Origin of the sequence: Dactylosporangium sp. NPDC050588 (assembly GCF_040654975.1) — a bacterium.
GTDB classification, from domain to species: Bacteria; Actinomycetota; Actinomycetes; order Mycobacteriales; family Micromonosporaceae; genus Dactylosporangium; species Dactylosporangium maewongense.
Genome location: NZ_JBFAJA010000047.1, coordinates 1 through 57,671, shown reverse-complemented (window position 1 = coordinate 57,671; position 57,671 = coordinate 1). Strand labels below are relative to the sequence as shown.

The 57,671-nt window shown below is 71.9% G+C and carries 50 protein-coding genes and 1 pseudogene (1 of these 51 running past the window's edge); 24 read left to right on the top strand and 27 right to left on the bottom strand.

Annotated features, from left to right (window positions below):
* Positions 1–2,998: the 5' portion of an Hsp70 family protein gene (locus AB0I21_RS30065; RefSeq protein ID WP_360566160.1), read on the bottom strand. It extends 134 nt beyond the left edge of the window; only the first 2,998 of its 3,132 coding nucleotides appear in the window; its start codon is at positions 2,996–2,998; its stop codon lies beyond the left edge, outside the window.
* Between the two features lie 101 nt (positions 2,999–3,099).
* On the opposite strand from AB0I21_RS30065, the gene AB0I21_RS30060 reads away from it, so the two are divergent.
* Positions 3,100–4,053, top strand: coding sequence for a quinone oxidoreductase (locus tag AB0I21_RS30060; RefSeq protein ID WP_360566158.1), 954 nt, complete (start codon positions 3,100–3,102; stop codon positions 4,051–4,053).
* A 275-nt stretch (positions 4,054–4,328) separates the two neighbouring features.
* Here the strand turns inward: AB0I21_RS30060 and AB0I21_RS30055 are convergent, their stop codons facing one another.
* A complete protein-coding gene (locus tag AB0I21_RS30055) occupies positions 4,329–5,225 on the bottom strand; it encodes an RIO1 family regulatory kinase/ATPase (RefSeq protein ID WP_360566157.1) in 897 nt (298 codons plus the stop codon).
* Positions 5,226–5,386: 161 nt separating this feature from the next.
* Positions 5,387–6,034 (bottom strand): HAD family hydrolase, encoded by a 648-nt coding sequence (locus AB0I21_RS30050; protein ID WP_344502968.1) that lies wholly within the window; start codon positions 6,032–6,034, stop codon positions 5,387–5,389.
* 140 nt (positions 6,035–6,174) lie between these two features.
* Between AB0I21_RS30050 and AB0I21_RS30045 the strand changes: the two genes are divergently transcribed.
* The 8 genes from AB0I21_RS30045 to AB0I21_RS30010 all read left to right on the top strand — a co-directional run bounded on the left by AB0I21_RS30045 (position 6,175) and on the right by AB0I21_RS30010 (position 15,936).
* Positions 6,175–6,750, top strand: a complete 576-nt coding sequence (locus tag AB0I21_RS30045; protein WP_360566156.1) for a helix-turn-helix domain-containing protein — start codon at positions 6,175–6,177, stop codon at positions 6,748–6,750.
* A gap of 74 nt (positions 6,751–6,824) precedes the next feature.
* On the top strand, positions 6,825–7,766 hold the full coding sequence (locus tag AB0I21_RS30040) for a TIGR04222 domain-containing membrane protein (RefSeq protein ID WP_360566155.1): 942 nt from the start codon (positions 6,825–6,827) through the stop codon (positions 7,764–7,766).
* Complete coding sequence (locus tag AB0I21_RS30035; protein ID WP_360566153.1) at positions 7,763–8,572, top strand: DUF692 domain-containing protein; 810 nt, start codon at positions 7,763–7,765, stop codon at positions 8,570–8,572. The genes AB0I21_RS30040 and AB0I21_RS30035 overlap by 4 nt, the downstream gene beginning before the upstream one ends.
* Positions 8,569–8,979, top strand: coding sequence for a hypothetical protein (locus AB0I21_RS30030; protein ID WP_344502972.1), 411 nt, complete (start codon positions 8,569–8,571; stop codon positions 8,977–8,979). The genes AB0I21_RS30035 and AB0I21_RS30030 overlap by 4 nt, the downstream gene beginning before the upstream one ends.
* 129 nt (positions 8,980–9,108) lie before the next feature.
* Positions 9,109–10,773, top strand: a complete 1,665-nt coding sequence (locus tag AB0I21_RS30025; RefSeq protein WP_360566151.1) for a S8 family serine peptidase — start codon at positions 9,109–9,111, stop codon at positions 10,771–10,773.
* Between the two features lie 3 nt (positions 10,774–10,776).
* The gene (locus AB0I21_RS30020) at positions 10,777–11,244 is read left to right on the top strand and encodes a hypothetical protein (RefSeq protein ID WP_360566149.1); all 468 of its coding nucleotides are present in this window, start codon (positions 10,777–10,779) and stop codon (positions 11,242–11,244) included.
* Between the two features lie 683 nt (positions 11,245–11,927).
* Positions 11,928–15,083, top strand: a complete 3,156-nt coding sequence (locus AB0I21_RS30015) for a CHAT domain-containing protein (protein WP_360566147.1) — start codon at positions 11,928–11,930, stop codon at positions 15,081–15,083.
* 76 nt (positions 15,084–15,159) lie between these two features.
* Complete coding sequence (locus AB0I21_RS30010) at positions 15,160–15,936, top strand: caspase family protein (protein WP_360566146.1); 777 nt, start codon at positions 15,160–15,162, stop codon at positions 15,934–15,936.
* A gap of 2,418 nt (positions 15,937–18,354) precedes the next feature.
* Here the strand turns inward: AB0I21_RS30010 and AB0I21_RS30005 are convergent.
* From AB0I21_RS30005 to AB0I21_RS29995, 3 genes and pseudogenes are all read right to left on the bottom strand, one after another.
* Positions 18,355–20,238, bottom strand: a pseudogene (locus tag AB0I21_RS30005) (ABC transporter ATP-binding protein); the annotation flags it as partial.
* Positions 20,239–20,295: 57 nt separating this feature from the next.
* Positions 20,296–21,036 carry an enoyl-CoA hydratase/isomerase family protein gene (locus AB0I21_RS30000; RefSeq protein ID WP_344502977.1) on the bottom strand — a complete coding sequence of 247 codons (741 nt, stop codon included), beginning with the start codon at positions 21,034–21,036 and terminating at the stop codon, positions 20,296–20,298.
* The gene (locus AB0I21_RS29995) at positions 21,033–21,257 is read right to left on the bottom strand and encodes a helix-turn-helix domain-containing protein (RefSeq protein ID WP_033359767.1); all 225 of its coding nucleotides are present in this window, start codon (positions 21,255–21,257) and stop codon (positions 21,033–21,035) included. The genes AB0I21_RS30000 and AB0I21_RS29995 overlap by 4 nt, the downstream gene beginning before the upstream one ends.
* 141 nt (positions 21,258–21,398) lie before the next feature.
* Here AB0I21_RS29995 and AB0I21_RS29990 point away from each other — a divergent pair, with 141 nt between their 5' ends.
* A complete protein-coding gene (locus AB0I21_RS29990) occupies positions 21,399–22,721 on the top strand; it encodes a hypothetical protein (RefSeq protein WP_360566222.1) in 1,323 nt (440 codons plus the stop codon).
* Positions 22,722–22,725: 4 nt separating this feature from the next.
* Here the strand turns inward: AB0I21_RS29990 and AB0I21_RS29985 are convergent, their stop codons facing one another.
* Positions 22,726–24,324 (bottom strand): ABC-F family ATP-binding cassette domain-containing protein, encoded by a 1,599-nt coding sequence (locus AB0I21_RS29985; RefSeq protein WP_354888122.1) that lies wholly within the window; start codon positions 24,322–24,324, stop codon positions 22,726–22,728.
* A gap of 203 nt (positions 24,325–24,527) precedes the next feature.
* Between AB0I21_RS29985 and AB0I21_RS29980 the strand changes: the two genes are divergently transcribed.
* The 5 genes from AB0I21_RS29980 to AB0I21_RS29960 all read left to right on the top strand — a co-directional run bounded on the left by AB0I21_RS29980 (position 24,528) and on the right by AB0I21_RS29960 (position 27,961).
* Positions 24,528–25,478, top strand: coding sequence for a neutral zinc metallopeptidase (locus AB0I21_RS29980; protein ID WP_360566143.1), 951 nt, complete (start codon positions 24,528–24,530; stop codon positions 25,476–25,478).
* Positions 25,475–26,134 carry a DNA alkylation repair protein gene (locus AB0I21_RS29975; RefSeq protein WP_360566141.1) on the top strand — a complete coding sequence of 220 codons (660 nt, stop codon included), beginning with the start codon at positions 25,475–25,477 and terminating at the stop codon, positions 26,132–26,134. Before AB0I21_RS29980 ends, AB0I21_RS29975 begins: the two co-directional genes overlap by 4 nt.
* Before the next feature lie 142 nt (positions 26,135–26,276).
* A complete protein-coding gene (locus AB0I21_RS29970; protein WP_360566221.1) occupies positions 26,277–26,876 on the top strand; it encodes a LysE family transporter in 600 nt (199 codons plus the stop codon).
* 30 nt (positions 26,877–26,906) lie between these two features.
* Entirely contained in the window at positions 26,907–27,404 is a 498-nt protein-coding gene (locus tag AB0I21_RS29965; RefSeq protein ID WP_360566139.1) for a sigma-70 family RNA polymerase sigma factor, read from the top strand.
* Positions 27,401–27,961, top strand: coding sequence for a permease-like cell division protein FtsX (locus AB0I21_RS29960; protein ID WP_360566137.1), 561 nt, complete (start codon positions 27,401–27,403; stop codon positions 27,959–27,961). Before AB0I21_RS29965 ends, AB0I21_RS29960 begins: the two co-directional genes overlap by 4 nt.
* A gap of 51 nt (positions 27,962–28,012) precedes the next feature.
* Here the strand turns inward: AB0I21_RS29960 and AB0I21_RS29955 are convergent, their stop codons facing one another.
* The 8 genes from AB0I21_RS29955 to AB0I21_RS29920 all read right to left on the bottom strand — a co-directional run bounded on the left by AB0I21_RS29955 (position 28,013) and on the right by AB0I21_RS29920 (position 34,495).
* Positions 28,013–28,339, bottom strand: coding sequence for a metal-sulfur cluster assembly factor (locus AB0I21_RS29955; RefSeq protein ID WP_360566135.1), 327 nt, complete (start codon positions 28,337–28,339; stop codon positions 28,013–28,015).
* Positions 28,336–28,785: a Fe-S cluster assembly sulfur transfer protein SufU gene (gene sufU / locus AB0I21_RS29950; RefSeq protein ID WP_344502984.1), complete on the bottom strand. Its 450-nt coding sequence runs from the start codon at positions 28,783–28,785 to the stop codon at positions 28,336–28,338. The genes AB0I21_RS29955 and sufU overlap by 4 nt, the downstream gene beginning before the upstream one ends.
* Positions 28,782–30,029, bottom strand: coding sequence for a cysteine desulfurase (locus tag AB0I21_RS29945; protein ID WP_360566133.1), 1,248 nt, complete (start codon positions 30,027–30,029; stop codon positions 28,782–28,784). Before AB0I21_RS29945 ends, sufU begins: the two co-directional genes overlap by 4 nt.
* A gap of 7 nt (positions 30,030–30,036) precedes the next feature.
* Positions 30,037–30,816, bottom strand: coding sequence for a Fe-S cluster assembly ATPase SufC (gene sufC / locus AB0I21_RS29940; RefSeq protein ID WP_354888140.1), 780 nt, complete (start codon positions 30,814–30,816; stop codon positions 30,037–30,039).
* Positions 30,813–31,139 (bottom strand): non-heme iron oxygenase ferredoxin subunit, encoded by a 327-nt coding sequence (locus AB0I21_RS29935; protein WP_344502987.1) that lies wholly within the window; start codon positions 31,137–31,139, stop codon positions 30,813–30,815. The genes sufC and AB0I21_RS29935 overlap by 4 nt, the downstream gene beginning before the upstream one ends.
* A complete protein-coding gene (gene sufD, locus AB0I21_RS29930; RefSeq protein ID WP_360566131.1) occupies positions 31,136–32,272 on the bottom strand; it encodes a Fe-S cluster assembly protein SufD in 1,137 nt (378 codons plus the stop codon). Before sufD ends, AB0I21_RS29935 begins: the two co-directional genes overlap by 4 nt.
* Positions 32,273–32,354: 82 nt before the next feature.
* Positions 32,355–33,761, bottom strand: a complete 1,407-nt coding sequence (gene sufB, locus AB0I21_RS29925) for a Fe-S cluster assembly protein SufB (RefSeq protein ID WP_360566129.1) — start codon at positions 33,759–33,761, stop codon at positions 32,355–32,357.
* Positions 33,758–34,495 carry an ArsR family transcriptional regulator gene (locus AB0I21_RS29920; protein ID WP_360566219.1) on the bottom strand — a complete coding sequence of 246 codons (738 nt, stop codon included), beginning with the start codon at positions 34,493–34,495 and terminating at the stop codon, positions 33,758–33,760. The genes sufB and AB0I21_RS29920 overlap by 4 nt, the downstream gene beginning before the upstream one ends.
* An 889-nt stretch (positions 34,496–35,384) precedes the next feature.
* Between AB0I21_RS29920 and AB0I21_RS29915 the strand changes: the two genes are divergently transcribed.
* On the top strand, positions 35,385–36,332 hold the full coding sequence (locus tag AB0I21_RS29915; RefSeq protein WP_360566217.1) for a COX15/CtaA family protein: 948 nt from the start codon (positions 35,385–35,387) through the stop codon (positions 36,330–36,332).
* A gap of 163 nt (positions 36,333–36,495) precedes the next feature.
* Here AB0I21_RS29915 and AB0I21_RS29910 read toward each other — a convergent pair whose 3' ends face one another.
* The 3 genes from AB0I21_RS29910 to AB0I21_RS29900 all read right to left on the bottom strand — a co-directional run bounded on the left by AB0I21_RS29910 (position 36,496) and on the right by AB0I21_RS29900 (position 38,126).
* A complete protein-coding gene (locus AB0I21_RS29910) occupies positions 36,496–37,029 on the bottom strand; it encodes a GNAT family protein (protein ID WP_344502992.1) in 534 nt (177 codons plus the stop codon).
* Positions 36,980–37,696 (bottom strand): DUF4184 family protein, encoded by a 717-nt coding sequence (locus AB0I21_RS29905; protein ID WP_360566127.1) that lies wholly within the window; start codon positions 37,694–37,696, stop codon positions 36,980–36,982. Before AB0I21_RS29905 ends, AB0I21_RS29910 begins: the two co-directional genes overlap by 50 nt.
* A gap of 64 nt (positions 37,697–37,760) precedes the next feature.
* Entirely contained in the window at positions 37,761–38,126 is a 366-nt protein-coding gene (locus AB0I21_RS29900) for a VOC family protein (protein ID WP_360566125.1), read from the bottom strand.
* Between the two features lie 88 nt (positions 38,127–38,214).
* Here AB0I21_RS29900 and AB0I21_RS29895 point away from each other — a divergent pair, with 88 nt between their 5' ends.
* The gene (locus AB0I21_RS29895; RefSeq protein ID WP_344502995.1) at positions 38,215–38,529 is read left to right on the top strand and encodes a hypothetical protein; all 315 of its coding nucleotides are present in this window, start codon (positions 38,215–38,217) and stop codon (positions 38,527–38,529) included.
* A gap of 202 nt (positions 38,530–38,731) precedes the next feature.
* The gene (locus tag AB0I21_RS29890) at positions 38,732–39,889 is read left to right on the top strand and encodes a lyase family protein (RefSeq protein ID WP_360566216.1); all 1,158 of its coding nucleotides are present in this window, start codon (positions 38,732–38,734) and stop codon (positions 39,887–39,889) included.
* Between the two features lie 602 nt (positions 39,890–40,491).
* On the opposite strand, the gene AB0I21_RS29885 is transcribed toward AB0I21_RS29890, so the two are convergent.
* From AB0I21_RS29885 to AB0I21_RS29860, 6 genes are all read right to left on the bottom strand, one after another.
* Positions 40,492–41,247, bottom strand: a complete 756-nt coding sequence (locus AB0I21_RS29885; RefSeq protein ID WP_360566123.1) for a TIGR03089 family protein — start codon at positions 41,245–41,247, stop codon at positions 40,492–40,494.
* 318 nt (positions 41,248–41,565) lie between these two features.
* Positions 41,566–42,192, bottom strand: a complete 627-nt coding sequence (locus AB0I21_RS29880; protein WP_360566121.1) for a fibronectin type III domain-containing protein — start codon at positions 42,190–42,192, stop codon at positions 41,566–41,568.
* A 31-nt stretch (positions 42,193–42,223) separates the two neighbouring features.
* Positions 42,224–43,060, bottom strand: a complete 837-nt coding sequence (locus tag AB0I21_RS29875) for an undecaprenyl-diphosphate phosphatase (RefSeq protein WP_360566119.1) — start codon at positions 43,058–43,060, stop codon at positions 42,224–42,226.
* Positions 43,057–43,971 carry a hypothetical protein gene (locus tag AB0I21_RS29870; protein ID WP_360566214.1) on the bottom strand — a complete coding sequence of 305 codons (915 nt, stop codon included), beginning with the start codon at positions 43,969–43,971 and terminating at the stop codon, positions 43,057–43,059. Before AB0I21_RS29870 ends, AB0I21_RS29875 begins: the two co-directional genes overlap by 4 nt.
* A 24-nt stretch (positions 43,972–43,995) precedes the next feature.
* Complete coding sequence (locus AB0I21_RS29865; RefSeq protein ID WP_344502999.1) at positions 43,996–44,319, bottom strand: hypothetical protein; 324 nt, start codon at positions 44,317–44,319, stop codon at positions 43,996–43,998.
* 300 nt (positions 44,320–44,619) lie between these two features.
* The gene (locus AB0I21_RS29860; RefSeq protein WP_360566117.1) at positions 44,620–45,609 is read right to left on the bottom strand and encodes a heme o synthase; all 990 of its coding nucleotides are present in this window, start codon (positions 45,607–45,609) and stop codon (positions 44,620–44,622) included.
* Positions 45,610–46,058: 449 nt separating this feature from the next.
* Between AB0I21_RS29860 and tkt the strand changes: the two genes are divergently transcribed.
* Genes tkt through AB0I21_RS29830 form a run of 6 tightly spaced genes read left to right on the top strand, consistent with a single transcriptional unit; the run spans position 46,059 to position 54,581 of the window.
* Positions 46,059–48,200 carry a transketolase gene (tkt, locus tag AB0I21_RS29855; RefSeq protein WP_360566115.1) on the top strand — a complete coding sequence of 714 codons (2,142 nt, stop codon included), beginning with the start codon at positions 46,059–46,061 and terminating at the stop codon, positions 48,198–48,200.
* A gap of 32 nt (positions 48,201–48,232) precedes the next feature.
* Complete coding sequence (gene tal, locus AB0I21_RS29850) at positions 48,233–49,342, top strand: transaldolase (RefSeq protein WP_360566113.1); 1,110 nt, start codon at positions 48,233–48,235, stop codon at positions 49,340–49,342.
* 56 nt (positions 49,343–49,398) lie between these two features.
* Positions 49,399–51,126: a glucose-6-phosphate isomerase gene (locus tag AB0I21_RS29845; protein WP_360566111.1), complete on the top strand. Its 1,728-nt coding sequence runs from the start codon at positions 49,399–49,401 to the stop codon at positions 51,124–51,126.
* Positions 51,127–51,131: 5 nt separating this feature from the next.
* A complete protein-coding gene (gene zwf / locus AB0I21_RS29840; protein ID WP_344503004.1) occupies positions 51,132–52,649 on the top strand; it encodes a glucose-6-phosphate dehydrogenase in 1,518 nt (505 codons plus the stop codon).
* 22 nt (positions 52,650–52,671) lie between these two features.
* Positions 52,672–53,688: a glucose-6-phosphate dehydrogenase assembly protein OpcA gene (locus tag AB0I21_RS29835; protein ID WP_360566109.1), complete on the top strand. Its 1,017-nt coding sequence runs from the start codon at positions 52,672–52,674 to the stop codon at positions 53,686–53,688.
* On the top strand, positions 53,685–54,581 hold the full coding sequence (locus AB0I21_RS29830; RefSeq protein ID WP_360566107.1) for a 6-phosphogluconolactonase: 897 nt from the start codon (positions 53,685–53,687) through the stop codon (positions 54,579–54,581). Before AB0I21_RS29835 ends, AB0I21_RS29830 begins: the two co-directional genes overlap by 4 nt.
* Positions 54,582–54,966: 385 nt before the next feature.
* Here AB0I21_RS29830 and AB0I21_RS29825 read toward each other — a convergent pair whose 3' ends face one another.
* The 3 genes from AB0I21_RS29825 to AB0I21_RS29815 all read right to left on the bottom strand — a co-directional run bounded on the left by AB0I21_RS29825 (position 54,967) and on the right by AB0I21_RS29815 (position 57,446).
* Positions 54,967–55,305, bottom strand: coding sequence for an RNA polymerase-binding protein RbpA (locus AB0I21_RS29825; protein ID WP_360566105.1), 339 nt, complete (start codon positions 55,303–55,305; stop codon positions 54,967–54,969).
* Between the two features lie 122 nt (positions 55,306–55,427).
* Complete coding sequence (gene secG / locus AB0I21_RS29820; protein WP_344503009.1) at positions 55,428–55,685, bottom strand: preprotein translocase subunit SecG; 258 nt, start codon at positions 55,683–55,685, stop codon at positions 55,428–55,430.
* A gap of 60 nt (positions 55,686–55,745) precedes the next feature.
* On the bottom strand, positions 55,746–57,446 hold the full coding sequence (locus AB0I21_RS29815; RefSeq protein WP_360566103.1) for an ABC transporter substrate-binding protein: 1,701 nt from the start codon (positions 57,444–57,446) through the stop codon (positions 55,746–55,748).
* Positions 57,447–57,671 lie beyond the last annotated feature (225 nt).

Below are 57,671 nucleotides of genomic sequence, written 5' to 3'. Positions count from 1 at the left end.
CCGTGCCGAGGTCGGCGACCGACACCTGCCACACCGAGGCGCCACCCGAGATGCGCAGGGTCCGCACCGCGATCCGGCCGCCGCTGGCGGCCATGGCCGTGGGTGACGTCGCCGACTCCGCGACGCCGTACTTGACGTTGCCGTTGGCCGGGTCGCAGATCGACGGCCCGCTCACGTCACCGCCGGAGTCCTCACCCAGCAGCAGCTTGCCGTCCACGACATACCAGCTGGGCTCGTCGCCCTCGCCGAGCTGCTTCGTCCAGGCCTGCTTGCCGTCGCCGACGTTGACCGCGGTGATCGTGTAATCCAGCGACTTCTCCAGCGCGAGGCAGATCAGCTTCTCCCCACACGGCCGGACGTCCTCGATCTCCACACCGGGCGGCGCCTTGAACTCCCACATCTTGCTGAGGTCACGCAGGCTGTAGCCGACGATCGTGTTCTTCGCGTCGGGCGGAACTGAGACGAACGCGCCACCATACGCCATGAAGAAGTCGTTCTCCCCGCCCTTGATGGGCGCCGACGCCTTGGTCTTGCCGTCCGCGATGTTGACGAGCGTGACGGTGTTGTCGTCGATGACGTGGACGACCGTCGCCGGGTCGGCGCCCAGTGACTCGGCGAACGATTGCACCCCTGCGAACGACTTCTCGTAGGTCGGCACAACAAGGTCACCGGCGTCTGCCGACCTCGTCCACGTGCCGGCGGCCTTAGCCCTGCGCTGGCCGTTGATGAAGAACGACTTCTCACCGGGATGGGTCCAGCGGGACTTGCCGGTCAGCAGGTCGAATCGCTGCACCGATGACGGGTTGGACCGGACCTCGGTGACGGCGTCGATGCCGGTGCCGTTGCGCAGGTACTGCAGGTCGATCCGGTTGTCCCAGCCTGCGGTCCACTTCACGCCGCCGGTGGCGACGTCGATGACGGACCGCGAGTCGTTGTCGCTTCGCTTGGTGTCGCCATCGCCATCGACGAGCAACAGGCCGCCGACCAGGCTGAGGCGCAGCTCCTTCGGGGCCATCGGCACGCTCACGGTCCACGTCGCCTGGTCGCCGAGCGTCGGGTAGGCGGTGACCTTGGTGCTCTCAGCGGTCGACTCCGCTGTGTAGATCACGCCGGCGCCGGCAAGAGCGGTGAATCCGCCGGCCGCGCCGTCGACCGTGATCGGCTTGCCCTCCTGGAGCCCGTCCACCTTCGGATTGGTGAGCTTGCCGTCGTCGCCGGTCGGGCTGTCGCCGGGAAGGCTGTCCTTCACCGACTCGAACTGGTCGCCGATCCAGGTGAAGACCTTGGAGCCGCCCCAGAGGCAGCCGCCGATGAGGGACAGGACGATGACGAGGGCGATCCAGGGGGCGGCGCTGCGGCGGGGGCGGACGATGACCGGTGGGGGTGGGGTGAACGCGGGCTGGCCGCCCGGCGGGAACGTCGTGGCCCCGAAGCCGCCCTGGCCGGGCGGGCCGCCCGGAGTGCCGAAGCCGGGACCGCTTGGGCCGCCCGGAGTGCTGAAACCGGGACCGCCCTGGCCGGGTTGGCCGCCGGGAGTGCTGAAGCCGCCGGGGGCGCCGATGCCGGCGGGGACGTCGGGGCGGGCCAGGCCGGGACCGCCGGGAGCGGGCCGGACGCCGGGCGGAGCGGTCGCGCCGAACGCCGCCGGGCCGCCGAACCCGGGCCCGCCGGGACGGCCGCTCTGGTTGGGGACGAAGGCGGCCGGGGACGACGGGGAGGCGGCGTTGAAGGTCTGCGACACGCCTGCCGGGGAACCGTAGGCGCCTGGAGAGGTCGGGGACGACGAGCCGCCGATCCCCGCGATCGGGACCGAGACCGGGTAGGAGGTGCCGCCGCTCGGGGAGACCGGGGTGCCGGAGACCGGGCGGGGGGCCGGGGACTGGCCGCCGTCGAAGAGCTGCTGGGGTGAGGTGGCCACGGCGAGCATGCCGCCATAGGCGACGGGCAGCTCGGGCTGCTCGGGCACGACGGGGGCGACGCCGAAGCGGGCGTGCAGGCGGCTCGCGACGAGCGGGATGCGGGAGGAGCCGCCGACGAGGAAGATGCCCGCGAGCTGGCGGACGTCGACGCCGGCGCGCTCCAGGACGCGGCGGGTCTCGTCGACGGCGCGGTCGATGAGGGGGCCGGCGACGCGCTCCAGCTCCTCGCGGGTGATGTGCAGGGCCTCTTCGGTGCCGGGGACGTGGATCGGGGCGGAGGCGGCGCGGGACAGCATCTCCTTCGCGGCGCGGACCTCGGTCCACAGGGCGCGGCGGTCGCGGTGCGCGGCGATGCTGTCGGGATTGGCGAGGCGCTGCCAGATCTCGGGGTTGCGCAGGCTGATGAGCTGGCCGAGGTGGCCGACGAGGGCCGCGTCGATGTCGACGCCGCCGAGGTCGTCGAGGCCGCCGACGCCGAGGACGCGCAGGCCGCCCGCGCCACCCGCGGCGGCGGGCTCGCGGCGCACCACGGAGACGTCGAGCGTGCCGCCGCCGAAGTCGAACACGGCGAGGGACTGCAGCGGTGCGACCTGCTGGCCGAGGACGCGCAGGCAGTAGGTGGCGGCGGCGATGGGCTCGTCGACGAGGACGACCGGGCCGAGGTTGGCGGCGCGGGCCGCCTCCAGCAACACGTTGCGCCGCTGGCCGCCCCAGTCGGCGGGGCAGGTGAGGACGGTGGAGCCGACGGGGTTGACCCCGGCCTGCAGGGACTCGTCGGCGACCCGCTTGAGCAGCGCGGAGAGCATCTCGACGACGGTGACCTCGGTGTCGCCGAGCAGGACCGCGCCCTCGTCGACGCTGCGCTTCGGGTAGGGCTCGAAGCGGGACGGGGCCAGCTGGGAGAGCCGCTCCGCGTCGCGGCCGACGGAGAGCTTGCCGCTCTCGTCGGCGTAGATGCCGGACGCCATGACCGGCGAGCCGTCGAAGAGCAGCGCGCGGGGGGCGTCGTCACCACGGCGGACGACCGCCACGGTGTGGCAGGTGCCCAGATCGATCGCGAGACGATGGGTCGGCCCCACGCCCTCACCTCCAAAGACCCCGGGATCGTACGGCAGCGGTACGACATTTCCGATCGGCGGTTTGGGGTAGACAGGAAGCCGACACAGAAACGGGAGGGTCGATGCGCGCAGTCGTGTTCGAGCAGTACGGCGACCGGGAGGTCCTGCGGGCGAAGGAAGTCCCGGACCCGCAGCCGGGGCCGGGCGAGGTCCTGGTGCTCGTGGAAGCCAGCGGGGTGAATTTCATCGACGTGTACCAGCGCAGCGGCACCTACCAGGTGCCGCTGCCGTTCGTGCTGGGCAGCGAGGGCGGCGGCACGGTGCTCAGCTTCGGTGACGGGGTGGAGGGCCTCGCCCCCGGCGACCGGGTGGCGTGGACGGGCGTCCCCGGCAGCCACGCGGAGCAGGCCGTCGTCCCGGCGGACCGGCTGGTGCCCGTGCCGGACGGGATCAGCACCGAGCAGGCGGCCGCGGCGATGCTGCAGGGCCTCACCGCGCACTACCTGACCCTCGACTCCTACCCGGTGCGCGCCGGGGACACCGTCCTGGTGCACGCCGCCGCGGGTGGGGTCGGGCGCCTGCTGACGAGGATCATCACGCACCTCGGCGGACGGGTGGTGGCGACCGCCGGCACGCCCGCGAAGCGGGAGATCGCCCTCGCCGACGGTGCGGTGCGGGCCGTGCCGTACGACGCGGCCCTGCAAGCCGTCCGCGAGGTCAGCGACGGCGCGGCGGCCGTGTACGACGGCGTGGGCAAGGACACGTTCGACACCAGTCTCGAGGCGCTCCGCCCGCGCGGCACCCTCGTGCTGTTCGGCGCGGCGAGCGGGAAGGTGCCGCCGGTCGACCCGCTGCGCCTCATGGCGGGGTCCTACATGCTGACCCGCCCCACCCTGGGGCACTTCATCGCGAAGCGGCACGAACTGCTCGAACGCGCCGAAACGCTGTTCGGCTGGATCGCGGACGGCGTCGTCGAGGTGGCCGTCACGGGGAAGTACCCGCTGGACGCCGTACAGGACGCGTATGCCGCACTGGAGGGCCGGCAGTCGACCGGGAAGCTGCTCATTATTCCGTGATCGTGATCTCAGGCGACGGACCTGCGCGAAGCCGGGAAGTCCCCCGACTAGACCATGCACTGGTCGAAGGAGGGTGACGCGCGATGAGCCACGTGGCGACGCCGCAGCGCGAGCCGCACACGCAACCCCGCAAGGGCGCCGTGCCCGCGGTGGCCATCCGCATGAGCTGAGCGAGGTTCGACACCTCGCACAGACGGAAGCGGCGGAACAAACCCTCCCCGCCGCTTTCAAACCGCGGCCCGCCCGGCCACAACACCGGGCGGGCCACGCGCTTGTCAGACCCGCATGCCGGCGTCGTGCAGCAGCTCCACGATCAGCGGCTCCGGATCCACGGGGAAGCCCTTGCCCGTGAACCACTTCGCCATGTTGGCGACGTCGCGGGCCAGGAAGTCCGCCCCCTTCGGGTTGATCACCACGTCGACGATCTGCGGCAGGTCGATGATGACCAGCCGCCCGTCGTGGACGAGGGTGTTGTACGGCGACAGGTCGCCGTGGGCGACGCCGGCGCGGGCGAGGACCCGCAGCGCGTCGACCAGCTGCCACCACAGGTCCGCCAGCAGGTCCAGGTCCGGGCGGGTCTGCGCGAGCCGCGGCGCGGCCGTGCCGTCGTCGTCCCCGATGAACTGCAGCATGAGCTCCGTGCCGAGCAGCTGCACCGGGTACGGGACGCAGACCCCTAGCTCCCACAGCTGCGCGAGCGCGCCGAACTCGGCGTTCGCCCACTGGCCGGCGATCGCCTCCCGGCCGAACGCCGTCCGACCCGCCATCGCCCGGGTGACCCGGGACTCGCGGACCCGGCGGCCCTCCAGGTAACCGGAGTCGCGGTGGAAGAGGCGGTGCTCGGCGGCCCGGTACCGCTTCGCGGCGAGCAGGACCCGCCGGTCGGTGCCGGGGACGCCGCGCTCCACCAGGTGGACGTCGGCTTCCTTACCGGTCTTGAGCACGCCCCGGTCGGTGTCCTTGGCGGCGTGCTCGGTGATCACCCAGTCGGGGAACGGGGCCGGGCCGTGCTGCACGCCGGGCGCGCTCCACGAGGACCAGCCGGTCTCCTCCTCCACGAGGTCCCAGACGGGCTCGCTGGACGGGGTGGAGCGTTTTACGAAGGTCGGATCGTCGTCGTCGAACTTGCGGCGGCGGCGAGCGGACGTGCCAGAAGAGTCGTTGTCGCGCAACGCGAGGTCTCCAGAGTCAAGAGGAAAGCGGAAGTCGGCATGCGGAAACGCGCCGTGACGGCAGCCATGCGAACCAGCCCCCTCTCAACTCGAGACACGAAGACACGAAGACCCTGAGGTCAGGTGCACCATCCCGTACACCCGCGGAAAACGCAACCGAATTACCGCGACGCCATGACCTCGGCGATCGCGGCGATCACCCCGTCGGCCGTGCGGGTCGGCGCGTAGCGGGGCTCCACCCAGCGGCGGCCCCGGTGCAGCCAGACGCTGCGCATCCCGACGTCCGCGGCGCCGCCGATGTCGGCCTCGGGGCTGTCGCCGATGATCCAGGCGCCGCCGAGCCGCATCCGCGCCCGCTCCGCCGCGATCGCGAAGATCCGCGGGTTGGGCTTGCGGACGCCGACGTCCTCGGAGATGACCCAGTCCGCCAGGTACCGGTCGAGCCCGGTCTTGCGCAGCTTCTCCTCCTGCTGCCGGGTCTCGCCGTTGGTGACGACGACCGGCACCCAGCCGGCGTCCTCGGCGATCGCGAGGGCGCAGGCGGTCAGCGGGTTGAGCCGGACCCGGGCCATCAGCTCGCCGCGGATCTCCTCGACGATGTCGATCGCGGCCTCGCGGAGCCCGTACCGCTCCCGGATCCCCTCGGCGACGTCCCACGTCGAACCCATCCCGTCGGCGTCCACGGACAGCAGCCAGTCCAGGTCGTATTCGGGCGCGCCGATGCCACGCAGGAAGTCGCCGGCCCATGCGCGGAACGCCCCGGCCCTGTCCAGCAGGGTGTCGTCCAGGGAGAGCAACAACAGGGGCACGCGGGCAGGGTACGTGACCGGAATGACATAAAACAGTGCTCACATTTTCGATGGCCGAGGATCCCCACAGAACGGGGTGAAACGCACCGTTTTCCCTGGGCAATGTGCCAAACCGTATGTACGGCTTGCATAATCGTCCCGTGCCCAGGGTGAGCCAGGACCAGCTCGACGCACGCCGGAAGGAGATCCTCACCGGCGCGCGGACCTGTTTCGCCCGGCACGGCTACGAAGGGGCGACGGTCCGGCGGCTGGAAGAGGAGATCGGCCTGTCCCGCGGCGCGATCTTCCACCACTTCCGGGACAAGGACTCGCTCTTCCTCGCCGTCGCCGAGGACGACGCCGCGACCATGGTAGCCACGGTCGCCGAGCACGGCCTCGTCCAGGTCATGCGGGACCTCCTCGCCCGGGCGGCCACCGAGGACGTCGCCGGGTGGCTCGGCAGCCAGCTGGAGGTGTCGCGGCGGCTGCGCACCGACCCGGAGTTCGCGAAGCGGTGGGCGGCCCGCTCGGAGGCGGTCGCCGAGGCGACCCGCGAGCGGTTGCAGCGCCAGCGGGAGGCCGGCGTGCTGCGCGCCGACGTCCCGATCGCGATCCTCGCCCAGTTCCTCGAGCTGGCCTACGACGGCCTGGTCCTCCACCTCGCGACCGGCCGCCCCGTGCAGGACCTGGAGGCCGTCCTCAACCTGGTCGAGGCCGCCGTCCGAAGATCGGGATGACATCGGTCACAAGGTTTCCTCAAGTGTCCATCCGGTGACAGGCGCATCTCGACGTCCGCACCCACACTGACCCCATGAGGACATCGATCGTCGCTGGCCCGGGTGACACCTGGGGCATCGCGGGCCCGGACTTCCTGTGGCTGTACGCCGGGCTCGCCGCACTCGCGATCATCACCGCGTTCATCTGGCGCCGTGCCGCCATGCGCGGTCCTTCGCTGCGCCGCGCCCGGGACCTGACCCCGACCCAGGCCGCGCTCCTCAACGGCGACCGGAAGCTGGCCGTCTACAGCTCCCTCGCCGCCCTGCGCGCCGCCGGCGCCATCGACACCAGCACCCGGGGCACCCTCCGGCAGACCGGCCCGCTGCCGGCCGGCGCCGGCGAGCTCGACCAGGCCGTGCACGAGACCGCCCGCCGTGGCCTCGCCGCCCGCAACGTGCAGACCGACTCCGCCGTCGTCGCCGTGCTCAAGCGCACCGAGGAGCAGCTGACCCTGGCCGGGTGGCTGCTCGACCCCGACCGCCGCCGCAACGTGCGGCGGGCGTGGCTGATCGTCCTCGCCGTCGTCGGGCTCGGCGTCGCCCGGATCGGCGCCGGCATCTTCAACGACCGCCCCATCGGCTTCCTGGTGATGCTGGTGTTCCCGGTCTTCGTCATCGCGCTGCTCTTCCGGGCCGTCCCCCGGGTCACCAGCAACGGCCGGGCGCTGCTGACCCGGATGCGGATGCGGGCCCAGCACCTGTCGCCGCGCCAGTCGCCGTCGTGGTCCACCTACGGCCCGGAGGCCGCGGCGCTCAGCATCGGGCTCTTCGGCGCCGGCGCGTTCTTCCTCGCCGACCCGGCGTTCGCCGAGTCCGCCGAGCTGCAGCGGCACGTCGCCGCCAGCGGTGGCGGCGGCTCCTTCGACAGCGGCTGGAGCGGCAGCTCCGACTCCGGCTCGTCCAGCTCCTGCGGCGGGTCGAGCTCGAGCTGCGGCGGCGGGTCGAGCTGCGGCGGCGGCGGAGGGTGCGGGGGATGACCACGGTCGGCATCGGCTGGCGGCCCGAGATCGCCGGTTACGTCGCCGGTCTCCCGGGGCTGCGGTTCACGGAGGTCGTCGCGGAGTCCGTACACCTGACGCACCCGCCGGCGATGCTCATGGACCTGGTCGACCGGGGCGTGCGGGTCGTGCCGCACGGGGTGCGGCTGTCGCTCGGCGGCGCCGAACCCGTCGACGACACCCGCGCGGCGCACCTGGCCCGCTGCGCCGAGCTGCTGCGGTCGCCGCTGGTCAGCGAGCACATCGCGTTCGTGCGGGCCGGCGGCGTCGAGGCGGGGCACCTGCTGCCGGTGCCCCGGACCCGGGAGGCGGTCGACGCGGTCGTCGCCAACGTCCGGCGCACCCAGGCGGCACTCGGCGGCGTCACCCTCGCCCTGGAGCCGATCGCCGCGCTGTTCGACTGGCCCGACCCGGAGCTGACTGAGGCGCAGTTCCTCACCGAGATCCTCGACCGGACCGGCTGCGCGCTCCTGCTCGACGTCGCCAACCTCCACGCCAACGCCCGCAACCGCGGCACCCCCGGTGACCTGCTCGACGGGCTGCCGCTGGAGCGGATCGCGTACGTGCACGTCGCCGGCGGGGCCGAGCACGACGGCTTCTACCACGACACCCACACCGACCCGACCCCGCCGGAGGTCCTCGACCTGGTCAAGGAGCTGTGCGCGCGGACCGGCCCGCCGGCGCTGATGCTCGAACGCGACGGCCACTACCCGGCCGCCGCCGAGCTGACCCGCGAGCTCGACGCCCTCTGCGCCGCCGCGGGCCTGCCCCGGATCACGGCATGACCCTGGCCGACCGGCAGCGGGCCCTCGTCGACGCGCTCGTCGCCGGCGGTGCCGTCCCCCCTGGTTTCGATGCGGCAGGTGTACGGGCAGCGGCCGTCGCCCTCCGCAGGAAACGCGCCGGCGAGGTGGCCCGTACATGGCCCTTCCTGGCGGCGTCGTACGGCGACCGCTGGCATCGCGCGTTCGCCGAGTGGGCGTCCGGGCGCCCGCCGCAGGGTTCGCTGCGCGACGGCTGGGACTTCGCCCGCTGCGCCGACCCCGCCACGCTGACGCCGCTCGCCCGGGACGAGCTCGCCGGGCGGGAGGCCGCCTTCCGCTACGACGGCGCAACCGCCCCGGTCCCCCGCGGGCGGCTCGCCGCCCGGCTGCGGCTGCTGCTGTCACGGCACGGATCCCGGTCCACGTGACCGGCGCGTTCTGAAACTTCTTGTATCAGGTGCCGCCCGTGTGTCCTCTAGTCAGGTGAGACGGCGCCGACTTCGGATTCGAGGCGCCCTGCGGAGACGGAGAGCCACATGCAGTTACGCTGCCGGCGGATGACGGGGGACGCGCTGGCCGACCTCGGTGACGACAACGGCGCGCCACCGTCGACGCCCTGGCTGCCGTCGGCCGCCGTCCTGCGCCGCCACGGCGCCCGCGTGCTGGAGCCCGGCGACGGCGTGTCCGCGCCGACGGTGTACCGGGCGGGCGTCCTGCTGTCGACCGCGCCGGCGAGCGAGCCGCCGGACACCCTCGAGCGCTGCAACCAGACCCTCGCCGGGTCCGGCATGCGCCTCGCCGAGAGCCACGCCGTGCCCGGCGGGCGCGGTGCCGCGGCGCACGGCCCCGACGGGCCCGCCCGGGAGCGGGCCGTGCGGCGGCGCGTGCGGTCCGTCCAGCTCGTCGCGGCGCACGGCGCCGACCCCGAGTCCGTCGACGCGTGGGCCGCGCTGAAGGCGTTGCGCGCCGGCGGCCACGGTGCGCACCTGTCGCTCGACCACCTGCTCTTCGGCGCCTCCATCGGCGGGGTGCCGATGACCGAGGGCTCCCCCATGACGGAAGGCTCTCCGATGACGGAGGGCTCGCCGATGACCGAAGGCTCCCCCATGACGGAGGGGTCCCCGATGACGGAGGGCAGCGCCTGGCGGTTCGCCGGCGGTGCCGGCCGCCGGCCGGTCGACCTCGTCCTCCCGCCGCCCCGCCGGCGCACCGCCGCGGAGCTCGGCGACCGGCGGCCCGTCGTCGCGATCCTCGACACGGGCATCTCCCCGCACGAGTGGCTCGACGTCCCCACCCCCGCCGGCTCGGCACTGCCCGCGGACGGGTTCACCACCGTCGACACCGAGCTGCAGGCCATGATCCTCGCCGCGCAGGACCAGCTCATCGCCGCCGGTCACTCCCTGCAACGCCTCCGCGACGCCTGGGAGCGGCAGATCAGCACCGGCTCCGTCGCCGGCGAGCTCGGCACCCACACGGGGCACGGCACGTTCATCGGCGGGCTCGTCCGGCAGGTCGCCCCCGACGCCACGGTCCTGCAGATCCGGGTCATGCACAGCGACGGCGTCGTCTACGAGAGCGACCTGCTCATCGCCCTCGACCGCCTCGCCGACGAGGTCGAAGCGGCCCAGGCGGGCACCGGCGGACGGATGGTCGACGTCGTCTGCCTGTCGCTGGGCTACTACCTCGAGAGCGCGGCCGACGGTTCGTACACCATCCGCCTCCAGGAACACGTCGACCGCCTGCTCGCGGCCGGGGTGGTCGTGGTCGCCGCCGCCGGGAACCACGCCACGTCCCGCGAGTTCTACCCCGCGGCCCTCGCGTGCGACGGGGAGCTGCCGGTGATGAGCGTCGGCGCCTTCCAGCCCAACGACGCCAAGGCCATGTTCAGCAACGACGGCCCCTGGGTCCGCTACTGGGCGCCCGGGTCGGCGCTGATCAGCACGTTCCCGAAGGTGCAGGGCAGCCGGGGCGCCGCGTACATCACCCCCGCGGGCAACGCCGGGGGCCGCCCCACCCGCCGCGAGACCCTCGACGACGACGACTACACGCGCGGCTTCGCCTCGTGGAGCGGCAGCTCGTTCGCCGCGGGTCTCGGCGCCGCCGAGGTCGCCGCGCTCCTGCTGGAGAACGCCGCCGCCGACCCGCAGCTGCGCCTCGACCAGCTGGACGCGAAGTCCACCACGCAACGGGCGCTGCGAGCCCTCGACGGGTTCCCGGGGTAGACCATGGCCGACTTCCAGCACTCCTCGGACGACGGGCTGCTCGCCGACCTGCGCCGCGTCGCCGGCCTGGTCGACCCCGTCCCCGCCGACCTGCTCTTCTCCCTCAGCGTCGCCGGGCTCGACATCGAGGTCTGTCGCCTCGTCCCGGCCCTGGACGGCGCGCTGGCCGGGGTCCGGGGCGACGAGGAGACCACCCGCGCCACCTTCGAGTCGGCGAGCCTCACCATCATGGTCGAATGGACCGCCGGCGCCGCCGGCACCGTCCGCCTCGACGGCTGGCTCGCTCCGCCCTCCCCCTGCCGCATCGAGCTGCGCACGGTCGACGGCCCGCAGACCATGGACACCGACGAGGGCGGCCGCTTCGCCGCCCAGCGGGTCACCCGCGGCGAGGTCCAGATCCGCGTCCACCCGACGAACGACCAAGAGGCCGATGGCGCCCGGACGGTGGTGACGCCATCGTTCGTGGTGTAGCCGCAACCTCACCGTCTCCGGCCGACCCGCGTGCCTCCACCGCCACGCGGGCCACACCCATGCCCATCCGCACCGCCCCTCCCGCCGCCGGCGGCCCGACGCGCGCCTTGCGAGCCGCCCCCGCCGCCGGCGGCCCGACGCGCGCCTTGCGACCCGCCACCGCCGCGCGTCCCCCCGCCGACAGTCCGGTGAAGGCCGCGCGATCCACCACCGCACCTTCCCCCGCCGGCAGGTCGAAGGGGGCCGCGCGACCCGCCACCGCCGCGCCTTTCCCCGCGGACAGTCCGACAGGCGCCGTGCGAGCCGCCGCCGCCGCGCCCGACGCCGGCAGTCCGGCGGGTGCCACGCGGCCCACAACCACCGCGCCTTTCCCCGCGGACAGTCCGGCAGGCGCCGTGCGAGCCGCCGCCACCGCGCCCGCCACCGCGAGTCCGGCGGGTGCCACGCGGCCCACCGTCACCGTCCCTTCCACCGCGGACAGTCCGGCAGGCGCCGTACGAGCCGCCGCCACCGCGCCCGACGCCGGCAGTCCGGCGGGTGCCACGCGGCCCACCGTCACCGTCCCTTCCCCCGCGGACAGTCCGGCGGGTGTTGCGGGACCCGGCGCCTTCGCGGGAGCCGGGCCGTCCGTGGCTGCCGGTTCCCCGAGCGGCGCTTCCCCGGCCGCGAGTGCGGTGGCGGGTGTGGCGGCACCGGCGGGGCGGGCGGCGGCGGACGGTGGGACGGACGCGGGCGAGCGGCGGGAAGTGGCGCGGGTGGTGCGGCTGCACCGGTCGGCGGTGCGGGCCGGGGCGGCCGGGAAGCCCGCCGCGGCGGCGAAGCGGGCGACCGAGGCGCTGCGGTTGCTGGGGTGGCCGGGGGCGGAGCCGTCCAGGCCGGCGCTGGCGGCGCGGCTGCTGCTGACGCTCGCGCACGCGGAGGCCGAGCAGGGGCGCACCGAGCTGGGGCTGGAGCTGCTCGACCGGGCCGAGACGCTCGCCGACCTGGCCGACGTCGGCACCGTGCTGCAGCAGCGGGGGCTGCTCCTGCTGCGGGTCGGGGAGATCGACGCGGCGCTGAAGCTGCTGGACGCGGCCGTGCCGGTGCTGCAGGAGCACGGGGAGCCGGCGGTCCTCGCGCGGACGCTGCTCAACCGGGGCGTCGTGCACCTCACCGCCGGGCGGGTCCGGCTGGCCCGGGCCGACCTGCTCCTGTGCCGCGAGCTCGCCGGTGCCCACGGGCTCGACCTGCTCGCGGCGAAGGTCGAGCACAACCTCGGCTACTGCGCACTCGCGGGCGGGGACGTGCCGGCGGCGTTGCAGACGTTCGACACGGCGGCGGACTCGCTGCGGCGGCTGCGCGCGGACGGGTTCCTCGCCATCTCGATGCTCGACCGGGCGCGGGCCCTGCTCGGCGCGGGCCTCGACACCGCCGCCGCGGAGGACCTCGACCGGTCGATCGAACTGCTCAAACGCCACCGTCTCAGCCAGGACCTCGGGGAGGCCGAGCTCGCCCGCGCCCAGGCCGCCCTCGGCAGCGGCGACCTGGCCGCCGCGGCCCTGTGGAGCGCCAGGGCCCGCGCCCGTTTCACCCGCCGCCGCAACCGCGCCTGGGCCGCCCTCGCCGCGTCGCTCCAGGTCCGCGTCGACCTCGCCAGCGCCGCCCGCACCCAGGCCGCCGCCCCCGTCCAGCCACCACCTGCCACTGGCCCCGTCCAGGCGCCACCGTCCACCACCCCTGTCCAGGCCGTGGGACTCGTCCAGCCACGACCTGCCGCCGCCCGCACCCAGCCGCCAACGGCCTTCGGCCCCGTCCAGCCACCACCGGCCACTGGACCCGCCCGGCCGCGGCCTGCTTCCGGCGAACCCGCACCGCCCGCCGACCCGGACCAGCCACCGGCCACCCGCCCCGCCATGCCGCAGCTTGCGCCTGGCGAACCCGCGCCCGGCAACCCGGACCAGCCACCTGCCACCGGGCCCACCCGGGCGCTGCTTGCCCACGGCGAACCCACGCCCGCCGCCGACCCGGACCAGCCACCGGCCACCCGTCCCGCCCGGCCACAGCATGGCCCTGGCGGACCCGCGGCCGCCGCCAATCCGGACCAGCCACCTGCCACCGGGCCCGGACGCCGGTCGGCGGCAGCGGCTGATTCCGTCCAGCCCGCCACGATCAGCAGCGACGTCCAGCCGGAAAGCAACGGCAGTCGTGTCGGGGTGGTTTCAGGGGTACATCAGCCGAAAAACCCAAATCGTCGGAAGTTGCTGGCCGTGGCCAGGCGGGCGACACGGCTGGCGGCGACGCTGCGGGGACTCGGGCTGCGGCACGACGCCGGCAGTGCGGAGCTGCTGGCGCTGCGGGCCAAAGTGGCGGCCGGTGACACCCCGCCGGCGGAGCAGCGGGCCCCGGCGCGCCGGGCTCTCGCCGCCGACGTGCCGCTCGACGTGCGGCTGCTGCACCGGCTCACCCGGGCCGAGCTGCACCGCGCCGACGGGCGGCCGCGGGCGGCGCTCGACGAGCTGCGCAAGGGGCTCGTGACGCTGCAGGAGCACCGGCGGCGGTTCGGCAGCCTGGAGCTGCAGAGCAGCGTCGCCGCGCTGGGGGCGGACCTCGGCGCGTACGGGCTGGACATCTCCTGGTCGCTCGGCCCGCCGAGCCTCGTCTTCAACTGGTCGGAGCGGTCCCGGGCCCAGTCGTTCCGCATCCGGTCCGTCCTGCCGCCGCAGGACCCGCAGATCGCCGAGGCCCTCGCGGAGCTGCGGCAGCTGCGCCGGGCCGTGCGCCTCGGCGAGCTCGAAGGCCGGCCCGAGCCGCTGCTGCGCGCCCGCTGCGCCGACCTCGAGCAGAGCATCCGCCGGCACGGCTGGTGGGCCGGCGACACCGAGGAGAGCCACGGCGCCGCCACCCACACCGAGGTGGCCGCCGAGCTCGCCCGCGCCGGCCGCTGCATGGTCAGCTACCTCGTCCGCCGCGACCGCCTGCACGCGCTCGTCCTCGCCGGCGGGGCGATCACGTCGGTGGAGCTCGGCCCGTACGCTCCCGTGGCCGAGTCCGTCCGCCGCCTCCTCAGCGACCTCGACACCGCGGCCGACCGGCGCCTCCCCGCGAAGCTCGCCGCGGTGGTGCGAGCCAGCGCCGACCGGCAGGCCGCCACCCTCGATCAGGCGTTGATCGCTCCTGTACTGGCGGCGCTCGGCCCCCACGACGTGGTGGTCGTGCCGACCCGGCAGCTCGCGGTGCTGCCCTGGGGGCTCCTGCCCAGCCTGCGGGGGCGGCCCGTGGCGGTGGCTCCGTCAGCGTCGGTGTGGCTCGCCGCACGGACCGCCGCCAACGCCGTCACCACCGGAGCGCCACTGCTCGTCGCGGGCCCGGACCTCGTCCACGCCGACGCCGAGATCGACGCGATCGCGCGGCTGTATCCGCGGGGCCGGGTCCTGCGGGGCGCCGACGCGACCGCGACCAGCGTCCTGGCCGGCATGGACGCCGCACCCGTCGTGCACGTCGCCGCGCACGGCCACCACGACACGCAGAACGTGCTCTTCTCCCGCCTGGAGCTCGGCGACGGCCCGCTGCTCGCGTACGAGCTGCAGCGCCTCGGCACCGCCCCCGGCCAGGTCGTCCTCTCCGCCTGCGACGTCGGCCGGGCGGTCGTGCGGGCCGGCGACGAGCTGGTCGGCTTCACCGCCGCCCTCCTGCACGCCGGCACCGCCAACGTCGTCGCCAGCGTCGCGCGCATCCCCGACGAGCTGGGCCCCGCCGTCATGGCCCACCACCACCGCGCGGTCGCGCTCGGCGTGTCACCGGCCCGTGCCCTGGCCGACCTGCCGGAGGCGACGCCGTTCGTCTGCTTCGGCGCGGGCTGACGGAGTTCGTGCAACCTCGGTGACGCGCTGTGGCGCCTTCACTGCAGAAGGTTCCACTGGTTTACGGGGGTACACCATGAAACTCGCGCTCTGCGTCGGCATCAACGACTACCCGGGCGTCTCCAACGACCTCTACGGCTGCCGCAACGACGCCGCCGACTGGACGGCGGCGCTGACCGCGCGCGGCTTCGACGTCCGCACCCTGCTCGACAGCGCCGCCTCGGGCGTGGCCATCCGCACCGGCATCGCCGACCTGCTCTCCCGCACCTCCGACGGCGACGCGGTCGTCATCACGTACTCCGGCCACGGCACCTGGGTCCCCGACCTCGACGGCGACGAACCCGACCAGCGCGACGAGGCGATCTGCCCGCACGACGTCGCCGCCAACGGCCCGCTGCTCGACGACGAGCTCTCCACCCTGTTCGCCACCGCCGCCCCCGGCGTCCGCGTCGTGCTGATCTCCGACTCCTGCCACTCGGGCACGCTGACGCGGCTCAGCCGCCCGCTCGGCGACGGCCGCTGCCCGACCCGCTTCCTGGCCCCGTCGACGTTCCTGCCCCTCGGCACCCCTACCCACGAGGCTGTTGCTCCGCGCGTCACCCGCCCCCGCTCGGCCGCGCTGCTGCTGTCGGCGTGCCGCGACACCGAGTACTCCTACGACGCCACCTTCTCGGGCCGCCCGAACGGCGCGTTCACGTACGTTGCCCTGACCACCCTCGCCGCCCTGCCGCCGGACGCGACGTACCGCGACTGGCTCAGGGCGATCAGGGCCCAGCTGCCGAGCCAGAACTATCCGCAGACCCCCGCCCTGCAGGCCACCCCCACCCAACACACCTGGCCCGTCCTCGCCTGACCTCTCTCCCATCCCGCCCGCGCCGTGACCTACACCACATTCCTCGCCATTCCCTCTCCCCATTCCCACCCCCTCTCGCATTGACGACCATCAACCACCCACCACGCGGCGGCGCGCTTTGCCGGACAACACGCGAATCGCCCGGACACGCCGTAACACTCCCCCACGCACTCATTTGATCCACTGAGGTCGATGACCCCCAGCCCCCCTTCTCCACCGCCGCTACTTTCCCATCAGCAACGATGCGCCCCACACCACGACCCCCACCCCCATCCCCCAGCGACGGCGGCGAAACAGAACACCTGAAGCCGGCCATCCAGACGAAGCGCTCGGCATCGACCCACACCGCAGCCCTGACCGCGCCGCTCCCGGCAACCGAGATCCTGCGGACCCCGTGGAAGCGCCTTGCCTCACCACCGACGCGGCGCACCCGTCCGGCAACCAGCGACGCTCACGCTCGATCCGCCAACCCCGGCCCGGCCGGCCCGCTCGGTGCCCATCCCCCAAGCCGGACACACAGCCGACCAACACGGCCATGATCGCGCCGGATGCGGCCGGGCAGTCTCAGCCAAACACGGAAGCCAGACCCACTCCCGAGGTCGAGCTCACGCAGGCACCCGGACGGGCACGCCCACGCGGACCGACAGTCCCAGGTGGACGCAGAGCCAGGCACAAGGTCGGGTTCGTACCAGGCTCACGCGCCCACGTCGTCGAGAGTGACGATGGCGGCGTCGGAGCCGGTCACACACGCGACAGGCAGCTGGCCGGACAACGGCCGCGGCCTCCCACGAAGCCGGGCCGAAGGGCGGCGTCGACCTCACGCGCCGACGTCGAGGGTGGCGGCGGCGAAGGCCGGCCACCCGCAACGGGCAGCCACCCGGACGGACACGGCCGCGCGGACACGCCCGGACGTGCGGGTCAAGCAGTCACAGTTGAACACGGGGCCAGACACACGGATCAGCGTCACGGAACGGATCTCCTCGGCCAGGAGACGAAGGCTGGGCAGACCGTCGGACGGACACCTGGTCGCAAGAGCACGCAGACACACGGTCAGGCAAGTACGCCCGGCAGACACAGCTGGACGGATCTAGCCGAACTGACGCAGCCGGACCGACACAGCCGGACCGACACAGCCGGACCGACACAGCCGGACCAGACACTGCCAGACAGGCAGCCCAGCTCACACAGCCCGCCACCACCACCCGCACCGGGCACCAGAACCGGCGGGAACCAGACCCTCGACTGTCGGCTCACGCCGCAACGCAGTCCCCGCCAGGCACGGCGCCCTGCAGGCCAGCATCCTCAAGGGCGCGGTCAAGGACGCCCTGCGCCGCACGGCTGAGGCGGGCACAGCCAGGCGAGGCGCAACCAGACATACAGCGGGTTGACGCGACCGAACCCACGCGACCGAACCCACGCGGCCATGCAGATCCCGCCGGACACGCAGTCGTGGCGCACGCCGCTGGGCAGGGACTCGGCCACGGACGGTCGGGGGAAGCGGAAACGGCAGGCCCTGGGCGTGGTTGGTGGTGAGTGCGGCGTGTGCGGAGCGCCCGGGGTCGGGTTCGGCTACGGAGTTGGGGTGGGGACGGGGCCGGAAGGGGCGGTCTGGTGGGGAGGGTCTGGTTCATCGGAGGAGTGGATGTCTTCGGAGTGAGCTGGGGAATGAACTCCTGCGTGGGGACTGTCCGCGGAAGCAAGGCCCCCGGGAACAGCACCACCGGAAGCAGCGCCCGCAGAGGCAGCGGCCCCGGAAACAGCACCCTCCGAAGCGACGCGCGTAAGAGCAACGCCTCCGGAAGCAGGGGTCGCGGAAGCAACGCTCGCAGGAGCAACGCCTGAGGAAGCAGCGCTCGCAGAAGCAGCGGCCCCGGAAACAGCACCCTCCGAAGCGACGCCCGCAAGAGCAACGCCTCCGGAAGCAGGGGTCGCGGAAGCAACGCTCGCAGGAGCAACGCTCGCGGAGGCAGTGCTTGCGGGAGCAGGGTCCGCGGAGGCGGCGCCCGCAGAGGCAGCGGCCGCGGGAACAGCGCCCTCCGAAGCGACGCCCGCAAGGGCAACGCCTCCGGAAGCCGAGGCAGCAGGAGCAGCGCTCGCGGAAGCAACGCTCGCGGAGGCAGTGCTTGCGGGAGCAGGGTCCGCGGAGGCGGCGCCCGCAGAGGCAGCGGCCGCGGGAACAGCGCCCTCCGAAGCGACGCCCGCAAGAGCAACGCCTCCGGAAGCCGAGGCAGCAGGAGCAGCGCTCGCGGAAGCAACGGTCGCGGGAGCAACGGTCGCGGGGGCGGTGCTTGCGGGGGCAGGGTCTGCGGAGGCGGCGCCGGCTAACGCGGTGGCTGCGGGCGCCGAGTCTGAAGACGGAGTGGCTGGTGAGGGGGTGCTGGAGGGGGTGTCGGAAGGCGGCACGAGCAGCGGTAGGGGTGGGGAGTCGACCAGGGCGAACTGGGTCTTGTAGAGCTCCGCATACAGGCCGCCCGCTGTGACGAGGGTGTCGTGGGTGCCGTGCTCGACGATGCGGCCGTTGTCGACGACGAGGATCTGGTCTGCGGCGCGGATGGTGGAGAGGCGGTGGGCGATGACGAGGGCGGTGCGGCCGGTGAGGGCCTCGGCGAGGGCGCGCTGGACGGCGGCCTCGGACTCGGAGTCGAGGTGGGCGGTGGCTTCGTCGAGGATGACGATGGAGGGGGCGCGGAGCAGGAGGCGGGCGATGGCGATGCGTTGCTTCTCGCCGCCGGAGAAGCGGTAGCCGCGCTCGCCGACGACGGTGGCGAGGCCGTCGGGGAGGGACTCGACGAGGTCGCCGACCTGGGCACGGCGCAGGGCGGTCCAGAGCTCGTCGTCGGTGGCGCCGGGCTTCGCATAGCGCAGGTTCTCGGCGATGGTCTCGTGGAAGAGGTGCGAGTCCTGGGTGACGACGCCGATGGTGTCGCGCAGCGACTGCAGGGTCGCGTCGCGGACGTCGATGTCGCCGACGAGGACGGCGCCGCCGGTGACGTCGTAGACGCGCGGGACGAGCATGGCGGTGGTGGACTTGCCGGCGCCCGAGGGGCCGACGAGCGCGACCATCTGGCCCGGCTCGACGGTGAAGGACACGCCCTTGAGCACCTCGTCGGTGACGGTGCGGTCCAGCGACGCGACGTCTTCCAGCGACGCGAGGGAGACCTCGGCGGCGCTCGGGTAGCGGAAGCGGACGTCGCGGAGCTCGACCTTCGCCGCGCCGGGCGGCAGCGGGCGGGCGTCGGGGCGCTCGGCGATGCCGGGGGCGAGGTCGAGGACCTCGAAGACCCGCTCGAACGACACGAGCGCGCTCATCACGTCGACCCGGACGTTGGACAGCGCGGTCAGCGGGCCGTAGAGCCGGGTGAGCAGCAGCGCCAGGGTGACGACGGTGCCGGCGGTGATCTGGCCGTGCACGGCGAACCAGCCGCCGAGACCGTAGGTGAGCGCCTGGGCGAGGGAGGCGACGAGCAGCATGCTGACGAAGAACACGCGGCTGTACATCGCGGTCTGGATGCCGATGTCGCGGACCCGGCCGGCCCGGTCGGCGAAGCGGGCCGCCTCGGTCTCCGGCCGGCCGAAGAGCTTGACCAGCAGGGCGCCGGCGACGCCGAAGCGCTCGGTCATCGTCGCGTTCATCGTGGCGTCGAGCTGGTAGGCCTCGCGGGTGATCGCGGCGAGCCGCTTGCCGACCCGGCGGGCCGGGAGGATGAAGACCGGCAGCATGACCAGCGACAGCAGCGTCACCTGCCACGACAGGGTGACCATGACCGCGGCGGTGAGGACGAGCTGGATGACGTTGCTGACGACGCCGGACAGGGTCGAGGTGAACGCGCGCTGCGCGCCCTGCACGTCGTTGTTGAGCCGGCTGACCAGCGCGCCGGTCTGCGTGCGGGTGAAGAACTGCAGCGGCATGAGCTGCACGTGCCCATAGACCTGGGTGCGCAGCGACAGGATGATGCCTTCGCCGATGCGGGCGGAATACCACCGCTGGACGAGGGAGAGCAGGGCGTCGGCGACGGCGAGGGCGCCGATGAGCAACGCGACCCGCACGACCGCGGTGCCGGCGTGGGGGCCACCGGCATTGATCTTGTTGATGACGTCACCGGCGAGGTAGGGCGTGGCGACGCCGATGCCCGCGCCGAACACGACGGTGACGAGGAAGACGCTGATGTCGCCGCGATAGGGCCGGGCGAAGGCGAGGATGCGCTTCGCCGTGCCGCGGGCCAGGCGCTTGCCGGCCAGCTCGTCGGCCTTGCGCAGGGAGCGCAGGGTCTCCCACCCGGCCATGCTGCTCGGCGACGTCATTCGAAACCCCCCGGTCGGAGAACTTGAAGCCCAAGCATGCCCGGGGGGTACGACAAATTATTCGCCGAGGCCCGCCAGATCCTGGATCCGGCGCACCTGCGCGGCCCGCTCGACGGCCTCCTGCTGGGCGAACGTGTGCCCGCCCGCGGCCGCGATCAGCGCCTTGATCTCCACGACCGCGTCGCGGGAGCCCGCCAGGACGGCCGCGGTGAGATCACCGACGGCGTCCCCCAGATCAGCCGGGGGAACCACCGCGTTGGCCAGGCCGATCTGCGACGCTTCGCCGGCGTGCACGCGCCGGCCGGTGACGCACAGCTCCAGAGCCCGCGCATAACCGACCAGCTCGACGAGCCGCTTGGTGCCACCGAGGTCCGGGACGAGCCCGAGGGACACCTCGGCCATGCAGAACTTCACGTCCTCGGCCACGACCCGGAAGTCGCAGGCGAGAGCGAGCTGGAATCCGGCGCCGATGGCGTGGCCGTGGACCGCCGCGATCGAGATCAGCGACGGCTGCCGGAGCCAGGCGAACGCCTCCTGGTACTGCGCGATCTGCGCGTCGGAGACGCCGCCGAGGATGGACGCGGCGACCGAGGTGTCGAGCCCGGCTGAGAAGGCCCGACCGGAGCCGCGCACGACGACCACCCGAACGTCGCCCGGCAGTGACCGGCCGAACGCCCGGAGGTCGGCCCACAACGCGGGGGTCTGCGCGTTGAGAACCTCGGGCCGGTCCAACGTCACCGTTGCGACCGGCCCTTCGACGTCGAAACGCGCCTCTCCCGACGTGGGAGCGGCGTTCACGCCTTCTTGCGGCGCCGGGCACCGCCACGCTGACGAAGCTGAACGCCAGATTCGGTCAGCACCCGGTGCACGAATCCATAGGATCGACCGGTGGAAGCGGCGAGCGCGCGGATACTCTCACCGTTGGTGTACCGCTTCACGAGGTCCTTCGCCAGCGTCTGCCTTTCGGCGCCGACGATCCGGCGACCCTTCTCGGTGCTGGTGGTGGCGGTGGCTGCCATGCTGATCCCTCACGTCCCAGACAGAGCGGTTGGTGCGGTCCCACCTATTAGACCGCCTCGAACGATCATGCGCTAGATATCGACGGCACGCCAACCGACACGCACAGCATTGTCGCCTACCCGATACCGTGATGCGCCGTGATGAGCGAACCCTCCACCGCCCAACCATGGACAGCGCATCGTGAGCGTCGCGATGCGCTCCGTTGGGTTGCCTTCGGCCTGCTCGGGCTCGCTGTCGCCGCGCTCGCGGTGCAGCTCGACGCCCGTCTGGGCACCGCAAGCGCGCCCTTCCTCGGCAGGTACAAGATCAGGGTCGGGCCGGGCAGCGTACTGGCGCCGCTGGTGGCCGCGGCGGTACTGTGGTCTGCGTCACAGGGCGCCCTCGAGCGACGATCCTGGCGAAAAATTCAGCTTTTCGGGTACTGCGCCGGCCTGACGTGGGCAATCGCTTTGGCGCTTGTCGATGGCTGGTCGGGCCTTACGAAAGCCCTCGGTTCGCCGGAGGAATATCTGGGTGACGTTAGGCGGGTCGGCGACGATCCCCTCGCATACCTCAGACATTTCACCGCCGACGCGCCGGCCCACTCGGTCGCCTCCCGGGGCCATCCGCCGGGTCCCGTTCTGTTTTTGTGGCTGGCCGACCGAATCGGCGTCGACAACCACGTCGTCCTCGGATTCCTGATCACCGCATTGTCGGCGCTGACGATTCCGCTGGTGTTGTCGGCGGTGCGTGACTCCGTCGGCGAGGCGGCCGCGCGGCGGTACCTGCCGGTGCTCGTCCTCGCCCCGTACGCCATCTGGGTCGCCGTCAGCCTCGATGGCCTGGTGGCGACCCTGGGCGCGGCCGCGATCGTGTGCGGCCTCCGGGCAAGTCGCACGAAAGTCCGGAAAAAGGCAGTCTGGGCGCTCGCGGCGGGGCTGCTCGTGGGCGTCGCGGCGCTGTTCTCGTACTCGGCCCCCTGGCTCGGCCTGTCGATCGTCTGCGTCTACTTCGCCCGGCGGCGGGCGTTCCTCAACATCGTGACGGGCATCGGCGCCCTCGTGCCGGTCCTGGGGGCGCAGCTGCTCGGCTTCGGCTGGGCGGACGGCCTGGTGGCCGCGGAGACCGACTATGCCAGCCGGGTCGCGCCCTACCGGTCGGTGCTGTGGTGGAGCGCGATCAGCGTCGTCGTCCTGCTGCTCGCCACCGGCCCGGCGATCGTCGCCAGCGCGCGGAAGCTGCGCAACACGGCCGCCTGGCCGTTCCTGGTGGGCGCGGGGGCGGCCGTGGTGTTCTCGATCGCGGCGGGGCTCGCCAGGGGCGGCGTGGAGCACGCCTGGCTGCCGTTCTTCCCGTGGCTCACGGTCGCCGCGGTGGCGCCGGAGAAGCCGGCCGGCGAGCTGCCCCCGACCCCGCTGCTGCTCACAGCGGTCGGGGCAGCCCTCGCGGTCGTCGTCGAAGCCGTGCTGATCACGCCCTGGTGAAACCTCAGGCGAGTTCCACGAGCTCCAGCAGGTCGTCGCTCCACGCGTCCTCCACGCCGTCGGGCAGGAGGATCGCGCGGTCCGGCTTCAGGGCCGTGACCGCGCCGGGGTCGTGCGTGACGAGGACGATCGCCCCGGGGTAGCGGGCGATCGCGTCGAGGACCTGCTCGCGGCTGATCGGGTCGAGGTTGTTGGTCGGCTCGTCGAGCAGCAGCACGTTGGCGCCGGAGCAGACCAGCGTGGCGAGCGCGAGCCGGGTCTTCTCACCGCCGGACAGGACCCCGGCGGGCTTGTCGACGTCGTCGCCGGTGAACAGGAACGCGCCGAGGATCTTGCGCAGCTCGGTGTCGTTCTGGTCCGGGGCGGCGGAGCGCATCAGCTCCAGGATCGTGCGGTCGACGTCGAGCTGCTCGTGCTCCTGGGCGTAGTACCCGCGCTGCAGGCCGTGCCCGGCGTGGACCTCGCCGGTGTCGGGCTCCAGCTCCCCGGCGAGCATCCGCAGCAGGGTGGTCTTGCCGGCGCCGTTGAGGCCGAGGATCGCGACCCGGGAGCCGCGGTCGACGGCGACGTCGACGTCGACGAAGATCTCCAGGGACCCGTACGTCTTCGACAGCCCGGACGCCGTCAGCGGGGTCTTGCCGCACGGCTTCGGGTTGGGGAAGCGGACCTTCGCGACCTTGTCGGAGACCCGGACCTCTTCCAGGTCGCCCAGCATCCGCTCGGCGCGGCGGGCCATGTTCTGCGCGGCGACGGTCTTGGTGGCCTTGGCCCGCATCTTGTCTGCCTGCGCCATGAGAGCGCCGGCCTTCTTCTCGGCGTTGGCCCGCTCGCGCTTGCGGCGCTTCTCGTCGGTCTCGCGCTGCTGCTGGTACAGCTTCCAGTTGAGGTTGTAGAAGTCGATCGTCGCGCGGTTGGCGTCGAGGTACCACACCTTGTTGACGATCGCGTCGAGCATCTCCACGTCGTGGGAGATCACCACGAGGCCACCCTTGTGGCTGGACAGGAAGTTGCGCAGCCAGGCGATGGAGTCGGAGTCGAGGTGGTTGGTCGGCTCGTCGAGCAGCAGGATGCCGCCGCCGGTCGCCGCCGCGTCACGGAACAGGATGCGGGCCAGCTCGATCCGGCGGCGCTGACCGCCGGAGAGCGTGCCGATGGTCTGGGCGAGCACCCGGTCGGGCAGGCCGAGGTTGGCGCAGATGCGGGCGGCCTCGGCCTCGGCCGCGTAGCCGCCGAGCCCGGCGAACTGGTCCTCCAGCTGCCCATACCGCCGGATGAGCCGCTCGTCGTCGCCGAGCGTGGCCTCCAGTGCCTTCATCTCGGCGTAGATGGTGTCCAGGCCGCGGGCGGACAGCACCCGGTCGCGGGCGGTCACGTCGAGGTCGCCGGTGCGGGGGTCCTGCGGCAGGTAGCCGACGGGGCCGCGGCGCTCGACGGAGCCGGCGTGCGGGGTGCCCTCACCGGCGAGGACCTTGAGGGTGGTGGTCTTGCCGGCACCGTTGCGGCCGACGAGACCGATGCGGTCGCCGGGCTGGATGCGCAGGTTGATGTCGCTGAGGAGGATGCGCGCGCCCGCGCGCAGCTCAAGACCCGTGGTCGTGATCACAGGAAGGACTCGCTCTCGCAATGTTCAAGGGGAAAGTGGACAGACTCCTGGCGTGGAACCGGGGGTCACTCCCTCTGGGTGCGAGTCACGGGGCATATCGTACCGTGCGCACCACCCCGAGCCGCCACACGATTACGTCACAAGATCATCGGGTACCGACGCAGCAGACGCCGATCGATCCCCCCCGTCTGAAGAGGTGTGCCATGGAGTTCAACGACGATGCTGATCTCGACAGCAGCCAGGTCAACGACCTGCGCGGGTCGACCAGTGGCGGCGGCGGTGGCGGTGGCGGCCTCGGTGGCATCCCGATCCCCCTCCCGGGTGGCGGCGGCGGGAAGATGGGCCTCATCATCACCCTGGTCGTCCTGGCGCTGGTGATCTGCGGCGGCGGTGGCCTCTTCGGCAGCGGCATGCTCGGCGGCGGGGGCGGCGGCAACCAGCAGGCCGACAACTCCGACATCGAGAAGCGCTGTGACAAGTCCAACAAGGACCGGTTCAACGACGCCGACTGCCGCAACCTGCTGTACGTCAACTCCGTCCAGGCCTACTGGAAGGCGGAGCTGCCGCAGGCGTTCGGCAAGCAGTACCAGCAGGCGAAGACGAACTACTTCAACGGCGCCGTGAACACCGGCTGCGGCCAGGCGGACTCCGGCGTCGGGCCCTTCTACTGCCCGGCCGACAGCCAGGTCTACATCGACCTGACCTTCTACAAGGAGCTGTCGAGCCGCTTCGGCGCCAAGGGCGAGTTCGCCGCCCCGTACGTCATCGCCCACGAGTACGGCCACCACATCCAGAACCTGCTCGGCACCAACGCCAAGGTCCAGCAGGGCGACACCGGCCCCACCTCGGGCTCGGTGCGCCTGGAGCTGCAGGCCGACTGCTACGCCGGCACCTGGGCCTTCCACGCCACGGAGACCAAGGACAAGGAGGGCGACGCCGTGCTGTTCACCTCCATCACGCAGGCGGACATCAACGAGGCGATCGAGGCGGCCGAGGCGATCGGCGACGACACGATCCAGAAGAAGTCCGGCGGCGGCGTCAACCCGGACGGCTTCACCCACGGCACGTCCGCGCAGCGCAAGAAGTGGTTCACGCAGGGCTTCAACACCGGCGACCCGCGCCAGTGCGACACCTTCTCCACCAGCAACCTGTGACGCTGGTCGAGCTGCGGCAGGTGTACCGGGGGCACGCCGCCCCCGGCACCGCCGCCGGGATGCGCGCCTACATGCGCGACCAGTTCGACTTCCTCGGCATCCCGTCGCCGGTACGACGGAAGCTGGACAAGCCGTTCCTGCGGACGGACGAGCCCCTGCGGCTGGCGCAGGAGTGCTGGACGCAGCCGGAGCGGGAGTTCCAGTACTTCGCCTGCGACCTGCTGACCAGGCACGCGAAGCACCTCACCGCGGCGGACCTGCCCGCCCTGCGCGCCCTCATCACGACCAAGCCCTGGTGGGACACGGTCGACCTGCTCGCCGCCAACGTCGTCGGGCCGGTCGTCCACCACGACCAGACCCCGATGGACGCCTGGATCGAGGACGACGACCTGTGGGTGGTACGGACCGCGATCCTGCACCAGTTGAGGTACCGCGAGGCGACCGACCCGCGACGGCTCTTCTCGTACAGCGGCCGATGGAAACACGAGCAGGACTTCTTCATCCGCAAGGCCATCGGCTGGGCCCTGCGCGAGTATGCGAAGACCGACCCGGACGCGGTGCGCGCCTTCGTCGCGGCGAACCCGGACCTGTCCGGCCTGTCCAGGCGGGAAGCGCTGAAGAATATCGGTGGCGGCACTCCGGCACCGGCGCCATGATGCACGCCATGAACCGACGCCTCCTGATCGCAGCCCCCGCCAGCTCCGGCGAACGGGCGAAGCGACAGACCGGCGCCCTGACGGAGGCGAGCCACAAGCAGCGATCGTGAGCGCGGGCCTCGGGGAGGTCGTCCTCTCCGGGATGCTCGCCGGCTACGGGGTCGCGGTGCCGGTCGGCGCGATCGGCGCCCTGATCGCCGGGCTCGCCGCCCGCACCGGCTGGCGGACCGGCGCCGGCGCCGCGATGGGGGTGGCCACCGCCGACGGGATCTACGCGGTGATCGCCGTCCTCGGCGGCGCGGCCCTCGCGGGGCTCATCGCGCCGATCTCCGCTCCCCTGCGTTGGGTCGCCGCCGTGGTACTGGTGGCGCTCGCCGTCAAGACCGCCGCCGACGCCCTGCGGCACCGCCACGAGGCCGCGCGCCCCAGGGACACGGACGGCAGGATGACCCGACCGGCCGGCGCGTACTTCGCGCTGCTCGGCCTGACCATGCTCAACCCGGCGACGATCGTCTACTTCGGCGCGCTCGTCCTCGGCCGCCGCGCCGACGACGGCCTGTCCGCGGCCGGCGAGACCGTCTGGGTCCTGTCGGCGTTCGTGGCGTCGGCGAGCTGGCAGCTGCTCATCGCCGGCGGCGGCACCCTGCTCGGCAAGGTCCTCACCGGCCCGCGCGGCAGGCTGTGGACCGCGCTGACGTCCAGCGCCGTGATCGCCGTCCTCGCCGTCATCCTGGTCGTGTGACCTTTTGCCGCGCTCGCGCGTGATGTCGGCATGAGGGATGCCGAAGGGTTCGCCGAGTGCTACGCGCTGCAGTTCCGGCAGATCGCCGCCCAGCTGAGCGTGTACCTCGGCGACCTCGACGAGGCGCGGGACCTGACCCAGGAGGCGTTCGTGCGCGCCTGGCAGCGCTGGGACCGCATCAGCCGCTACGAGGAGCCCGCGACGTGGATCCGCCGCGTCGCGTGGAACCTCGCCACGTCGCGCCTGCGCCGCCTGCGGGTCGCGCTGCGACATCAACGCGGCGCCAGGCTCGAGCTGGTGCCCGGCCCGGACGAGCACGGCGGGCACGGCGTGGCGATCCGCGACGCGCTCGCCGCGCTGCCCGACGGCCAGCGCCGCGCCGTGGTCCTGCACTACCTGGTGGGGCTGCCGGTGGCGGAGATCGCCGAGCTGTGCCGGGTCCGTGAGGGCACGGTGCGCACCTGGCTGTACCGGGCCCGGCAGTCCCTCGCGGCCATGTTGGACGACTTCCGAGAGGCACACCGATGAACCAGCAGCTGCACGACGCGCTCCGCGCCGAGTACGAGCTCGCCCACGACACGATCCGCCCCGACGGCGTCGCCGCCGTGCACACGGGCGCCGCCCGCAGGAGGCGCCGGCACATGGCCGCCGGCGCCGCGGTCCTGGCCCTGGCCGTCGCCGGAGCCGGGGCGGTCACGTGGCGCCTGCTGCCCGGCGACGGACCGGCGCAGATGGCCGCCGGGCCGGACTGCGACCGGCCCGGCCACAACGTGGCGCTCTTCCTCAAGAGCGACGTCACCGAGGAGCAGAAACAGCAGCTGGACCTGGCGCTGCGCAGCTCCCCCGAGGTCTACTGCCTGGCCTACGAGACCAGGGAGGAGGCCTGGGAGCGGTTCAAGGTCGAGTTCAGCGACGCGCCGGACCTCGTCGCGGCGACCAAGGTCGATCAGCTCCCCGAGGCGTTCCGCTTCCGGGTCGCCAAGGTGCGCGAGGCCGACGTGGTGGAGCAGCGGATCCATGGCCTGCACGGCTACTTCGACTACATCTGCTCCTGCAAGACCGCCACGCCGACCAAGCCCCGCTGAACGCCCTTCGCTGATCGCTCTTCGCTGATCGCTCTTCGCCGAAACGTCTCGTCAGACGTTGAAGCCCAGGGCGCGCAGCTGGTCGCGGCCCTCGTCGCTGATCTTGTCCGGGCCCCACGGCGGCAGCCACACCCAGTTGATCCGGATGTCGCTGACCAGGCCGCCGCCCGGGCCGGTGCACAGCGCCTGGCGGGTCTGGTCCTCGATGACGTCGGTCAGCGGGCACGCCGCGGACGTCAGCGTCATGTCGAGGGTCGCGACGTTGTCCTCGTCGACGTGGATGCCGTACACCAGGCCAAGGTCAACGACGTTGATCCCGAGCTCCGGGTCGACGACGTCCTTCATCGCCTCTTCGATGTCGGCGAGCACCGCGGTCATGCCTTCTCCTCACTCGGGACGGCTCGGCTGAGCGCGTCCTTGTACGCCATCCACGCCAGCAGGGCACACTTCACCCGGGCCGGGTACTTCGCCACGCCGGCGAACGCCACCGCGTCCTCCAGCACCGCCTCGTCGGGCTCGACCTGACCGCGGCCGCCCATCAGCTCCGTGAACGCCTCGTGCCGCCGCAGCGACTCCTGCACGGTGCCGCCCTTGAGCAGCTCGTGCAGGATGCTCGCGGACGCCTGGCTGATCGAGCAGCCGACGCCCTCGTACGACACGTCCGCGACGGTGTCGCCCTTGATCGACACGCGCAGGGTCACCTCGTCGCCGCAGGTCGGGTTGACGTGGTGGGCCTCGGCGTCGAACGGCTCGCGCAGGCCACGGCCGTGCGGCCGCTTGTAGTGATCCAGGATGATCTCCTGGTAGAGCTGGTCCAGCTTCATGCGAAGACCTTCCGCACCCGCTCCAGGCCGCGGACCAGCGCATCGATCTCGTTGGTCGTGGTGTACAGGTAGAACGACGCCCTCGTGGTCGCCGGCACCCCGAAGCGCACGCAGGTCGGGCGGGCGCAATGGTGTCCGACCCGGACCTGCACGCCCTCGTCGTCCAGGATCTGCCCGACGTCGTGCGGGTGGACGCCGTCGACGGTGAAGGAGATCGTCGCGCCGCGCTCTTCCGTCGTGGTCGGGCCGATGATCCGCACGTCCGGCGTCGCGGTCAGGGCGTCGAGGGCATACGCGGTGAGCTGCTTCTCGTACGCCTGGATCGCGTCCATGCCGACGGCGCTGAGATAGTCGACGGCTGCGCCCAGACCCACGGCCTCCGCGATCGGCGGCGTGCCGGCCTCGAAGCGGGCGGGTGGCGGCATGAACGTCGAGCCGGTCATCGCGACCGTCTCGATCATCGAACCGCCGCCCAGGAACGGGGGCATGGCGTCGAGCAGCTCGAACCGGCCCCACAGCCCGCCGATGCCGGTCGGGCCGAGCATCTTGTGACCGGTGAACGCGACGAAGTCGGCGCCGAGCGCGGTCACGTCAACGGGGATGTGCGGCACCGACTGGGAGCCGTCGAGCAGCACCAGCGCGCCGACCTGCCGGGCCCGGGCGACGAGGACGTCGACGGGGTTGATCGTGCCGAGGATGTTGGAGTAGTGGACCACCGAGACGAGCTTCGTGCGCTCGTTGACGATCTCGTCGATCGCCGACAGGTCGAGCCGGCCCTCGTCGGTGAGCCCGAACCAGCGCAGCGTCGCGCCGGTGCGCTGCGCGAGCAGCTGCCACGGCACGATGTTGGAGTGGTGCTCCATCTCGGTGATGACGATCTCGTCGCCGGGACCGATCCGCAGGCGCGGGTCGTCGGCGTGCGCCGTGAAGGCGTGCGCTACGAGGTTGATCGCCTCGGTCGAGTTCTTCGTGAACACGATCTCGGCGGCGGTGCCGGCGCCGACGAACGCGGCGACCTTCTCGCGGGCGCCCTCGAACGCCTCGGTCGCCTCGGTGCCGAGCGTGTGCACGGACCGGGCGACGTTGGCATTGTGCAGCTCATAGTGCTCCCGGACCGCGTCGATCACCTGGCGAGGCTTCTGCGACGTGTTCCCGGAGTCGAGGTAGACGAGAGGTTTGCCGTTGACTTCCCGATCGAGGATCGGGAAGTCCTTCCGTACGGCGTCGACATCCAGCGCGTTCATGATTCCCCTAAGCGTGGTGCGTCGCCGGTCCCGCACCGGCCAGGTAGCGCTCGTAGCCTTCGGCCTCGAGCTGCTCGGCGAGCTCCGGCCCGCCCTCTTCGACGATCCGCCCGCCGACGAACACGTGCACGAAGTCGGGCTTGATGTACCGCAGGATCCGCGTGTAGTGCGTGATGAGCAGCAGGCCGGTGTCGCCGCTCTCGCGGACCCGGTTGACACCCTCGCTGACGATGCGCAGCGCGTCGATGTCGAGGCCGGAGTCGGTCTCGTCGAGCACCGCGATCTTCGGCTTGAGCAGCTCCAGCTGCATGATCTCGTGCCGCTTCTTCTCACCGCCGGAGAAGCCCTCGTTGACGTTGCGCTGCGCGAACGCCGGGTCCATCTGCAGCTTCTCCATGGCGCCGCGCAGCTCGCCGGCCCAGGTGCGCAGCTTCGGAGCCTCACCGTCGATCGCGGTCTTCGCGGTCCGCAGGAAGTTGGCGACCGACACGCCGGGGACCTCGACCGGGTACTGCATCGCCAGGAACAGGCCGGCGCGGGCCCGCTCGTCGACGGTCATCGCCAGCACGTCCTGGCCGTCGAGGGTCACCGAACCACCGGTGACCTGGTAGCGCGGGTGACCGGCGATCGAGTACGCCAGGGTCGACTTGCCCGAGCCGTTGGGGCCCATGATGGCGTGGGTCTCCCCCGCCCCGACGGTCAGATCGACCCCGGCGAGGATCGGCTTCAGCTCACCGTCAGGCAGCTTCACCGACACCTGCAGGTTGCTGATCTCCAGCGTGCTCACTTCGTCACTCCGTTACTGGGATTCAAGTCGATGTAGACGTCGCCGTCGCGGATCTCGACGGGGTAGACCGGGACCGGCTCGGTCGCCGGAAGGCCGGTCGGCTCGCCGGTGCGCAGGTCGAAGCGCGAGCCGTGCAGCCAGCACTCCAGAGTGCAGCCCTCGACCTCGCCCTCCGACAGCGCGACCGCGGCGTGCGAGCACTCGTCGTAGACGGCGTAGAAGTTGTCGTCGTCGGCGTGGACGAGCGCGATCTCGGTCCCTTCGACCTCGACCTGCCGCACCGTCCCCTTGCCCACCTCGGCCGCCGCACACACTCGGATCACGTGCCGGCCGCCTCGAGACGTGCGTCGATGGCCTCGCCCAGCCGGTCGCGCAGCGACTCGACCGGGATCTTGTGCAGCAGCTCCGCGAAGAAGCCGCGGACCACGAGCTTGCGCGCCTGCTCGTCCGGGATGCCCCGGGACATCAGGTAGAACAGCTGCTCGTCGTCGAACCGGCCGGTGGCGCTGGCGTGGCCCGCGCCGGCGACCTCGCCGGTCTCGATCTCCAGGTTGGGCACCGAGTCGGCACGCGCCCCGTCGGTCAGCACCAGGTTGCGGTTGATCTCGTACGTGTCGGTGCCGGTCGCCTCGGCCCGGATCAGCACGTCGCCGACCCACACCGTGTGCGCCTCCTGACCCTGCAGCGCGCCGCGGTACGCGACGTAGCTGCGGCAGTCGGGGACCGAGTGGTCGACGAGCAGCCGGTGCTCCATGTGCTGCCCGGCGTCGGCGAAGTAGAGCCCGAACGCGTCGATCTCGCCGCCGCGACCGGTGTAGTCGACGCTGGTGTACTGCCGGACCAGGTCGCCGCCGAGCGTGACCTGGACGTGCGTGACCTTCGCGTCCCGGCCGAGCCGGAACCGGACGTGCTGCGCCTGGACGGCGTCGGCGTCCCAGTCGGTGACCGTGACCAGCGTGAGCCTGGCCGCGTCGCCGACGAGCACCTCGACGTTGTCGGCGAGCGTGACCGAGCCGACCTGCTCCAGCACCACGGTCGCCTCGGCGAGCCGGCCGACCTCGACGACGGTGTGGCCGAACGCGACCTCGGTGCTCGAGCCGACGAGCCGCACCACGGCGGCGGTCTCCGGCACGGCGTTGGCCGCCACCGACACGACCAGCGTCTCGGTGGCCCCGCCTGCGGCGAGGGCGCTGATCCGGTCGAACGGGGTCAGTGCCTCGCCGAGCTTCCGCTCGGTGCTCTCGACGGTCACGCCCTCCGGCAGCTGCAGCGTCTCCGCCTTCGGCGCTGTCACGCCCTGTGCGTCGGCGCCGCCCGTCGCCAGCCCTCGCAGGCGCTTGAGCGGGGTGAACCGCCACTCCTCCTCCCGCCCGGTGAGGGCGGGGAAGTCGGCGACGTCGAACGAGCGGACCTGCTGCGCGCGGGTCTTCGGGGGAACAAGGACGGGTGCGCTCATTCCGCCGCCTCCGCTTCGCTCCAGCGTCGGCCTGAGCCAAAACTGACACACGATGAGCGGCCCGAGCCGCTTCGCTGGCCGCTCATCCGACCGCGCCCTCCATCTGCAGCTCGATGAGCCGGTTGAGCTCCAACGCATACTCCATGGGCAGTTCCTTGGCGATCGGCTCGATGAAGCCGCGCACGATCATCGCCATCGCCTCGTCCTCGGTGAGGCCGCGCGACATCAGGTAGAACAGCTGGTCATCGCTGATCTTCGAGACCGTCGCCTCGTGCCCCATCGACACGTCGTCCTCGCGGATGTCGACGTACGGGTACGTGTCCGAACGGGAGATCGTGTCGACGAGCAGCGCGTCACACTTCACCGTCGACCGGGAGTGGTGCGAGCCCTCCAGGACCTGCACGAGACCGCGGTAGCTCGTCCGGCCGCCGGCACGGGCGATCGACTTCGACACGATGGTGCTCGACGTGTGCGGCGCGGCGTGCACCATCTTGGCGCCCGCGTCCTGGTGCTGCCCCTCGCCGGCCATCGCGACCGACAGGACCTCACCCTTGGCGTGCTCGCCCAGCATGTACACCGCCGGGTACTTCATCGTGACCTTCGAGCCGAGGTTGCCGTCGATCCACTCCATGGTCGCGCCCTCGTGGCACACGGCCCGCTTGGTGACCAGGTTGTAGACGTTGGTCGACCAGTTCTGGATCGTGGTGTACCGGCAGCGGGCGCCCTTCTTCACGACGATCTCCACGACCGCGGAGTGCAGCGAGTCGGACGAGTAGATCGGCGCGGTGCAGCCCTCGACGTAGTGGACGTACGCGTCCTCGTCGACGATGATCAGCGTCCGCTCGAACTGGCCCATGTTCTCGGTGTTGATCCGGAAGTACGCCTGCAGCGGGATCTCCACCTTCACGCCCTTGGGCACGTAGATGAAGCTGCCGCCGGACCACACCGACGTGTTGAGCGAGGCGAACTTGTTGTCGCCGACCGGGATCACGGTGCCGAAGTACTCCTTGAACACGTCCTCGTGCTCACGCAGCGCGGTGTCCGTGTCGAGGAAGATGACGCCCTGCTCCTCGAGATCCTCGCGGATCTTGTGGTAGACGACCTCCGACTCGTACTGCGCGGCGACACCGGCGACGAGGCGCTGCTTCTCCGCCTCGGGGATGCCGAGCTTGTCGTAGGTCGCCTTGATGTCGTCGGGAAGGTCTTCCCAGCTCGCCGCCTGCTTCTCGGTCGAGCGGACGAAATACTTGATGTTGTCGAAGTCGATGTGCGACAGGTCCGCGCCCCAGGCCGGCATCGGCTTGCGGTCGAACAGGCGCAGGCCCTTCAGGCGCAGGTCGAGCATCCACTGCGGCTCGCTCTTCTTCGCCGAGATGTCGCGCACGACGTCCTCGTTGAGGCCGCGGCGTGCCGCGGCACCGGCGCTGTCCGAGTCGGCCCAGCCGTACTCGTACCGGCCGAGACCGGCAAGCTGATCGGCGGTGGTCATCTCACGTTCCTTTGCCTATTTTGCCGAATTTGACGGGCATTATCGGATCTGGCACCGGGGACCGGCGCCGGGATGTGCGTGGTGCAGACACCATCACCGTTGGCGATGGTCGCGAGCCGCTGGACATGGGTCCCCACCAGGCGGGAGATGACCTGGGTCTCGGCCTCGCACAGCTGCGAGAACTCGGCGGCGACGTGCGCCACCGGGCAGTGATGCTGGCACAGCTGGCCACCCGTGGCGATGGTGGTCGCGCCGGCGGCGTAGCCCTCCGCGGTCAGCGCCTTGGCGAGCGCCTCGGCGCGGGCGAGCGGGTCGTCGCCGGCCTCGGCCATGGCGGCCTTGCAACGCTCCTCGAGCCCGGCGACCTGCGCCATGGCGAACGCGGCGACCGCGGCCTCGCCGTGGTGCTCGGCAATCCATCGCAGCGCGGACGCGGCGAGGTCGTCATAGGTGTGCGGCAGCGTCTCACGCGCCGCCGCGGTCAGCGTGAACACCCGCGCCGGCCGCCCGCGCCCGCGGCGCCCGCGGTCCGGCCGCTCCCGGCTCTCCACCAGGCCTTCGGCCAGCATCGCGTCGAGGTGCCGACGGATCCCGGCCGCGCTCAGCCCGAGAGCGAGCCCCAGCTCGGTCGCCGTCGCCGACCCCTGCTGCAGCAACAACTCCGTGACCCGGTCACGGGTGCGCACGTCGAGCGGCGGGCACGCGTCAGCGACGGCAGACCCCTGCTGCGCCACCTCCGCGTTTTTCACAACACCAACGTTACGTAATTCGTCTGACGCAGGCAAACCGCCCTACGGGTGATCCAACGCACGGAAGGTAAGGCTCCCCTTAGCTGAACGTCCGGCTATCGAGCAGGCCTTATAACGGTTCGTAGCGGCGCGACCATACTTATCGCTGTCCGATTAGGACGGCGGGAGTACGGTTGCTTTGAAAGCGGAGCGGCCACCGACACCGGCCCGTGACGCCTTTCGTGAAGCGCGACCCCGACCCGGTGCCGCCACCACCAACTCCCTCGACGTCGCCACCACCCGCACACCCGCGCGCGGTAGCAAGATCACGCTCGGACACGGCACCACCGAGCTCGGAACACCCTCCGACCTGCCCCCGTTGAGCAGCCCGACCAGCGGAGACGGGCGGCAGCGGCGGACCGGGACGGCGAACCCACCCACGGGCAGCCGCCCCACCACATGGACGTCCGGACAAGCACGTGGGCAGCCAGGACGAACATGTGGACAGCGGGACGTGGGTAGCGAGACGCGGGGTGGCGGAACGTAAGTAGCGGGACATGCGGGTGGCGGGACGTGGGGGTGGCGGCACGCGGAACGGCGGGACCAGCACGTGGACGACCGGACGGAGACGCGGGCGGTGGGACGGGCAGGGACGGCCAGACCAGCACGCCGGCAGCTGGGCCGGCTGCGGTGGGTCGCAGACGGTGGCGGCAGGCTCGGTGGCGTCGGGACGGACGGCGACGGGGCATCAGCGGTAGCGGGACGGTGGTGGGCGTCGGTGGCGGGCGTCGGGGGCGAGGCGCCGCCGGCGGGGCGGAAGTGGCGGGCGGCGGTGTGGGCCGGACCGCGGCGGGGGTGATATGTAGCCGCGCGTAGTATCGGCCGGGTGTTGGGGATGGTGTTGTCGCTGCTCGATCGGCCGGTGGTGCTGCGACGGGCGGCGCTCGCGTCGCTGGTGGCGAATATCGGGATCGTGTGCACGGGCGGGCTGGTCCGGCTGACCGGGTCGGGGCTCGGCTGCCCGACGTGGCCGCGGTGCACCGAGGAGTCGTACGTGACGACCCAGGCGATGGGGCATCACGGGATCATCGAGTTCGGCAACCGGACGCTGACGTTCGTGCTCGGGCTCATCGCCGTGGTCGCGCTCGCGGCGGCGTGGCGGCAGCGGCAGCGGGTGCCGGGGCTGCTCGCCGCGGGCGTGTGGATGATGGCGGGGATCGCGTTCCAGGGGGTGCTGGGCGGGATCACCGTGCGGATGGCGCTCAACCCGTGGACGGTGATGGCGCACTTCCTGGCGTCGATGCTGTTGATCGCGCTGGCGTACGTGTTCTGGCACCGCACGCGTGACGTGCCGCCGCGGTGGACCGCGCCGCGGGCGATCAGGAGCGCCGGGATCGTGATCACGGCGGTTTCGGCGGTGGTGCTGGTGCTCGGGACGGTCGTGACGGGCAGCGGGCCGCACTCCGGCGACACGAAGGCGGCGCGGACCGGGTTCGACCCCGCGACGGTGTCGCAATTGCACGGGGATGCGGTTTTTGTCCTGGTCGGGCTCACGATCGCGCTGTGGTTCGGCCTGCGGGCGCTGGGGGCGCCGCTGCGGGTCACCCGGGCCGCCGCCCTGCTGCTCGCCGTCGAGCTGGCGCAGGGAATTATCGGGTTTGTCCAATACTTTACGGGATTGCCCTGGCCGGTCGTGTTGCTCCACATGCTGGGCGCCTGCCTGGTCTGGGCGGCGACGCTGGGGTTGCTGCTGGCGGTGTCGCCCGGTCGCGCGCCGGCCGGTGGCGCGGCCACCGAAGATCAGCTGGTCCTCGACGCACAGCCTGACGCGAGCACCGCGTAACGCCTACGCCATCCACCCGGCAGCCAGCACCGCGTAAACGCCTATGCCGCCCACCCGACGGCGAGCACGGCGTAAGCGGCAGCACCGCGTAAGCGGCAGCACCGCGTGAAAGGAGCAGCGTGTGAAAGGCAGCAGCGCGTGAAGGGCAGCACCGCGTGAAGGGCTACGCCTGCCACTCGGCGGCGAGGACGGCGTACAGCAGGTCGTCGGTCCACTCGCCCTTCCAGTAGCTGGCCCGCACGAGCAGCCCCTCCCGGCGGAAACCGAGCCGCTCCAGCAGCCGGGCCGACCGCTCGTTGCGGGCGTCCAGCACCGCGTGCACGCGGTGCAGGCCCTCCTCGACCAGGAGGTGCCGGACGACCCGCCCGACCGCCTCGGTGGCGTAGCCCTGGCCCTGGAACGCGGGCGCGAACGTGAAGCCGATCTCCGCCTGCCGGCCGCCGTCGCCGCGGTTGACGCCCACGTCGCCGAGGAGCAGGCCGTTGTCGCGGCCCTCGACGGCGTACTGGAACCAGCCTTCCCGCTCGGGGTCCAGGCGTGCGGTCTCCGCGACGAAGGCGAGGGCGTCGCCGAGCGGATAGGGCGCGTCCCAGGACTGGTACCGGGCCACGTCCGGGTCCGAACGGTAGGCGGCGAGGGCGGCGGCGTCACCGCTGTGGAAGCGCCGCAGCAGCAACCGGTCTGTCTCCAGGAGCACGCACGAAGTGTAGTGCCAGACAGGCCGTGAGCAGAGCGATCATCGCCGATACGATCAGCCGGACGACGAAGACGTGCGGGCCGCCGTAGTGCAGGTTGCCGACGACGAACGCGCAGGCCGCGAACGTTTCGACGGCGCAGGACCAGAACAGCCACGGCCGCCGCGCCACGACCGGTGCGGCCCCGTGCCATTCCCTGACCAGATGGCGGCGTTGGACGTACCAGATGAACAACGGCAGCAGGAGCAGCGCGGCGTAGTCGCTGACGTCGCGCACCAGGCGCCACGACGCGATGACCTCGGGCTGCGGGTGGGTGACCAGGTCCCACAGCAGGTGGCTGGCGTCGCCGAGCAGCGCCGAGGTCGCAGTGACCCACCACCGGTGCCTGACCCGTCCCAGCACGCCGAGCTCCGGCAGCGACCCCGGAAGGTGCGCCGCGACGACGGGGGCGCCGAGGCGGATCAGCCACGCGGTGAACACGGTGACGGGCAGCCCCCACCAGAAGGCGGCCGCGATCGTGTGGCTGCGAATGGTGACGGCGTCGTCGAGCGCGTACGCGATGTCGGGTGCGGTGGCGCCGACGGCGAGCGCGACGCCGTCGAACCAGCGCGGCCGCCACAGCTTCAGGGGCAGGACCGCCAGGGGGTGGGTCGGCAGGGTCGATGGCACACCGCCGACCCTGCCGCACCGGCGGCCGGATCCGGCGGGCCTGCACCGCAGTTCCACACGACCTTCACGAATGTGGACGGGTCATGCAGAACTCGTTGCCCGCCGGGTCCTGCAGGACCGCCCAGCCGGTGCCGTCGGGCTCGCGGCGGTCGTCGGCGAGGGTCGCACCGAGCGCGAGCAGCCGTTCGATCTCGGCCTCGCGGTCCCGGTCGCCGGGCCGGAGGCACACGTGCACGCGGTTCTTCAGCGTTTTCGGCTCTGGTACCGCCTGGAAGTACCACCTCGGTCCGCTCTCCGGCTCGATGACGACCTCGGCGTCGCCCGGCGAGCAGTCGGGGTGGACGGGGTGGCCGATGACCTCGGCCCAGAATGTCGCGAGCGCGTACGGGTCGGCGCAGTCGAAAGCAACGTTGCGGAGAAATGACGCCATCCGCAAGACCTTAGCCCCATCTATTGCCGGGCTGTAAATTCATCTGCACGTTCTTTGTATACGAATCTTCATGTGTAACGCTACTGCAATGGGGCAACCGGAACCGCTCATCATGCAGATCTACTGCCGCCTGGAAGTCGCGGTCAACGACCCCGACGTGATCGCCAAACTGGCCGGTCAGCAGCTTCGCGAGGCCGATATCGACTGGTCACGCAAGGAAGAGGACCTCGAAGAGGCGGTCCACCAGCTCGAGTCGGACTTGCAAGAGGCATTGGCATGCGTCGTTGAGCAGCAGCGCATGACAGAGCATCTGCCCGGGGTGGAGCCGCGCGGCGGGCTGGTGTTCACGACGTTCGGCAAGCCCGACGACCGCTTCCGTCCCGGGTTCACCGACTTCCTCTAGCGCGTCCGCCCCGGTCCGCGATCCGGGGGCGGGCAAAGCGTGCCGCGGCCCGGGTGGTGGTGAGCCGGCGAGATCATGACCGTCGCCATGACCCGGGCCGCGCACGGGCGCACCGCGCGCCGGGGCGGACCGGCCGCGTTGCGAAAGCTCACGATGTAGGTCTGCGCCCCCGGCCTGCTCGATAGAGTCCACCAAGGTGAGCATGAAACCGTCCTCCTCCGCCCTGTTCGACGGCGTCCTGGCCCGCGGCGAGGTCGCGACCGCCGTCGGCGACGACGCGTGGCTGACCGCGATGCTGCAGGTGGAGGCGACGCTCGCCCAGGTGCAGGCGTTCAGCGGGCTCATCCCCCAGGCCGACGCCGACGCGATCGCCGGCTGCGCCCGGCCCGAGCACTTCGACGCCGCCGACCTCGGTGCCCGCGCCGCCGCCAGCGGCAACCCCGTCGTGCCGCTGGTCGAGCGGTTGCGGACGCTCGCCGGTCCCGCCGGGCCGTCCGTGCACCTCGGCGCCACCAGCCAGGACATCCTCGACACCGCCGGCATGCTCGTCGCCGCGCAGGCGCTGCGGCCGCTGCTCGCCGACCTCGCCGCCTGCGCCGACCAGGCCGCCCGCCTCGCCCGCGAGCACCGCGACACCCGCATGGTCGGCCGTACGCTGCTGCGCCAGGCCGTGCCGACCACGTTCGGCCTGAAGGCCGCCGGCTGGCTCACCGGCCTCGACGCCGCCCGCCGCCGGCTCGAACAGGTCCGGCGGGAGCGCCTCGCGGTGCAGTTCGGCGGCGCGGCCGGGACCCTCGCCCCGTTCGGCGACGACGGGCCGGACGTCGTCGAGTCCCTCGCCACGCTCCTCGGCCTCGCCGAGCCCGTCGTGCCCTGGCACACCGAGCGCACCCGCGTCGCCGAGCTGGCCGGCGCTCTCGGCGGCGCGGCCGGGACCGTCGCGAAGATCGCCCGTGACCTGACGTTGATGGCGCAGGACGAGGTCGACGAGGCCTCCGTCGCCGCCGGCTCGTCGGCGGCGCCGCATGATCGCAAGCCCGTCGCCGCCGTCTGCGCCCTCGGCAGCGCCGCGTCCGCGCCGGGCCTCGTCGCCGACCTCCTCGCCGCGATGGCCCACGAGCACGAACGCGCCGCCGGCGCCTGGCACGCCGAGTGGCGCCCCCTGCGCGAGCTGCTCGTCTGCACCGGCTCGGCCGCGTCGTGGCTGCGCGTGGCCCTGGAGCGGCTCCTCGTGCACCCCGACGTCATGCGCGCCAACCTGGCCCGCGCCACCACCGCGTCCGGGACGACCGACGATGCCGCCGATGCCGCCGGTGTACTGGTGGACCGCGCCCTCCAGGCACACACGAAGTCCCCCTGACGACTCCCCGCCCGCAGTCCTCACGACCCGTCACACCGCGCCGCGCCCTCGGATAGACGGTGCACTCACCACCTGAGCCCGCCAGATCATCTTGTGGGTGGATCGCGCACCGCCGATGGCACAGAAGCCACATACGGGGGCATTGACCAACGTCTGTCGCGGGGGTCGGAAGGCGCCTGGCGCACGACTACGGAATGCGATTCGCAGCTACGGGATGCGGCGTGCAGCTACGGAACGCGGCGCGCAGCCGCGATCATCCCAGCCGGCCCCGTCGCGGAGGGTCGGAAGGCGTCCGGCGCGCGGCTACGGGACGCAGCACGCAGCTATCCGGGATTCGGCGCGTGGCTGCCGGGATGCAGCACGCGGCTAACGGGATGCGGTTTCCGGAATGCGGCGCGCAGGCGCGATCCCATCGGCGCGGTATGCGCGGCCGCGCGGCGTGTGGTCGTGATCCCAGTCGGGATGGCACGCGCAGGTGTGGGGCGCGGAGCGATGCGGTGGGGCGCGGAGCGATGCGGGAGGGGCGCGGAGCGATGCGGGAGGGGCGCGGAGCGGTGCGGGAGGGGCGCGAGTGAGAAGGCCCCGCCGCAAAGCGGCGGGAATTACAGCGTGCCGAAGACGCGGGTGGCGGACTCGGCGGCGGTGATGGTGGAGAGGTGGGACGGGCCGGGGCACAGGATGATCGAGGCGCCGACCGACAGCGGGGCGAGGAGCCACTTCACCGGGTGCTCGTGCTCGCTGGTGTCGACGACGACGCGGTCGCCGGGGCGGAGGTCCTGCCGGTCGGCGAGCTCGCGGGCGATGCTGCCCCACTGGCCGTAGGTGGTGCCGTCGCCGCTCGCCGCGGCGCCCGGCCGGATCAGGGCCGGCGCCGGGGTGGACGCCGGGTACGCGGCGACGGCGGTGTCGAAGTCGCGGTAGCCGAGCACATCACGCGGATCCCCGCTGGCCGAGCCAGCCGCCGGGGTGCCGAAGACGAAGCGGTGCGGGGCCTCGGGGACGGACTCCAGCCAAGAGCCGAGCCGGTCGCGGGCGGCGAACACCACGTCGAACGGCACGCCCGCGTCAGGGCCCACGTCGGGCAGTCCGGCGGTCGCGGCCAGGTGGAAGGAGACGGTGACGCCGAGGGACCAGGCGCCCAGCAGTGCGGCAGCGGTGCGCCAGTGCGGCGGGAGCAGGGCGGCGGCGCGGCTGCCGGGGCCCAGCCCGCAGTCGTGCAGCAGCCCGGCGGTGCGGGCGGCCCAGCCGCCGAGCTGCGCCGCGGTGAGAGCGGTGCGCCGCCCGTCGGCCTCGTAGTGGACGAGCAGCGGCACGTCGGCGCCGGCGACGCCCGCCGGCGGGAGCAGCTCGGGAAGCACAGAGACACCATAGCCCCCGTCCGAGCACGGTGACGGCCTCGGAGCGGGCCGCTGCGGGGACGTCGACCAACGCCGTCGCCGGGGGCAGCGGGAGCCGTCCGGACCCAGTGCGCGCCCGCACTCGCACCGCACCCCGATGAGCATCCCCGCGAATGGCCGCAGGGCTAACCGGAGCCCGTAGAGGACTCGGAACGGCGGCCACCGGATGCGGCGCTTGGCCTGCCTCGCGTCTCGGCGCGGGCAGTGCGTCGCGGAGCGGCGCATTGGGGTGCGGGTGAGCATCCCCGCCGGGCCCCGCCGCGGCAGCGGTGGGGGGAATCACAGCATGGTGACGGCTTCGGAGCGGGCCACCTCAGGGGCGGTCGGGGGGAGGGACTCGTACTTCTTCAGGACGGCGTGGACGACGAAGACGTACGGGGTCTGCGAGATCAGGCCCGTGACCGTGGTCGTGACCCGGGTGCAGCCTTTGCCGGGCGGGACGGTCTGCCAGGTCCAGCCGGGTTGCGGGCCGATGAGCAGTTCCTGGGACATGGCGGTCAGCTGGTAGGAGACGATGGACGGGTCGCCGATGTTCCACCAGCTGACGGTGGCGGAGGCAGTGCCGGGGACCACTTCGACGCCGTTGATGACGCCGGGGCGCACGACGCCGGTGCAGTCGGTCGGGCTCATGCTCGGGGTCGGGTAGCTGCGGCTGACCTTGGGCAGTGGCGAGATCGACGCGAGGGGGCCGCGGACGGGGGCGCCGGTGGTCAGGCCGGCCGACGGGTTGACCGCGTCGCCCTTCGAGTAGACGGTCTTCTGCGGCAGGTCGAGCACCTTGCCGCCCTGCTTCTTGTCGGTGTGGCCGGCGCCGGCACCGCCGAGGCCGGGCAGCACGGAGCAGCCGGCCACCCCGGAGAGCAGTGCCGAGGCCAGGACGAGCGCCGCGCCGAGCCGCCGTTTCACAAGGTGTTCATCGGCGGCCCGGGCGGGAAGCTTAGGTCGCCTCGATCGTGCCGGTGCCGACGAGGACGAGCAGGAGGACGCCGAGCGCGACGCGGTACACGATGAAGATGGTGTACGTGTGCCGCGCCACGAACTTCAGCAGCCATGCGACGGCCAGGTAGCCGACGGCGCCGCTGACGAGGGTCGCGGTGATCGTGGCGGGCCAGCCGACGCCGTTGGCGATGTTGTCGTGCTCGTCGGCGATCTGCAGGGCGCCGGCGGCGAGCAGCGCGGGGATGGACAGGAAGAACGACAGCCGGGTGACGGTGACCCGGTCGAAGTCGCGCAGCAGGCCCGCGGACATCGTCGCGCCGGAGCGGGAGACGCCGGGGATGAGGGCGAGGGCCTGCGCGGTGCCGATGATGAGCGTGTCCTTCCACGTGACGTCGGTCTCGTGGCGTTGCTGGGTGGCGGCGCGGTCGGCGAACCACATGACGCCGGAGAACACGATGAGCGCGCCGCCGACGAACCAGAGGCTGCGCAGGGTCGTCTCGACCTGGTCCTTGAAGAGCAGGCCGACGATCCCGACCGGGATGGAGCCGAGGATCACCGACCAGCCGAAGCGGTAGTCGAGGTTGTCGCGCCGGGTCTTGTCGAACAGGCCACGGAAGAAGGCGGGGACGATCCGGGCGATGTCGCGCCGCAGGTAGATGGCGGTCGCGAGGACGGCGCCGGTCTGGATGATCGCGGTGAACGCGGTGATGTCGGGGTCGTCGATCGAGTAGCCGAGGAGCTTCTCCAGGATCGTGAGGTGGCCGGTGCTGGAGATCGGCAGGAACTCGGTCAGTCCTTCGACGAAGCCGAGGAGGATCGCTTCGAAGATGTTCACGAGCGGCCGGTCAGACGCTCGGCGATGGCCCGGGCGAGCCGGTCGGGGGCGCCTTCGGCGGTGGTCAGGAACAGCGACGGCTCGGTGAGCTCGACCTCGATGACGACCGGCTCGCCGGACGGGGTCGGCAGCAGGTCGACGCGGGCGTAGAGCAGGCCGGTCCGGTCGAAGGGCAGCGCCGCGAGGACCCGTTCGGCGAGGTCGCGTTCCGCCGGTGACGGTGTCCTCGGAGTGATGGACTCCTCCTGGTACAGCGTCTCGACGCCCACGTCGGGGCCGGTGAGGATGGGGCCCTTGCGGATCGCGTGGCTGTAGTCGCCGGCGATGAACAGCAGGGCGGTCTCGCCGGCGGTGTCGACGTCGGCGAGGTACGGCTGGATCATGACGAGCCGTCCGGCGTCGTGCAGGCGCCGCACGTGCGCGGCGGCGAGGTCGGCCTGCTCGGGCAGCCGGTAGCGGCCGGTGTCGACGCTGCCGACGCTGACGGCGGGCTTCACCACGATCTCGGTGGCGGCCGTTGCGGTGATGTCGTCGAGCTCGATCGGGTCGCCGGGGTCGAGCCACCGCGTCGGGACGATGGGGATGCCTTTGTCGTGGAGTTCGCGGAGGTACCGCTTGTCGGTGTTCCACGCGATGACGTCGGCCGGGTTGGCGAGGCGGGGCACGGACGCGGCCCACGCGGTGAACTCCGCCCGCCGGGCCGGGTAGTCCCAGGTGTTGCGCACGACGGCGAGGTCGTAGGACGGCCAGTCGACGGCCGGGTCGTCCCAGACGGTGGGGACGGCGGTGACACCGGCGGCGGCGAGGGCCGGGACGAGGCTCTGGTCGTCCTCGTCGAGGTCGGGCAGTTTGGCGCAGGTAACGAGAGCGACCCGGGCACCGGCCCGGGTCGCGGAATATGACTGTTCGATGATCACGGAGCGAAGATACCGACCCTAGCGGGAAAGGACACGCCGCCCCATGGAGCGCCAGAGGTCGTTGCTGGGCCGCATCTGCTCGAGCAGCTCGCGCTCCCAGGCATTCTCGATCTTGACTCCGGCCTGCGCGCAGGCGGAGCGCGCGATGTCGGTGCCTTCCGCCATCTGGTCGCCCCAGACGCCGTCCTCCCCGACGAGCACGATGCGAGCACCGCGCCGGCCGACGTACTCGATGACTGCCTTGGCGCCGCCGTGGTCGTCCGCGAAGGACTTGATGCCGGAGATCAGGCTGCCCGGCACCGGGCGGCTCAGGGTCATCGTCGTATCGGAACCATCTGCCATGACGGCCACACTAAAGGGGTAACCCGCCGCTCGGGAGTGAACTGACGGTCTGATGTGATCGTAGTTACTGACAGGTTTAGTTCACCACGCGTTCGTTTTGCCCCGACAGAACCAGCTAAAAGCGGATATTCAGGCGCCCGGATCCGGGGGCAAACGAGAGACATGCATCACGTCACAACCCCTGGGGCGCGTTGTGCCAAAAATTCGGGCGTTTCCGGGTCAAGACACGTCCAAGCTCGACATTGGCGGCGCCTCCGGGGTCCCCCGGATGGTATCGATACGGGGCCGGCGGCAACCAGATCACTGGATGAAGACGTCTACTCCGACCGCCACGCACAACAGCGTGAGATACGTGACCGACCAGTGGAACAGCCGCATCGGCTTCAGCGGCTCGCCGCGGCGGGCCCGGCCGTCGAGGCGGTGCGCCTCCAGCAGCAGCAGCGCGCCGACGACGACCGCGACGACGCCGTAGACGGGTGTCATCCCGAACGGCCACAGCGCCACCGACGCGGCCACGGTCAGCCAGCTGTAGACGACCGTCTCCAGGCCGACGCGCCGCATGCTCGCCACGACGGGCAGCATCGGGATGCCGGCGCGGGCGTAGTCGTCCTTGAACTTGATGGCGAGCGCGTAGAAGTGCGGCGGCTGCCACAGGAAGACCACGGCGAACATGACCCAGGCCGGCCAGGCCAGCCCGCCGGTGACCGCGGCCCAGCCGATCAGCACCGGCGCCGCGCCACACGCGCCGCCCCACACCGTGTTCTGCGGCGTGGTGCGCTTCAGCCACATCGTGTAGACGAGGTCGTAGTAGGCGATCGCGCCGACGGTGAGCAGTGTGGCGAGCAGGTTGGTGAACGTCGCCATCAGCACCGTGGACAGCGCGGCCAGGATCAGCCCGAAGATCAGCACGGCCCGCGGGGTGATGCTGTGCGTGGCGAGCGGGCGGCGTGACGTGCGCTTCATCAGCGGGTCGATGTCGCGGTCGATGTAGCAGTTCAGCGCGTTGGCCGCGCCGGCCGCCAGGGAACCGCCGACCAGCACCACGGCGATCAGCCACAGCGACGGCAGGCCGCGCTCCGCGAGGAGCATGGCCGGGACCGTCGTGATGAGCAGCAGCTCGACGATGCGCGGCTTCGTCAGTGACACGTATGCCTTGACCACGGCGCCGAAGCCGGCGCGGCGGCCGGCCGCCTGCTGCTGCTGCTGTGCCCGGGCCAGTGCCGCTGCCGTCGTGGGGCGGACCGGCTCGGACGCGCTCTGGGAGACCGCACGGTCGACGAGCTGCGTCACGTCTGGGTTGCCACCTTCCCGGCATCGGCCGCACCTGGATCGCCTGCCTTGGGGCCGCGGCCGGGTGACGGCGCGTGGCGGCAGGGCGAGACCGAGGGTCCCGCCGAGACCGGCGGGCTCTCGCATCCTAGAACAGGATCAACGCAGGCCAGAGCGGGACCCCACCACATCGGCGGACGCCTCCGTCGCGGCGGCCGCCTGTACCGTCGCAGCAAAAGTTTCGCGCAGGGCTGAATCGATCCAGGTTTGGCGCCGGATCCGGGCATCCGCGCAGTCGCGTGCCGGTGAAGGTCGCGGCGGGCATCGACTACCGTTGCCGCAGGCAGTGTCGCCGATGTCCGAAACATGGTCGACTGCGCGTGGGCCTACCCATTCGTGGGTAGGGTCGTTCTGAAAGAGCCCCCGCAACACCGCTGATCAAACCCTCGTTCGACAGGAGCAGCACAGCCGTGAGCGCTGAAGAGGTCAAGGGTCCCGAGCTTTCCTGGTCCGACGTCGACCGTCGGGCGGTCGACACGGTGCGGGTCCTCGCCATGGACGCCGTCGAGAAGGCCGGCAACGGCCACCCCGGCACCGCGATGAGCCTGGCACCCGCGGCGTACATGCTGTTCCAGAAGGTCATGCGGCACGACCCGACCGACCCCAACTGGCTCGGCCGCGACCGCTTCGTGCTCTCCTGCGGGCATTCGAGCCTGACGCTGTACATCCAGCTGTATCTCGCCGGCTACGGTCTGAGCCTCGACGACCTCCGGTCGCTGCGGCAGTGGGGCTCGCTGACCCCGGGCCACCCGGAGCACGGGCACACCGCCGGTGTGGAGACCACCACCGGCCCCCTCGGCCAGGGCCTCGGCAACGCCGTCGGCATGGCGATGGCGGCCCGCCGCGAGCGCGGCCTCTTCGACCCCGAGCCGGCGACCGGCGACAGCCTGTTCGACCATCACGTCTACGTGCTGTGCTCCGACGGCGACATCGAAGAGGGCGTCACGCACGAGGCCAGCGCGCTCGCCGGCCACCAGAAGCTCGGCAACCTCGTCGTCATCTACGACGACAACGAGATCTCAATCGAGGACGACACCAAGGTCGCCAAGAGCGAGGACGTCGCCGCGCGGTATGAGGCGTATGGCTTCCACGTGCAGACCGTCGACTGGCGCGCCGGTCACGACGCCGGCGACGGTGTCTACGCCGAGGACGTGCAGGCGCTGTGGGACGCGATCCAGGCCGCGAAGGCCGAGACGGGTCGCCCGTCGTTCATCGCGCTGCGCACCATCATCGGCTGGCCCGCCCCGAAGAAGCAGAACACCGGCAAGATCCACGGCTCGGCGCTCGGCGCCGACGAGGTCGCGGCGACCAAGCAGGTCCTGGGCTTCGACCCGGCGCTGACGTTCGAGGTGGCCGACGACGTCCTCGCGCACGCCCGCGGCGCCATCGAGCGCGGCCGCGAGCTGCACGCCGAGTGGGACAAGGGCTTCGAGGCGTGGCGGGAGTCCGCCGGCGAGCGCGCCGAGCTGCTCGACCGCCTCCTCGCCGGCCAGCTGCCCGAGGGCTGGGAGAAGTCGCTGCCGGAGTTCCCGGCCAGCGAGAAGGGCATGGCGACCCGCAAGGCGTCCGGCGACGTGCTCGGCGCGCTCGCCCCGGTGCTGCCCGAGCTGTGGGGCGGCTCCGCCGACCTCGCCGAGAGCAACAACACCACGATGGAGGGCGAGCCGTCCTTCGTGCCCGCCGAGTACGCCACAAAGGCGTTCCCCGGCAACGAGTACGGCCGCACGCTGCACTTCGGCATCCGCGAGCACGGCATGGGCTCGATCCTCAACGGCATCAAGCTGCACGGCCCGACCCGGCCCTACGGCGGCACGTTCCTCGTCTTCTCCGACTACATGCGGCCCGCGGTGCGCCTCGCGGCCATCATGAAGCTCCCGGTCGTGTACGTGTGGACGCACGACTCGATCGGCCTCGGCGAGGACGGCCCGACGCACCAGCCGGTCGAGCACCTGACGGCGCTGCGCGCGATCCCCGGCCTGGCCGTGGTCCGCCCCGCCGACGCCAACGAGACCGCGTGGGCGTGGCGCCGGGCCCTCGAGGTCACCGACCACCCGGTCGCGCTGGCCCTCAGCCGGCAGAACCTGCCGACCCTGGACCGCGACGAGTACGCGCCGGCCGAGGGCACCGCCAAGGGCGGCTACATCCTCAAGGACGCCTCCGACGGCCAGCCGCAGGTGATCATCGTGGCCACCGGTTCCGAGGTGCAGCTCGCCGTCGCCGCGCAGCGGCGGCTCGAGGCCGAGGGCACCCCGACCCGCGTCGTGTCGATGCCCTGCCAGGAGTGGTTCATGGAGCAGGACCTGGCGTACCGCCAGCAGGTCCTGCCGAGCGGGGTCAAGGCGCGGGTCAGCGTCGAGGCCGGCATCGCCATGTCGTGGCAGCACATCATCGGCGACCACGGCGTGGCCGTGAGCATCGAGCACTACGGCGCGAGCGCCCCGCACACGGTGCTCTTCGAGCAGTTCGGCTTCACCACCGACAAGGTCGTCGCGGCCGCGCACGCCTCGCTCGCCAAGGTCGGCGAGATCACCGGCACCACCACGGGCAACTGAGACATCGGCATCTGAGTTAGAGGAGCACTGCGATGAGTTCCGATCGGCTGGCCGAGCTCTCCGCCGCAGGTGTGGCGGTCTGGCTCGACGACCTCTCCCGCGCCAGACTGAGCGGCGGCGGCCTCGACAAGCTGCGCCGCGAGCAGCACGTCGTGGGAGTCACCACCAACCCCACCATCTTCGCGAAGGCGCTGACCTCCGCCGAGGACTACGCCGACCAGGTCAAGGACCTCGCCCTGCGCGACGCGCAGGTCAACGAGGCGATGCGCGCGCTCATGACGTATGACGTGCGCTGGGCCTGCGACGTCATGAAGCCCGCCGCCGACGCCAGCAAGGGCATCGACGGCCGGGTGTCGATCGAGGTCGACCCGGGCCTCGCCGCCGACACCGCCCGCACCGTCGCCGAGGCGAAGGCGCTGTGGTGGCTCGTCGACCGCGACAACCTGTTCATCAAGATCCCAGCGACCAAGGAAGGCCTGCCGGCGATCACCGCCGTGCTCGCCGAGGGCATCAGCGTCAACGTGACGCTGATCTTCTCCCTGGAGCGCTACGAGGCGGTCATGAACGCGTTCTTCGCCGGCCTCGAGCAGGCGAAGGCCAACGGTCACGACCTCGCGAAGATCGGCTCGGTCGCGTCGTTCTTCGTGTCGCGCGTCGACACGGAGTACGACAAGCGGCTCGACAAGATCGGCTCCGACGAGGCGAAGGCGCTCAAGGGCAAGGCCGCCATCGCCAACGCGAAGCTCGCCTACAAGAAGTACGAGGAGCTGTTCTCCTCCGAGCGCTGGCAGGCCCTCGCCGACGCGGGCGCACACCCGCAGCGGCCGCTGTGGGCGTCCACCTCGACGAAGAACCCCGAGTACCGCGACGTCATCTACGTCGAGGAGCTCGTCGCGCCCGGCACGGTCAACACCATGCCGGAGGCCGTCATCCACGCGTTCGCCGACCACGGCGAGGTCCGCCTCGACGCGATCACCGGCTCCTACGCGGAGGCCCAGCAGGTCATGGACGACCTCGCCGCGATCGGCATCGACTACGACGACGTCGTGCAGGTCCTGGAGCGCGAGGGCGTCGAGAAGTTCTCCGTCTCCGGTAACGAGATGATCGAGACCGTCCGGACGGCCCTCGAAGCGGGCAAGTAGGGCACGCGATTTCAGTAGGCTGGCCATCTGGGCCGGCCGTCTCTTGGGGGGTGCGGGTGCCTGATCTTCTCGACGATGTCACCGCTGCGGCCGGACTCACGGTGTTCGGCGCCGCGGCCGTCGCCGGTGCGATCGACACCCGCGCCCTACCACGCTCCCCGCTCGACTGGTCCCCCGACTACGACGTGGTCCCCAGGGTCACCATGCTCCGCACGGAGCTGCGGGCCCTGAGCCTGGACCGCGTCGTCCTCGCCGGCGACGGGGCGCCGGCCCGCGCCGCCGACGCGATCGCCCGGACGCTCGGCGTGCCGCTGACCGTCCTGACCGGCACCGACCCGCACGGCATCGCCGCCGCCGTCGCCGGCCCGCTGCACCGCACCGTGGTCGTGCTCACCGCGGCGTCGCCGATCTCCGTCTCCCTGGCCGTCGACAGCCACCGCCGGGCGTTCCTGCAGGCGTTCGAGGACCAGGGGATCCACGACCTCGGGCGGCGGTTCGTGTTCGTCACCCGGCCCGGGTCGCCGCTCGCGACGACGGCGCTGGAGATGGGCGCGCAGCTGTTCCTCGCGCAGCCCGGCCCGCTGTCCGCGTATTCCCTGGTGCCGGCGGGTCTGGCCGGCGCCGACATCAACGAGCTCGTCGAGCAGGCGTTCGCCCTGGCCGAGCCGCCCCGCCGCACGTCGGCCGCCGGCTTCTCGCTGCCCTCGGCGGGGTTCTCTCCCCCGTCCGGGTCCACGCCGCCGTCCGGTGCACCGGAAGCGGCCGCCGACGACGCCGGGTTCGCGCATCCCGCGGTCGCGCTGGGGGCCGCGCTGCGGGCCGCCGTCGCCGCGGGGCGGGACAAGATCGCCCTGGCCGCCGACGGCAGCGGGCTGGTGGGGCTCGGCGAATGGGTCGCCGCGCTGCTCGACGGTGCCGGTGCCCGGGCCGTGCCGGTCGTCCTCGAGACGCCGAGCAGCTGGGGGCACGAAGGACCCGACGTCCTCAGCGTGACCACGGGCGGGCCGCTCGTGCCCGGCGTCATGCCCGGCGGAGGGATCAATCCCGACCTGGCCGTCAACGGGCCGCTCGGGGTGCAGCTGCTCGTCTGGGAGCAGGCCCTCACGATCGCCGGGCTGATCGGCACCGGGCAGGCGGACGCCGAGCCGGCCCGCTCCTCCCCCGCCGGCTTCGGCGCGGCCGGTTCCACACCCGCCGGCGGTTTGGCGTCCGGCGGTGGGGGGCACGGTGGTGATGATCCGTCGTCACACGAAGGGGTGCTGCGGGTGCTCGACACCGGGGTGCCGCCGCAGGTGCCGGCGTTCGTCGAAGGCGCCGTGGAGGTCCACGGAGCCGTGGCCGCGACGACGTTGATCGGGGCGATCGACGAGTTCGCACGGTCGGTCCCGCCCGGGGCGGCACTCACCGTGCTGGCGCACCTCGACCGGACCGCCGACGCCGCCGCGCTGGACGTGCGGACCGGGCTCGCCGGCCGCGTCGACCGGTCCGTCCGCCTCGCTTGGGGCGGTGACGTCCGCCTCGCCTCGGACGGCGACGTCGTCCAGGCCGCGACGGGTGTCGGTGGGTCAAGCCGTACATCAGCGGCCAACGTCATCCAGATCACCGGCGCCGTCCCGAAGGACCTCCGGGTCCCCGGACGCCCCTACACGTTCGGCGAGCTGCAGGCCGCCGAGGCCGCCGACGACCGGCAGGTCCTGCTGGAGCGGGGCCGGCCGCTGCTGCGACTGCACCTGACCGACCGGAAATCCGGTATCGACCAACTGTTGGCCGCCCTCGGAGGGTGAGTGTGATGACCAATCCCTTGCGGGACCCGCAGGACCGGCGACTGCCTCGGATCCCCGAGCCGTGCGCGCTGGTCATCTTCGGCGTCACCGGTGACCTTGCCCGCAAGAAGCTCATCCCGGCTGTGTACGACCTGGCCAACCGAGGTCTGCTGCCGCCGAGCTTCGCGGTGCTCGGCTTCGCGCGGCGCGACTGGGGCGACGGCGACTTCGAGGACCTCGCCCGCAAGGCCGCGCAGAACGGCGCCCGCACCACGTGGCGGGAGGAGGTGTGGTCGCGCCTCGCCGGCAACATCAAGTTCGTGCCCGGCTCGTTCGAGGACGACGCGGCGTTCGACCACCTGGCGCAGACCCTCGACGACCTGCACGACGAGTCCGGCATCCCCGGCAACGCGGCGTTCTACCTGTCGATCCCGCCGTCGGCGTTCCCGGTCGTGCTCAAGCAGCTCGAGCGCACCGGCATGTCCGACAACGCGAAGTCCGGCGGCTGGCGCCGCGTCGTGGTGGAGAAGCCGTTCGGCTACGACCTGGTGTCGGCGCGGCAGCTCAACGACCTCGTCGACGACGCGTTCACCGCGCAGGACGTGTTCCGCATCGATCACTACCTGGGCAAGGAAACCGTCCAGAACATCCTGGCGCTGCGCTTCGCCAACAACCTGTTCGAGCCGGTGTGGAACTCCAACTACGTCGACTCGGTGCAGATCACGATGGCCGAGGACGTCGGCATCGGCACCCGCGCCGGGTTCTACGACACCGTCGGCACCGCCCGCGACGTCGTACAGAACCACCTGATGCAGCTGCTCGCGCTGGTCGCGATGGAGGAGCCCACGGCGTTCGACGCGACCGCGATCCGCACCGAGAAGCTCAAGGTGCTCAACGCGATCACCGTGCCGACCGACGTGTTCACCAACACGGTCCGCGGGCAGTACCTCACCGGCTGGGTCGCCGGCGAACGCGTCCCCGGCTACCTGGAGGAGAAGGACGTCCCCGCGGAGTCGAAGACGGAGACGTACGTGGCGATCCGCCTCGGCGTCCAGAACCGCCGCTGGGCCGGGGTCCCGTTCTACATCCGCGCCGGCAAGCGCATGCCGCGGCGCGTCACGGAGCTCGCGATCTCGTTCAAGAAGGCGCCCCACCTGCCGTTCCACCAGGCCGACGTGGAGATGCTCGGCCACAACCAGCTGGTCATCCGGGTGCAGCCCGACGAGGGCGTGATGCTGAAGTTCGGCTCGAAGGTGCCCGGCACGACCATGGAGGTCCGCGACATCGCGATGGACTTCCAGTACGGCGAGGCGTTCACCGACGCTTCGCCTGAAGCCTATGAGCGGCTCATCCTCGACGTCCTCGTCGGCGACAAGACCCTGTTCCCCGACTCGGCCGAGGTCGAGGCGAGCTGGAACGTCATCGACCCCCTGGAGGAGGCGTGGAAGGGCTCGACGCCCGAGCCGTACCGCGCCGGCGAGTGGGGGCCGCGAGCAGCCGACGAGATGCTGGCCCGCGAGGGCCGCGCCTGGCGCCGGGCCTAGGTTTCTTCGAAGGGGACTGGTCATGATCGGACTTTGGGACACCACCGGTATCGAGGTCGTGAAGGCCCTGGCGAACGAGCGGCGCAGCGCCGGCGGGCTCACCAGCGGCCTCGCTCTCACCCTCGTGGCCGTCGTCGACGAGCGGCAGGTCCGGGAGGCGGAGGCCGCCGCGACCATCGCCGCGTCCGCGCACCCGTGCCGGCTGCTCATCATCGTGCGCGCCGACGTCACCCAGCAGCGGTCCCGCCTCGACGCGGAGATCGTCGTCGGCGGGCGGCTCGGGCCGTGCGAGGCCGTCGTCATGCGCATGCAGGGCCGCCTCGCGCTGCACGCCGAGTCGGTCGTCATGCCGCTGCTCGCCCCGGACGTGCCGGTGGTGACCTGGTGGCAGTGCACGCCGCCGGAGCGGATCGCGTACGACCCGCTGGGCGTCGTCGCGGACCGCCGCATCACCGACAGCGCCCAGGCACCCGACCCCGTGGACGCGCTGCGCATCCGCGCCGAGGACTACGTGCCCGGCGACACCGACCTGGCCTGGTCGCGGATCACCCCGTGGCGCACGCTGCTCGCCGGCGCCTTCGACGCGACCCGGGTCGGCGTCAGGTCCGTCGAGATCATCGCCCCCGACCTCGACCCCACGGCGCCGCTGCTCGGCGGCTGGCTCGAGGCCCGCCTCGGCGTCCACCCGACCCGCAGGCCCGGCTCCGGCAAGATCATGGAGGCGGTGAACCTGGAACTCGCCGACGGCAGCAGCATGAACCTCATCCGCGACCTGAACGCGGGCATCGCCACCCTCAAGCGCACCGGCCAGCCCGACCGGATCCTGCCGCTGAGCCGGCGCCCGCTCGGCGAGGAACTGGCCGAGGAGCTGCGCCGGCTCGACCCTGACCAGCCGTACGCGGCCGCGCTCGCCGCCGCCACCGGCAAGCAGCACCTCGACGAGCGCGGGGCGCCGCGGGTGCACATCTGGAAGGACCCGGCGCTCGCCGAGCGCCCGGAGGCCGCCGCGTCCTCGTCCTTGGAGTCTGTCGCTTCATGACCGTCGTCATTCACGATGACCCGAAACTGCTGGCCGAGGCGACCGCCGCCCGCCTGATCGTCCGGCTCACGGACGCGCAGGCGGAGCGGGGCGTCGCGTCCCTCGTCCTCACCGGCGGCCGGATCGCCGCGCAGATCTACGCCGCGGTCCTCGCCAGCCCGGCCCGCGACGCCGTCGACTGGTCGCGGATCGACTTCTGGTGGGGCGACGAGCGGTTCCTGCCGTCCGGCGACCCCGACCGCAACGAGACCCAGGCCAGGGCGGCGCTGCTGGACGGCCTGCCGGTCGACCCGGCCCGCGTCCACCCGATGCCCGCCTCCGACGGCCCGCTCGGCGACGACGCCCCCGCCGCGGCGGCGTCCTACGCCCGCGAACTCGCCGCCTCCGCCGCCGCTTCCGGTGGCCTTGTCGGCGGCGGTGCGGCGGGCCTCGGGGCGGCGGGCGCGGCCGCGGCTGCCGCGGGCGCACCCGGACTCGCGGCGGCCGGAATGGCTGCCGTTGATGCCGCCGCCGTCGGGTCGATCGGGCCTGCCGGGTCCGCTGAGTCGGATGGCGCTGCCGGGTTGCCGCGGTTCGACGTGGTGCTGCTCGGCGTCGGCGAGGACGGCCACGTGGCGTCGGTGTTCCCCGGCCACCCGGTCATCGACGAGACCGGCCCGACCGCCTCGGTGCACGACAGCCCGAAGCCGCCACCGGTACGCGTCACACTGACCCTCCCGGCCATCAACACCGCCGCCGAGGTCTGGCTGATCGCCGCGGGCGACGGCAAGGCCGACGCGGTCCGCGAGGCCCACACGGCCACACCAGCCACCCTCCCCGCCGCCCGCGTCCGCGGCGAACACCGGACCCTCTGGCTCCTGGACCGCGCCGCCGCCGCTTCCCTCCCCGCCTGACGCCGCCTTCCCTCATGATCCGGAAGATTTTGTGTCGCTCCGGCAGCGCAAACTCTTCCGGATCACAGCGGACAGCACCACAACCCGGGCGCCCTGCTCATGATCCGGAAGGATTCTTGTCGCCATAGGCGCAACACGTCTTCCGGATCACGGCGTACACCATCGACACGCCAGCAAGCGCGACCCAGCCCGCCGACTCTCGTGATCCGGAAGACTTTGTGTCGCCCCAACAGCACAAACTCTCCCGGATCACAGCAGAGAGCACCACAACCCGGGCGCCCCGCTCATGATCCGGAAGAGTTCTTGCCGCCAAAGGCGCAACACGTCTTCCGGATCACGACGTACACCACCGGCACGGCGGCAACGTGGCTCGGGCCGGGGTTTGTCAGGCGCGGCGCTGGCGGAGGCGGGCCAGGGCCTCGGCCAGGATGGCCTCGCCGTCCTCGTCGGAGCGGCGCTCCTTCACGTAGGCGAGGTGGGTCTTGTACGGCTCGGTGCGGGGCCGCTCCGGCGGCGCCTGCTCGTCCTGGCCGGCGGGGAGCCCGCACCGGGGGCAGTCCCAGGTGACTGGGGGCGTGATCTCGGCGGCGAAGGCGGGCTCGGTCAGGTGACCGTTGGCGCACCAGTAGGTGACGCTGCGACGGGCCGCCTGCTCACCGCGCTCGGCCCAACGCATAGGGCCGGAACCAACTCGGGTCCCGCGGATGGCGTTACCAGCTGCCACGGCTGCTCGCTCCTGTTCGTCGGGGGGTGCGACGTCGTGCGGAGGCAGGAGTGTGGGCGAAAAACACCTGCGCGCAGCCCGTCAAACGGACCGCGCGCATGAGTCTAGAACGCGGAGCGTGCTCAGGCACCACCGTTTTGAACAATTTTCAGCCAGAGGCCAAGACCAACGATGCAGGCGAACCAGATGATGCCGACCAGCAGCGTGTAGCGGTCGAGGTTCTTCTCGGCGACCGACGAGCCGGCGAGGCTGGACGAGACGCCGCCGCCGAACATGCTCGACAGGCCACCGCCCTTGCCGCGGTGCAGCAGCACGAGCATGGTGAGCAGCACGCTCGTGATGATGAGCAGCACGATCAGGGTGTAGGCGAACGCCGTCATGGCGCGGTCGTCCTCTCGGTGGGCGGACAAGCGGTGCAGAGCAGAAGCCAGCTTACTGGACTATGCGAGTCCGAGGGCACACAGGTCCGGCTGCCCGAACTGCGGGTGGATGAAGCCGCCCCGCACGTTCGTGCCGGACATGCGCAGCGCCTTCATGTAGATGATCGGGATCGCGGCGGCCTTGCTCGCGATCTTCTCGTCGAGCTCGCCCCAGAGGAGGTACTGGCGCTCCGGCACCGACTCCTCCAGCGCCGCCGTGATGTCGTTGTTGATCTCGGCGTCGTTGAGCAGGGCGTAGTTCTGGTTGTTGGTCGCGTTGGCCTTGGTGGGGATGAGGCGGCCGTCGAACAGCGGCGGGATGACCGCGGAGCCGTTGGCCCAGTCGGGGATCCAGCCGGCCCAGAGCAGGTCGTTGGTGTTGGCCGGGTTGCCGATGACGTCGAAGTACGTCTCCGGGTCGATGCCGTTGACCTTGAGCTGGATGCCGATCTGCTGGTACGTCTCGACCATCGTCGTGGCCAGGCGGCGGATGTCCTTCTGCTCCGGGATCGCCAGGGTGAGCGTCGTGGCGCACGGCTTGCCCTTGTTGCGCTGGTCGTCCATCAGCTTCAACGCCACGTCCGGCTTGCCCTCGACGTTGGCGGTGCTGTCGTACAGGTCGAAGTCCTTGTGGGCCTTCAGCTGCGGGGCGATCATCGTGTTGGCGTAGTCGCCGAAGACGGAGCCGCCCATCGCCGCGCGAAACTTCCGCTTGTTGAAGGCGAAGACCAGCGCCCGCCGGCAGTCCAGCTCGGGGATGCGCTTGGTGTTGACCGACAGGTACCGGATGCCGCCGTAGCTGCCCTGCACGGCCCGTGCGGACAGGCCGGAGTCGTTGACGACCTGCTGCACGAAGTTCGGCGCGACGTTCTTGTCCAGGTCGATCGTCTCGGCCCAGTCGCCCTCGCTCTGGATCAGGTTCGACGTGACGGTCGGCAGGTCACCGTTCGCCTGGATGATGATCTTGTCCGGGTACGCCTTGCGGACACTGTCGGTCTTGCGGTCCCAGTACTGGTTGCGGACGTACACGAGCTGCTGGTCGGTGCTCTCCTGCAGCTTGTACGGGCCGTTGGAGAACGGCTTCTTGTCGTACTCGCCCTTGGTGTCCTGCTTGGCCTGGACCGGCGCGAACACCGACATCGCCGCGGTGTAGCCGAAGTCGCCGACCGGCTGGGACAGCGTGAACTTGATGTTGCGGTTGTCGACGCACTGCACGGACTGCAGGCCCTTGCCGTTGTTGTTGCCGCCGACGAACGGGCCCGCGTAGCTCTCGGTGCCGGCGAGGTACGTCTTCGGGTACGGCTGGGCGACCGAGAACAGGCTCGAGAAGCTGCGCTCCACGCCGTACTTCACGTCGGCGCAGGTGATCGGGGTGCCGTCCTCCCAGCGCAGCTCGTCCCTGAGCTGGAAGTCCCAGACGCGGTTGCCCTCGCTGGGGCGGCCGGCGTCGGTGGCGAGGTCACCGACGATCTCGCTGGCGGCCTCGCCGGGCTCGGAGCGGAACGTGGTGAGGGTCCGGGTGGTGAGGCGACTGATGTTGGCCTCGGTCGCGGTCGCGATGCGCTGCGGGTCCAGGTGGGCCGGCATGGCGCTGACGACGACGCGGAGGGTCCCGCCGGTCTTCGGCGGCTGTGGGCGGTTCTCGGCGCCGGCGTCGCTGCAGGCCGCCGTCGCGAGCAGCGACAGGCCGGCCAACGACGCGACGAAACGCTTAGCGAGCATGCTCGGTCCCCACTCGTCATGGTCGGCCCGTTCGTGGCGGGCGGCCCTGGCTGTTGCTCCCGCGTCCGGCGCGGGGCTGCCCGCGCTGTGCGCGAGCGTGTCCGGCAACCCGGTGTCGGGGCTGCGGACCAGGCCACTTTAGGCGGCGTTCATGCCGGGCGGAACCGGGGGTGGGATACAAAACAGCGTCGCGCTCCGACCTCGGCCCCGCGATGGCCTACCAGG

Coding starts and splice junctions, on each gene's coding strand:
- AB0I21_RS30020 (WP_360566149.1), top strand. CDS start 10,777: ATGGCCGACTTCCAGCACTCCTCGGACGACGGGCTGCTCGCCGACCTG.
- AB0I21_RS29990 (WP_360566222.1), top strand. CDS start 21,399: ATGAGCGAACCCTCCACCGCCCAACCATGGACAGCGCATCGTGAGCGT.
- AB0I21_RS30040 (WP_360566155.1), top strand. CDS start 6,825: ATGAGGACATCGATCGTCGCTGGCCCGGGTGACACCTGGGGCATCGCG.
- AB0I21_RS29890 (WP_360566216.1), top strand. CDS start 38,732: ATGAAACCGTCCTCCTCCGCCCTGTTCGACGGCGTCCTGGCCCGCGGC.
- AB0I21_RS29995 (WP_033359767.1), bottom strand. CDS start 21,257: ATGGCAGCCACCGCCACCACCAGCACCGAGAAGGGTCGCCGGATCGTC.
- sufB (WP_360566129.1), bottom strand. CDS start 33,761: ATGACCACCGCCGATCAGCTTGCCGGTCTCGGCCGGTACGAGTACGGC.
- AB0I21_RS30025 (WP_360566151.1), top strand. CDS start 9,109: ATGACGGGGGACGCGCTGGCCGACCTCGGTGACGACAACGGCGCGCCA.
- zwf (WP_344503004.1), top strand. CDS start 51,132: ATGACCAATCCCTTGCGGGACCCGCAGGACCGGCGACTGCCTCGGATC.
- sufU (WP_344502984.1), bottom strand. CDS start 28,785: ATGAAGCTGGACCAGCTCTACCAGGAGATCATCCTGGATCACTACAAG.
- AB0I21_RS29865 (WP_344502999.1), bottom strand. CDS start 44,319: ATGGCAGATGGTTCCGATACGACGATGACCCTGAGCCGCCCGGTGCCG.
- AB0I21_RS30030 (WP_344502972.1), top strand. CDS start 8,569: ATGACCCTGGCCGACCGGCAGCGGGCCCTCGTCGACGCGCTCGTCGCC.
- AB0I21_RS29900 (WP_360566125.1), bottom strand. CDS start 38,126: ATGGCGTCATTTCTCCGCAACGTTGCTTTCGACTGCGCCGACCCGTAC.
- AB0I21_RS29915 (WP_360566217.1), top strand. CDS start 35,385: ATGGTGTTGTCGCTGCTCGATCGGCCGGTGGTGCTGCGACGGGCGGCG.
- secG (WP_344503009.1), bottom strand. CDS start 55,685: ATGACGGCGTTCGCCTACACCCTGATCGTGCTGCTCATCATCACGAGC.
- AB0I21_RS29945 (WP_360566133.1), bottom strand. CDS start 30,029: ATGAACGCGCTGGATGTCGACGCCGTACGGAAGGACTTCCCGATCCTC.
- AB0I21_RS30010 (WP_360566146.1), top strand. CDS start 15,160: ATGAAACTCGCGCTCTGCGTCGGCATCAACGACTACCCGGGCGTCTCC.
- AB0I21_RS30035 (WP_360566153.1), top strand. CDS start 7,763: ATGACCACGGTCGGCATCGGCTGGCGGCCCGAGATCGCCGGTTACGTC.
- AB0I21_RS30060 (WP_360566158.1), top strand. CDS start 3,100: ATGCGCGCAGTCGTGTTCGAGCAGTACGGCGACCGGGAGGTCCTGCGG.
- tal (WP_360566113.1), top strand. CDS start 48,233: ATGAGTTCCGATCGGCTGGCCGAGCTCTCCGCCGCAGGTGTGGCGGTC.
- AB0I21_RS29970 (WP_360566221.1), top strand. CDS start 26,277: ATGCTCGCCGGCTACGGGGTCGCGGTGCCGGTCGGCGCGATCGGCGCC.
- AB0I21_RS29980 (WP_360566143.1), top strand. CDS start 24,528: ATGGAGTTCAACGACGATGCTGATCTCGACAGCAGCCAGGTCAACGAC.
- AB0I21_RS29965 (WP_360566139.1), top strand. CDS start 26,907: ATGAGGGATGCCGAAGGGTTCGCCGAGTGCTACGCGCTGCAGTTCCGG.
- sufD (WP_360566131.1), bottom strand. CDS start 32,272: ATGAGCGCACCCGTCCTTGTTCCCCCGAAGACCCGCGCGCAGCAGGTC.
- AB0I21_RS29835 (WP_360566109.1), top strand. CDS start 52,672: ATGATCGGACTTTGGGACACCACCGGTATCGAGGTCGTGAAGGCCCTG.
- AB0I21_RS29955 (WP_360566135.1), bottom strand. CDS start 28,339: ATGACCGCGGTGCTCGCCGACATCGAAGAGGCGATGAAGGACGTCGTC.
- AB0I21_RS29830 (WP_360566107.1), top strand. CDS start 53,685: ATGACCGTCGTCATTCACGATGACCCGAAACTGCTGGCCGAGGCGACC.
- AB0I21_RS29895 (WP_344502995.1), top strand. CDS start 38,215: ATGGGGCAACCGGAACCGCTCATCATGCAGATCTACTGCCGCCTGGAA.
- AB0I21_RS29960 (WP_360566137.1), top strand. CDS start 27,401: ATGAACCAGCAGCTGCACGACGCGCTCCGCGCCGAGTACGAGCTCGCC.
- AB0I21_RS29815 (WP_360566103.1), bottom strand. CDS start 57,446: ATGCTCGCTAAGCGTTTCGTCGCGTCGTTGGCCGGCCTGTCGCTGCTC.